The organism is Vibrio bathopelagicus, from assembly GCF_014879975.1.
In the GTDB taxonomy this organism is placed as follows: domain Bacteria; phylum Pseudomonadota; class Gammaproteobacteria; order Enterobacterales; family Vibrionaceae; genus Vibrio; species Vibrio bathopelagicus.
The window spans coordinates 1,672,471-1,730,141 of record NZ_CP062501.1 but is presented as its reverse complement, the minus strand read 5'-3'; the positions used below and the strand labels follow the sequence as shown (position 1 = coordinate 1,730,141).

The window sequence follows — 57,671 nt, the reverse complement described above, 5'->3', positions numbered from 1 at the left end:
ATTTTATGAGCAGTCGTATTCAACAGGGAAGCTTGAACATTGATAGCACCCTCTACCAATTAATTAATGACCAGGTCATTCCTGGAACAGGCATTGTCGCTGAAGACTTTTGGCAATCTTTTGCAACCATCCTTGAAGATTTGGCTCCAAAGAACCGCGCATTGCTTATCAAGCGTGACGATCTTCAACATCAAATTGACGTTTGGCACCAAGAGCGTGCTGGACAAACGCTAGATGCGGCAGAGTACAAACAATTCTTACAGCAGATTGGCTACTTAGTCCTTGAGGGCGAAGACTTTCAAGTAACCACCGCAAGCGTTGAGCCTGAAATTGCAACACAAGCGGGCCCGCAGCTTGTTGTACCTATTATGAATGCACGTTTTGCACTTAACGCGGCTAATGCGCGTTGGGGTAGTTTATACGATGCGCTTTACGGCACCGATGTCATCAGCGAAAGTGATGGTGCAGAAAAGGGTGGAAGCTTTAACCCTGTACGTGGCGCTAAAGTAGTGAGCTACGCTCGAGGTTTCCTTGATGATGCTGCACCTCTCAACGGTGTCTCCCATAAAGACGTGACCAAATACTGCATCAGCAACGTTAGCATTGGCAATACACTAACAGCGACCTTAGACAACGGCGAAGAAGTCACTCTAATCGATCGCAACCAATTCATTGGTTACCAAGGTGATGCAAGTGCACCTTCAAGCATTCTGCTTAAGCACAATAATCTCCATATCGAAATTCAAATTGACCCGAGCGCGCCAATTGGCAGCGTTGATGTGGCTGGTATTAAAGATGTGCTGGTGGAATCGGCTCTCACCACCATTATGGATTGCGAAGACTCAGTAGCTGCGGTTGATGGTGAAGACAAAGCACTGGCTTACCGTAACTGGTTAGGTTTGATGAAAGGTGACTTACAAGAGTCGCTAGAGAAAAACGGCAAAACCATCGTTCGTAACCTAAATCCAGATCGTCAATACACCAGTGTGACGGGAGGCGAGATCTCGCTGAAAGGTCGCAGCATGCTGTTCATCCGCAACGTGGGCCATCTCATGACTAACCCTGCCATTATTGATGCTGACGGTAACGAAGTACCTGAAGGCATTATGGATGGCATGATCACTTCGCTAATCGCGATGCATGATTTAAAAGGCAACAGCGCGTACCAAAACTCGACCGCGAACAGCATCAATATAGTTAAACCTAAAATGCATGGTCCTGAAGAAGTCGCCTTCACCAATGAATTGTTTGGTCGCATTGAAGATGCATTAGGGCTAGATCGATTCACGATCAAAGTCGGCATTATGGACGAAGAGCGTCGTACATCGGTTAACCTTAAAGAGTGTATTCGCGCAGCCAAAGACCGTGTCGTGTTTATCAACACTGGCTTCTTAGACCGAACCGGAGATGAAATTCACACCAGTATGGAAGCGGGGCCATTTGCGCCTAAAACACAGCTGAAAACCATGACTTGGATTGGCGCATACGAAGATCAGAATGTTGATCTTGGCTTAGCTTGTGGCCTGCAAGGTAAAGCCCAGATTGGTAAAGGTATGTGGCCAGAGCCAGACAATATGGCGAAGATGATGGACGCGAAAATCGGACACCCACAAGCAGGTGCAAATACCGCTTGGGTTCCTTCTCCAACCGCAGCAACTTTGCATGCGCTCCACTATCACAAAGTGAGTGTACCGAGCCGTCAGAAAGAGCTTCGTGAGCGTGTGAGAGCAAATGTCGACGATATTCTAACTATCCCGCTATTAGGTAATCAAAAGCTGACGGCTAAAGATATCCAAAATGAATTGGACAACAATACTCAAGGTATTCTTGGTTACGTAGTTCGTTGGATTGACCAAGGAGTCGGTTGTTCGAAAGTGCCAGATATTAACGATGTAGGGCTAATGGAAGACCGCGCGACATTGCGTATTTCGAGCCAACACATTGCCAACTGGTTACGCCACGGTATTTGCGATGAAGCCCAAGTAATGAAAACCATGAAACGTATGGCGGCAGTGGTTGATGGACAGAATGCAGGGGATCCAAGCTACCAAAATATGGCGCCAGATTTTGAAAACAGCATTGCGTTTTCAGCAGCGTGTCAGTTGGTATTTGAAGGCTGTGCTCAGCCGAGTGGTTATACCGAGCCTGTGTTGCATGCTATGCGACTGAAGCTGAAAGGAACTGCACAATAAATAATAAAAAAAGAAGTCCCCCTATTTGAACCGAGCCCAAGGTGCCGCGCTAATTTAGCGCGGTTTTTTTTTTTTGCTTTTTTTGTGTGTGGTGGGAAGCTCAGAAGAGAGGTGTTAGTTGGGTTATTCGATGTTTAAGCTTATTGATGTCTAAGAGTCAGGCTTAATTACGACTAAACCTAATTACTTTCGAGACTTAATTACTACCAAAACACAGATACTTGATATCCATGTACTCATCGATGCCTTCTTTAGCTCCTTCGCGGCCAATCCCTGATTGCTTAACCCCACCGAAAGGCGCGACTTCAGTAGAGATCATACCGTCATTAATACCGACCATACCGTATTCAAGAGCTTCTGCTACCAGCCATACGCGGTGGATATTCTGGCTGTAGAAGTAAGACGCCAAACCGTAAATGGTGTCGTTGGCCATTTCGATAAGTTCTTCATCGGTGTCGAATTTCATCACAGGTGCGACAGGGCCAAAGATCTCTTGTTGGACGATGTCCATATCGTGTTTCACGTCTTTAAGAATGACAGGCTGAATAAACAATCCATCAAGCGTTTGAGTTGGCGATACGGGGTTCGCACCTTGCTCAATGGCTCGGTCAATCAAACCTTGAATGTTTTGTTTCGCTCTTTCACTGATGACCGGGCCAATAGTGACACCGTCATCTAATCCGTTGCCAATTTTAAGCTGCTGAACGGCTTGGTCGAATTTTGCTACAAACTCGTCATGCACCTTGCTATGAACGTAGAAACGGTTCGCACAAACACAGGTTTGGCCTGCATTACGGAATTTTGAAGCCATTGCGCCTTGAACCGCAGCGTCGATATCTGCATCGTCAAACACGATAAACGGTGCGTTGCCGCCCAGTTCCATTGAAGTGCGCTTAATACCTTTCGCAGCTTGTGCCATCAAAATACTGCCGACTCGGGTAGAACCAGTAAAAGAGATCTTTTTGATCAGAGGGTGTGATGTGAAAAGCTCACCAATCTGTTCTGGGCTATCACCCAGCACGACTTGAAGTAGATCTTTAGGAATACCTGCTTGGTAAGCCAATTCAACCACAGCAAACGCAGAAAGCGGCGTCTCGTCTGAGGGCTTCACAATAAAACTACAGCCAGCAGCTAGAGCGGGTGCTGCTTTGCGAGTGATCATCGCAATCGGAAAGTTCCATGGCGTAATAGCACTCGCCACCCCAATTGGCTGCTTAATAGTCACCAAGTGTTTGCCTGCGGCGGTACTAGGAATGGAATCACCATAAGTGCGCTTCGCTTCTTCGGCAAACCATTCAATAAAGCTTGCACCATAAACCACTTCGCCCGTTGCTTCTGCCAACGGCTTACCTTGCTCAATGGTCATTAGACGAGCAAGATCCTCTTTGTTTTCAAGGATCAGTTGATGCCAACCACTTAACAATGCAGCACGGGATTTAGCGGGAATTTTTGCCCACTCTTTCTGCGCAACATGAGCTCGCTTGATAGCGTTCTCTAACTCCGCCTCCGATGAGATTGGCGCATGCCCAATAAGCTCACCCGTTGCTGGGTTTGTGACTGCAACTGCGTTGTTCGCTTCTGTCACCATAAAAGAGAGTAAGTGCTGGTTCTTAATGTTTAGCATCGTGATTCCTTTGTTGTGATTACTTTAGACGTGTTGCTTATGTGCGGGTTGGCGAGTGTTCAAATGACTTCGACCAAATGTTCATTGGTCGAAGGGCATTGATGTTGATTTGCTGCTCTTGGTCATTCTCTGAGATAAATATTCTCACTAGCCCCAGTTATCAGACTCTATCTTCGCGAGCGCTTTGGCTGCTTTTTGAAGCGCTGGCAGAAACTTAATTGCTTCGTCTGGTTTTACTCGAATCACTGGTGCTTGTATTGCTAAGCCGAGATTGGATTGGCCAGTAGAAGACGGTATCAATACGGCGATACAGACTAACCCCGGTAAGAACTCTTCATCATCAATCGCAAAACCTTGGATCTTCGCTTCTTCGATGTCTTTCTCTAATGTCGAATAGTCGGTAATGGTTTTCACGGTGTATTGAGTGAGTGGCACACTTTCGATCAGTCTTCTGCGTTGTGATTTCGACATGTGAGCCAAAAACAGTTTGCCTGTTGCCGAGCAATGCACGGGCACGCGAGAGCCGGGTTGCAAATGGAAGCGAAGTGGCGCTTCGGTTTCCGCTCGGTCAAGGTAGATGATCTCACCGCTCGACAGTGCTGTTAGGTTGCAGCTCTCGCCGACTTCTGCTCGAAGGTTTTCAAGAATCGTGCGTCGTGCACTGTGCATGGTGCTATTGAACAGTAGGTTTTCAGCAAGTTTTCGGAGTCGAATGCCAGAGCTGTAATGCTTTTCGTCACCATCTCTTTGAATGATGCCCGCGGCTTCCAATTGTTGCAGCATGCGGTGCAGAGTTGGTTTCGGTAGTCCGGTTTCTTCGACGAGCCCTTGAAGAGAAATAAACTCATCTTTTTGCGCTATCACCTCTAATAGTGCAAAAAGTCGGAGAGTGGGTGTATCTCCTTGAACTTGTGGTGTTTCTGTTTGCATACAGTGATTCATCCTTGCGATATGTCTATGTATAAGAGTGTACATACCAAATTAAAAATCTTCAATTATCTGAATAAAATTTGACCTTTTTTATTATTCCAATAATATAAATATAAATTATGGAACAATTAATCTCAATAAATGGAATTTTAAGATGAAGGCGATTGAACGGATTATTGACAAGGCTCACTTAGATCGTAAGCGAGTGGTTTTGAGCGAAGCGGAAGACCCTCGTGTACTCAAAGCGGCGCGATTGGCGATAGATAAACAGCTCGCTTACATCACGCTGGTCGGTGATGAAAAGGCGATTATCGAAGCGGCGCAGTTGAACCACATTAATCTCGCGGGCATTCACATTGTTTCACCTGAGGTATCTGCACTTAAAGAAGTGTTAGCCGAGCGGCTTCATCAGTTAAGGAAAGCCAAAGGCATGTCGTACGACGATGCTTTAGAAATGGTCAAAGACCCACTGATTTTTGCCAACTTGATGGTAAGAGAAGGGCTAGTTGACGGCACAGTAAATGGCGCGGTTTATACAACGTCAGATGTGGTGCGAGCTGCGCTGCAGATCATCGGGCCAGCACCAGACAGTGAATTGGTATCGAGCTTCTTTCTGATGATGTTGTGCGAGCCTTTCCATAATCTTAAAGGCGGCATGATTTTCAGTGATTGTGGTTTGGTGATTAACCCCAATGAAACCGAGCTTGCATCGATCGCAGTGGCCGCATCAAACAGTGCTCAAACGCTGCTTATGGAAGAACCTAAGGTGGCAATGTTGTCATTTTCTACCAACGGTAGTGCTAAACACGAATCGGTCGATAAGGTTCGCAATGCCGCTCAGTTAGTGAAACAGTGTTGTCCCGGAATAGCCGTCGATCAGGACGTTCAACTCGATGCTGCGATTGTCACTGAAATAGCCGCGAAAAAGTTGCCCGATTCAGAAGTGAAAGGTCAATCTAACGTGTTGATATTCCCTAATTTGGAAGCGGGGAATATAGGTTATAAGCTCGCAGAAAGGTTAGGTGGCGCGGTCGCGATTGGTCCTTTGCTACAAGGGCTGAATCAGCCCGCCAATGACTTATCTAGAGGGTGTAGTGCCGAAGATATCTTTAACGTAATTGCGGTGACCGCCGTACAAGCGCAGCAAGGGAAAGTGTCTAACTCTAAGGCTGATATTGAAGCTGCTGCTGATTCTGAAAATAGCGAAGAATCGACATTTGAGTTCAGGTATTAAAATCGAGCTCCTGAAGCTGATACTCACATTCAAATCAAACGCAAAACAACCCAATTAGGATTGCTAATGGAGTTACCTGTTTTACTCGCCATTCTTGCCACTATTGCGGTCGGTACCTACTTCCAAACTGTCACGGGTTTTGGCCTCGGTATCATCGTGATTGGTTTGACGGTCAGCCTTAATTTGGTTTCTTTACCCGTTATAGCCGCTGTGGTCAGTATTGTGACCTTGTTCAATTGCTTGGTCGCTTTAATGGGTAAACCATTACTTGGGGAGCTCAAGATTCTGGTGGTGTTAGTGATCGGTATTATCCCCGGCGTGTCACTTGGTGTGTTTTTACTGGACGAGTTGAGCGATTCAGCAACGCATATTCTCCGAGGACTATTGGGTGCGATGGTGCTATTCGCAGGTTTGAGTTTTATGTTCAAACCTAAAACCAGAAAAGAGCGCTCGGCAACTGTATCGTTTTTGTTATCTGGTTTTAGCTCTGGGCTAGCGGGAGGGTTGTTTGGAATGGCGGGTCCACCGATTGTTTACCACCTCTATCGGCAGCCTTTTACGCTCGATCTGGTGCGAAGCACACTGCTGATGGTGTTCGCTTGTACCTCTATGTCTCGTACTGTGAATGTCTACGCTGCAGGCGATATGGAACAGAGCATACTGTGGTTATCCGCTATTGCTGTTCCTTTGGTTGCACTTGTCACTATGTTTGCTCGGCGCTTCCCACCGCCGTTGTCGAATGACCAACTCAGAAAGCTGGTATTTATTGTGCTGATGTTGATTGGTGGGTATTTAATGGCTGTCTCTGCATGGTCGTTGCTTGCTATATCTTAGTTTCTTGTTATCTCTTAGTTGCTCGCCACCTCTTAAGAACATCAGATAAAAGGCTAGCGGCATGCTAGCCGATACGTCACTGCTCACCGAAACGTAATAGCTCACCTGAGCACACGTACAAACATAAACCTTAACGCTTTAGCATCTCAAAGATACTCCTAGATAACCCAAACAAGCAGCTCTCCTGCACATCTAAAGTGATGTTACTTCGGTAGTATGGGCTTAAATCGACGCCCATTCCCACACCATGAATTTCGATACTGTTTTGGCTCGATTCGCGCTCGATCACTTGTTTGAGATGGTTATCCAAATAGAACTGATCGTTGGCAGTGCTGGTGGCAGTATCCATCGGACAGCCGTCTGAGAACACGATTAAAACCTTTCTCTGCGCGCTGTGCTGTTGCAGCCGAAGGCTAGCGAACTGAACCGCTTCGCCATCAATCCCTTCTTTAAATATATCGGCTTTACGAAGGCTAGCAATGCCAAGGCGAGAGCGTCTCCAATGTGTATCAAAATCCTTAAACACAATATGTCTAACTTCGTTTAAGCGGCCTGGGTGTTTTGGCTGACCTTGCTTGAGCCACTGCCGATAAACCTTACCACCGTTCCAGTTATTGGTGGTGAAGCCAATAATCTCAAAAGGAATGTTGGCTAGCCCAACGGATTTGAGAATCGTATCCATCAACAAACTTAGCTTGTGACTGTGTTTTTGCATAGAACCTGAGCAGTCCATTAGAAATGTGATGGCACATTGATGAGACGCGCCAATGTCAGGTTGATAAAAGACAGCACGATCCAACGGTGATGTGATGAGTTTGGTGATAGTGGTGGCGTTGACGATGCCTTCTTCCAAATGATCCTGACGTCGATTCCTTTGGGGCGTCGCAACAAAGCTGGTGAGCATAGCGGCTAAACGGCGGGTGTTCACTTGTCTCGCCATAATGTCATCGGTGAGCTTTTGCCTAAGCTCGAGTAACAGGGCGCGCCTGACGAGTTTATCTGCGGCAACCACTTGGTCAAATTCTGAATTAAAGACCTGATAATTGGCGCCCGACAGTTCAAACACCTTACTACTACCCGTGATATCGGTATCGACGTCTTCATCTTGAATGTCGCCATCAACGATAAGGGCAAGCTGCGCGAGGATCTTGATGTCTTCTTCAACCGTTGGCGTGGTTGAGCTATTACTCTCTTGCTCTTGGTTGATGAGCTCTTGCGCTAAAAAGGCCAGTTCATTGGCGCAGTGAGCAAACTGTTGTTGGTCGGCTCGATGCTCCTTCAAGCGCTTCAGGCTGCTTCCGAAAATAGGCACGATGCCGGAGCGAGTCGATTCAATGGTTTCCGCAATTGGTTCCGAAACTGGAACACCGGTTAAGCGGGTGTGGATGACCTGCATCAGCGTGAACAGTAGCATCCCAATTCGAGATTCAGTAAAACCATTCTGATGATATTGGTCGCTCCAATAAGCAAAGTTGAATTGAATGCTCTTAGTCACGCCTTTTAGATAAAGCGGAACTTGCGATTCAATTCGTACTTGTTCGCAGAAATCATATAACAGACGTTCGACTTCGTTTTTAGGTCGTAGTGAATAGTGAAGATTTGTGTCGGAAAGCAAGAGTCGTAATGCAGATGAATCGATCTTTCCTTGCATCGAAAGCTTGCTGTTTTTCAACTCATGGCGAGACACAAAGGTGAGATCGTTGGTGTGGGCAGACTGATAATAGCAAGGGTTGTTGCCGTTATAGAGACGCTCTCCCCGATAATTCAGGTTCAATTCACCACTGATCGCTCTAGCGACAGACACACCAAGGTCGAGGATCTTTTTCTGCTGAGAAGAAACATTGGCCATGGTTTACGACTCCGACTGCACATAACTTTGAGTATGCGTTTCAAGAGTCTCACCAAAGCAGCGGAAGTAATATTCGCTCACTAGCTCTTTCTCTTCATCTTCACAACGGTTTAGGAATGAAAGCCTAAATGCAGTCGCTACGTTATCGAATATACGGATGTTTTCAGCCCATGTGATCACGGTTCTCGGAGACATTACCGTCGACAGATCGCCTGCTCTAAAACCATTTCGAGTTAAACCAGCGGTTGCGATCATTTTCTCTACTAACTGCTGACCACTTTCACTGTTCAGCTCTGGGCGCTTTGATAACACGATCTTGGTTTCATGTTGCGGATCTAAATAGTTAAGCGTGGCGATGATGTTCCATCGGTCAAGCTGACTATGGTTAAGTACTTGAGTTCCGGAATATAAACCCGAGAAGTTACCCAAACCAAGCGTGTTACAGGTAGCAAATAGCCGGAAAGAGGGGTGAGGCGTGATCACTCGGTTTTGCTCTAAAGAGGTGTATTTGCCGTCTTGCTCTAAGAGTTGTTGGATCACAAACATCACATCTGGTCGTCCTGCATCGTATTCGTCTAAGACCAGAGCTATGGGTTGCTGGATACTTTGCGGAAGAATGCCTTCTTTAAACTCTGTCACCTGCATTCCATCTTTAATGACGATGCTGTCCTTTCCTATGAAATCCAATCGGCTTAAGTGTCCGTCTAGGTTGATCCTCAAGCATGGCCAGTTCAATCTCGCGGCGATTTGTTCAATGTGAGAAGACTTGCCCGTTCCGTGTGTACCTTGTATCAGCGTGCGTCGATTGGAGGTGAACCCCGCCAATATCGCTAGTGTTACTTCAGGATCAAAACAGTAATTAGGATCGACTTTAGGAACATATTCGCCCACATGTTCAAATGCCATCACGGTTAGGTTGCTGTCGATCCCAAAGCGTTCTCTCACACTTACCGGTTGCGTTGGTATCAATTGCGCCTCTTTCATCATATTTCCCTCTATATAGCTCATCACTTGTCGCTGCTATCGCGATATGTCATCGATTATTAACAGCTCCTCTTAAGTTAATGGCACTTTTTGTACGAAAAACTACCAATAATGTGATCCAGTTTTATTAATTAGAATGAATTGTTCCAATTTAATATAAAAAGTTGACGCGCAAAAATTCTACTACTAAGGTGAAATTGAATTCGAAAAAGAGACAATTCATTCCGAAAAATGAAATTTTGGTTAACTCAAGGAGAATGGAAGAATGAGTGAGCAAGAAAAACGTACGGTTGTTTCCGGCACAGTAACAATGACACCATCAGAAGCGTTCGTTGAAACTATGGTTGCTAATGATGTTACCGACATGTTCGGCATCATGGGGTCAGCATTTATGGACGCAATGGATATCTTTGCTCCTGCTGGCATTCGATTGGTCCCAGTGGTACACGAGCAAGGAGCTGCTCACATGGCAGATGGTTACTCTCGTGTATCTGGTCGCCATGGCGTAGTTATCGGGCAAAATGGCCCGGGTATTAGTAACTGTGTGACTGCGATTGCAGCGGCGTTCTGGGCACATAGCCCAGTTGTAATTGTGACGCCAGAGACAGGTACAAAAACAATGGGCTTAGGTGGTTTCCAAGAGTGTAACCAGCTTCCAATGTTCCAAGAGTTTACTAAGTATCAAGGACACGTAACGCACCCAGATCGTATGGCGGAATACACAGGCCGATGCTTTGACCGCGCAATGAGCGAAATGGGTCCGACTCAGCTGAACATTCCACGTGACTACTTCTACGGTGAAACTCAAACCGAGATCCCTAAACCTGCGCGTTTAGACCGCGGTCCAGGTGGTGAAAAATCTCTGAATGAAGCGGCAGACCTGATTGCTGAAGCGAAATTCCCAGTCATCATTTCTGGTGGTGGCGTGGTAATGGCCGATGCAGTTCAAGAGTGTGCAGCGTTGGCAGAAAGATTAGGTGCACCAGTAGTGAACAGCTACCTGCACAATGACTCTTTCCCTGCTAGTCACCCATTATGGTGTGGTCCTTTAGGCTACCAAGGTTCGAAAGCTGCAATGAAGTTGATGGCTCAAGCGGATGTGGTTATCGCTTTGGGTACACGTCTTGGTCCATTTGGTACCTTGCCTCAACATGGCATGGACTACTGGCCTAAGAACGCGAAAATCATTCAGATTGATGCAGATAACAAGATGCTTGGCCTAGTTAAGAAGATCTCTGTTGGTATCTGTGGCGACGCGAAAGCCGCTGCGGTTGCTCTATCTGAAAGATTGGAAGGCCGTGCACTGTTGTGTGATGACAACAAAGGCGCTCGTCAAGACACAGTCGCAACAGAAAAAGCACTTTGGGAAAAAGAGCTTGATGAGTGGACACACGAACGTGACTCTTTCAGCTTAGATATGATTGAGGAAAACTCACACGAGACTCCGTTCTCTGGTGGTGAATATCTACACCCACGCCAAGTATTACGTGAGCTAGAAAAAGCGATGCCTGAAGACGTTATGGTCTCAACGGATATCGGTAACATCAACTCAGTAGCAAACAGCTACTTACGCTTTGAAAAACCACGTAGCTTCTTTGCTGCAATGAGTTTTGGTAACTGTGGTTACGCGTTCCCGACCATCATTGGTGCGAAAGCAGCGGCACCTCATCGTCCAGCTATTTCTTATGCTGGCGACGGTGCGTGGGGCATGAGCTTGATGGAAACCATGACATGTGTTCGTCATAACATTCCAGTGACAGCCGTGGTATTCCACAACCGTCAGTGGGGTGCAGAGAAGAAGAACCAAGTCGACTTCTACAACCGACGCTTTGTTGCCGGTGAACTTGAAAACCAAAGCTTTGCAGAGATTGCTCGAGCTATGGGCGCGGAAGGTATCACGGTTGATAAGCTAGAAGATGTAGGCCCAACCTTGCAAAAAGCCATCGACATGCAAATGAACGAAGGTAAAACAACCATCATTGAAATCATGTGTACTCAGGAGTTGGGCGACCCGTTCCGTCGAGATGCACTATCAACACCGGTTCGTTTCCTAGATAAATACAAAGATTACGTATAAGTCATAGGAAGTTTGTCCGGCCACCGCATTATAAAGAGCGTGGTCGGGCAATATTAACGGGCATTGGAAAAGTGCTTAAGTGAAGAACGTAAACGCTTAGTTCAATAATTTCTAGTTAAACATTAGAACACTAATTAAATGTTCATTAGGAACATAAGTGGTTCTAGCTATATACACTTTGTCACTCGTTATTATTAATCGATCCTTAACGAATGGGTCCACAAATATTACGTTTTTTAAGAAGATATATACCTATTATCATTTTGGAAAGTTATAGATAACGATGTTAATTGGCTATTGGATAGCCGTAATGTTGATATTTGGATTGTACCGGATTTAAATTAGGTGACTTATTACATGCATGCTGTGAAAAATAAACGTTATATAAGTTCAATAGAAGAACTGTATGAAATAATCGATTCGCTCATTGCTGATTGTAGTGGGCATCGTGGTTTAATTTACAACGTGTGTGATTATGAAAATAATAACCTGATGCCAAGCTTAGGTCGATCAAATCGAAAGAATATTCGCCGTGTCGAACAAGAACTGCTTTCGACTGTGAGAGTTTATGGCGGGCACTCGTTGAGTGTACACGAGATAAACGATTGGTTATTGATGTGTTTAGCCAAGAAACAGGGGTTTCCAACCCGTTTGCTTGAATGGACAGATAACCTGATTAATGCGCTGTGGTCTGTATGTCATAGCCAAAGTAAAGATTGTATCAATATTATTAAACCTATTGATTATCATGAGGTTAGTGTTTTCAACTCACCATGTGATCTCAATAGGACTCAGATATTCAATGTGGCTGATTGTGATCAGCAAGAGCAACGAAAAGACAAGTGGTATTCCATTCACCCATTTAAGGAAGGTGGCAATGATGCCATTCAGCCTTTGTACGATGAGAAAGAATATTCAAACGGTCTAGTGTCCGTTCATATTCTTCCATCAGCGAAAGTAAACCTGATAAAGGAATTAATCTCCATGAATGTTTTAAATGAACCGACAGAATATATTGAAGAGAAACTGGCTGATTTAAAAAATGAAGCCCATGTAGATAGTAATCAAGCGATTAATAAAAGTGAGGGTAATATCGAATTACAAGTTAATACTCATGATCGCCAGCTTGAGCAGTATGGCCGAAAGTACCATCAAGATTTTGATTTCGACTAAAGTCTAATATTTTCACCGGTTTTATTTAGATCTCATATAAATCTAGTGATTTACAGGATAAATAAAATTAGAACACCAATTAAATTATAAAAAGATGAAATCTGTGAGCTTAAAGATTGTTTATAAAGTAACTCGAAGTTAGAGTGGCTAAGCTTGTTATCAAGTTGTTAAATTTCTCACAAATCTAGTTTAAACACTCTAATAAAAAGTGGCGCAAAGCTACTGAAATTTAAACCAATAACGAAAACATAAAGGATTCTGGAATATGAATATGCAAACCAATGCAGCGACATTCGTGCTGGAAAACCAAGTCGACACCGCCTTTTTACAGTCTTTTAGTGATGCATGGAATAACCATGATATTGAAGCGCTAATGTCGTTTATGACCGAAGACTGTGTCTTCCACACCGTGGCAGGAGAAGGCGTACTTGGAAACACTATCGAAGGGTATGAAGCCGTTCGCAATAGCTTTGAATTGGTTTGGCAGAACTTTCCAGATGCAGCCTGGAGCGACCCTGTCCACTTTGTGTGTGGCGACCGCGCGGTGAGTGAATCAACGTTCTCTGCGACTAACCCTGATGGCACAGTCATCGAAGCTCGTATGGTAGACGTGTTTACCCTGAAAGATGGAAAAATCAGCGTAAAAAATGCCTTCCGTAAAACAAGACCATTTCTTACTACAAATAAGGTTACTCCTAACAACACTCCCAAGAGCTAGACACGAAACCACAACCCGTTCACGTGTTATGACTAGGAGAGTCGAATTATGAGTTTAGTAATGGAACAACCGGCTGCCGATGTGCCGCCAAAGGTGACAAGCACCCAAGCACAAGATAAATACGATCCAAAATACGATCCACTTAAAGACAAGAGCCCAGGTCACGGTAAGGAATACGCCCCGACTTATTGGGTAGATACCGCAGGTGTACCACCTGAAGATGATGGTCCAATTACATCGGATATGGATGTCGACGTGGCGATAATCGGTTCAGGCTACACTGGCCTAAGCACCGCGATACACCTTGCTGAAATGTACGGCATTAAAGCGACTGTGATTGAAGCTAACCGTTTGAGTTGGGGCTGCAGTACCCGAAATGGTGGTCAGGCTCAGTGTGCGTCAGGACGTTTGAAACGCTCTCAGTGGATTGAACGTTGGGGACTCGAAACCGCACTGAAAATGCACCGCGAATGCGTAGATGGTATGAACACATTTAAGTCTCTAATTAAAGACATTGATTGTGACCCACAGCCGGGTGGCCACTTATATGTTGCCCATCGTCCAAAAGTGATGGCAACACTTGAAAAAGAAGCCAAGTTGCTGCGTGACACGTTTGATTATGATGCGCAGATCTTAGATGCGGAAACCGTAAAACGTGATTACGTTGGTGACCAAGAAGCGGCAGGCGCAATGCATGAGCCAGAAGGCATCGGTATTCATGCAGGGAAATTGGCGTTTGGCTATCTAAGAAAGGCGAGAGCACTCGGCGTAAAAGTTCACCCAGCAAGCCCTGTGATGGGATGGGAAACTCGCAACGGTGTGCATTACTTGAAAACGCCAGGTGGTGTGGTTAAGGCTCGCTCTGTCGGTGTTTGTACCGGTGGATACACTAGCCAAGGTTTGCATTCAGAGCTTAAGAATCGCCTATTACCAGTACTTTCTAACTCGATGGTGACGCGTCCGTTAACTCAAGACGAAATCGCTGCGTGTAACTTCAAAACCAACCAGGTGATTACTGATACCAGAATCCTGCGTCATTACTACCGTTTGCTACCCGATAACCGAGTGCAGATCGGTACGCGCAGTGCCATCAGTGGCAAGAATGCACCTGAAAAGAAATACGAAGATATGTTGAGAGCGGATTTAACCCGAAAATTCCCTTCTCTCGATCAGATCAAAATCGATTATTCATGGTGGGGTTGGGTGGATGTTAGCCACGACATGATGCCAAGAATCTATCAGCCGAATCCAAAGCAATCCATATTCTACGCACTAGGGTATGGCGGCAATGGTGTGATGTACTCCGCTCAAGCAGGCAAGCGCCTTGCTCAGTGGATCGCAGGTGAAGGTCATAAGCTTGACTTGCCAATATTTGAATCAAAACTTCCGTTCCCCAACGTGAGGGAAGTGGTGGAATCTGAGATGTTTGCACCATTTCGAAGAGTAGGGCAACAGTTCCTTTATCAGTGGTATTCGTTAAAGGATGAAGTGCTTTAACTACTCGAACATTGTTTCCAAAATAGGGAAATAGAACTACGACCAGGAAAGTTGTACCAGGTCACCTTGTGAGCAAAGTACAGGCAGGAAGTCTGTATGATATGAAAGGTTAAGACTATGAAATTTATTAAAAATAAAATTATTGCTGGCGTCACAATTGTAGCAACAGCGATGCTATCTCATGCTGCGGCAGCAGCAAATTTTAAAATGGCTATCGGCGATGCTGCTGGTGGTACTCAATGGGAATTAGCGACATCATTTTCTGAATTGATGGCGCAAAAAACAGACGGTAAAGTCAAAATCGACCTGTTCCCGAATGGTCAATTAGGCAATGAGCAAGACACCGTCAACGACGCGGCAATCGGCTTACTCGACTTCTCCGTATTGGCGATCAATAACGTAACGCCTTTCTCTCCAACGGTTGGTCTATTGACTATGCCTTACGTCATTCAAAGTGCAGAAGAAGCGGTGTTATTAACTCAAGGCCAAGTAGGTCAAGATCTTGTCGATAACACCATTCGTGATGCAGGCGTTCGCATCGTAGGTTGGGCTTATTCTGGCTTTAGGATTCTGACTAACTCTAAAAAATCAGTGGCTTCACCTGCGGATTTAAAAGGACTAGTGATTCGTGTACCTCGTAATGAAATCATGATTGCTTCGTACCAAGCATGGGGTGTAAACCCAACACCAATGGCTTGGTCTGAGACCTTTACTGGCCTACAACAAGGTGTGGTTGATGGTCAAGACAACCCATATATCACTGTTCATGCGATGAAGTTCAATGAAGTACAAAAGTACGTAACAAATCTGCGTTACATCTTCTCACTTGAGCCGCTAATCGTCAGTGAAACTGTCTTCCAACAACAGACGCCTGAAATGCAAAAGATCATTCTTGAAGCAGGTCAGGAAGCGACAGAGCACAGCTTCACTTACTTAGAAAATACTGAAAACAAGATCCGTGAAGAGCTACAAGCAAAAGGCATGGTATTCACAGACCCAGCAGACAACGAGCAAGAGTGGATCAGCAAGGTAACGAAATCAGTTTGGCCTAAGTTCTATTCAAGCATTGGTGGCAAAGACAAGCTAGACGATGTTCTTGAGTTACTAGGTAGAAAGTAACGATTAGATACGCCCTATCTGCTGTTCTCCGCTACTTAATCACCTAGCGATAGAACAGTGAGATAGGGCATTTACATGGCTTTACTCGTTGATCTGTTCTGTACCTGATCTTTTTAGGACCGTGAGCGACTGGTTGTCATGTGGAAATCAACATTGGAGGTTATATGTCAGTCGCTAAAACTATAAAAAAGCATCTTAACAACATCGAGGAATATACATGTTGTCTGCTGCTAGCAAGCTTTGTCCTATTACTGTTCACACAAATTCTTACTCGTCAGCTCTTTGATTACTCCATCCCTTGGGGTGATGAAGTGGCGACTTACATGTTCGTCTGGTTTGCCTATCTAGGCGCTGTTGTGGCGGCCAAAATGTCAGCCCATAACCGAGTGAGCTTCCATTTCAAATTCTTCCCTCCAATCGTGCAAACCGTGAGTGAAACCATCGCTGACTTCTTATGGTTATGTTTCAACGGTTACTTTGTTTACCTCAGCTACGATTTCGTGTTCAACAAAATGAACCTGTTTTGGAAGTCTCAGACGACAGGCATCCCAATGAAGTACTTCTACATGATTTTGCCTATCGCGTTTTCCTTGATGATGATTCGAATTATCTGGAACAACTACGAGCGTTTATTCAAGGGCGCGACCAACGAAGATCCGGAAGTTAAAGAACTGCGCAAAATGACGGCACAAAAATCGACGCAGTAGTCGTCACAGAGAATAGTCGTAATAGAGAGATGTAATAATGGAATCCTATTTAACTCTAATTTTATTTGGTGGCTTTTTAACCCTGTTAATCCTAGGTGCACCAATCACAGTTTCACTGGCCGGCGCTTCGATGGCGGCCTATATGTTGCTCGACAAAAATCCCATCGCTTTAGTACAAATCGCGTTTACCTCGGTGGGTAACTTCCCGTTAATGGCACTACCGGCCTTTGTTCTTGCTGGCGCATTAATGGAGGCGGCGGGTATCTCCAAACGTCTGGTGGATATTGCAGAGAGCTTAGCCGGACCCGTGACGGGTGGCCTTGGCGCTGCAACTGTGATGGCGTGTTTGTTCTTTGGTGCTATTTCAGGTTCAGGCCCTGCAACAACAGCAGCGGTAGGCATGCTAATGGTGCCCGCGATGGTGAAGCGTGACTACGATAAGAGCTACGCCTCGGCAGTTACAGCTGCATCCGGTGGGTTGGGTATTATTATCCCACCATCTATCCCCTTAGTTATTTTTGGCATTTCCGCCATGGGCTTGATGGCACCACCTGAAGCCATTGCTCAACACGGAGAATTCGCCTCTTTATCTATTCCAAAACTGTTTGTCGCAGGGGTTGTTCCTGGATTTATCATGGCGTCGACGCTGGTGGTAACCAACTACTTCATTGCCAAGCGAGAGGGCTATAAAGGGCTAACCGAAACATGGTCATTTGGTGAAGTGAGGCACTCTTTACGCCGTGGTTTATGGTCGATATTGGCTCCGTTTCTGATTCTTGGTGGTATCTACAGCGGTATGTTTACACCGACAGAATCAGCGGTCGTCGCTATCTTCTATTCATTGTTTGTCGGTGTGTTTATTCACCGAGAACTGTCGTTTAAAAGCACGCTCAAGTCTCTGTCAACAACAACCTGGATCACGGGGCGTGTGTTGTTGATTCTATTCGCAGCAACGGTTTTTGGACGCTTGCTAATAGAACAAAAAATCCCAGTTGTAGTGGCTGAATCATTGCTCGGTTTTACCGACAATATGTACATGGTGTGGGCGCTGACGATCACCTTACTGCTGTTCATTGGCATGTTCATGGAAACCTTGGCTGCAATCATGATCATCGTGCCAGTATTACTGCCAATTATGTACATGCTTGGCGCGGATCCAACGCACGTTGGGATCGTGGTGGTGTGTACGCTATCAATAGGTTTTGCAACGCCTCCGCTTGGTGAAAATATCTTTGTCGCGTCAGGGATAGGCGGGGCTACGGTCGAGCAGATCACCGCTAAGATCCATCCCTTTGTTCTTGCATCCGTAGTGGGCGTGTTCGTTATCGCTTTCTTCCCACAAATTACGCTTTGGCTACCGTCCTTAGTGGGCTATTAGGAGAGGTCACTATGAATATATCAAGAATTATCCTTATTGGTTGTGCCGTATTTGCAGTGATCAGTGGCATTGGATTGCGTGCCGAACATTCAGAAACAGCGAAAGAAAACGAGCCAGTCAATGTGCTCGATATTTCAGAGCCACATGTGGTCAGCGACGCTGAAAGAAGAGCCAAAACCCTGCTTGCGAAAGCGGTTATACATGTGCAAAAAGATGGCGATGAGAGCGTGAGTGACTTCATGAGTGACCCTGAATATATAGATGGTGAGCTTTATGTGTTTGCTTTAGGCATTGATGGCCAATTCCTCGCCAGTGGCGGCTCTTCAATGGTGCTGGTGGGGGACAGTGTTTTGGACACTCAAGACGTTTACGGCAACCCTTTTTTCAGAGAAATGATCACTAAAGCGGTGCATAACGGTTTTGGCGAAGTTCAGTACCATTGGACTAACCCTACTGACCGCATGGGTGAGCCTAAGACCACCTTCTTTGAACGTGTGGGCGATGTGATTGTGGCAGTGGGTTATTACCCGGAGCGTTCCAGTGCGGCCGAGGCTAAGAACCTACTGGCGAGAGCGATGACCGCAATTGTAGAGTCGGAGCAACAAAGCCTTGCTGAGTTTAATGACGCTGAAGGCAGCTTTGTGAAAGGGGACTTGTATGTGTTTGTGATGGATATGAACTCTGGAAAGCTGCTTGCACACGGTGTTTCTCCTGAACTTATCGGTCGATCACACAGCCAAATCCTAAGTCCAGACGATAAACCGATTCTTACTGAGATGTTGAATCTCGCGAAAGAAAACGGCCGAGGTGTTTACACCTATCGATGGTTGAATCCGCTGTCGAGTAAAGTCGAAACCAAGCATACCTACTACCGAGTGATCGACAATAAGTTGGTTGGGGTCGGTTATTACACAAAATCAAACAACACGTAAAAGTGTTTCTAGTGAGCCCTCAGCCCAGTTAAATAAAGGGCTAGGGGCTCAAAATATGGGTGTGTGTAAAAAAGCAATTTAGTAAAATTCACAGTGTGAAATTTTTGTTGTGAAATTGTTTAAAAAATACAAGTAGTATGAAATACATGGAAGCAACACAGTAAAGAACAATTTTGAAAAGGGTCAATCAGGATTTTTGACCTTAATGAAATTTAAAGCCGTACGAGGGATAGACTATGAATATGCTGACACTAGACAAAACAGAACTTCACAGAAACCATTCAACATTTATTGCTGAAGCTGTCTTTGCCGTCGAAATGGTGAAAGCAGACAAGCAACTCGAAAAACAGAAAATGGCAAAACAGTTGCTTGATACTCTATTTCCTCTTGAGGCTGGTTCACACGAAGACGCGGTGAGCTACGAGATTGATTACCGACATGTTCAGGTTTACTTCAAAAACGGTGAGCACACAGGCCTAAAACGCGCTAAACACTTTGTGGCTTACACTGGTGATAAATCAAAGCCTTCAGCAATATTATTCCGTGACGAAAGCGGTACACACGTTGAGGTGACAATCGGTGCTCGTAAAGGTACTGGCCACTTGGAATTGGTTGATATTCAAGATATTCAACTAGAGACATGCACTACATTTGGCCAGACAGAGGCTAGCCGCTCTTCAGGAATCCGTCACTGGGTGAGCTTAGTGAAGGGCGATGAAAGTGGTCGACCGAATGCATCGAGCGAAGACAAAGAGTTCACGGCGAAGAATGGCGAAGACTACAACCTAGGATTTTGCTACGCGATTTAATGTCGCCTCTCGATTTGACACAGCTTCTCGATCTAATACTGCTTTGAGATTAAATGCTAATGCCGCGCTACTGTAAGAAGTAGCGCCGCCATCGAGATACCGATTTCTCTTTTACCTTTGGTAACTTTCCCCGCCCCTATAGCGGGGCTTTTTTATTAGAGCTATAAGTAAATTAAGCGCTTATTAAAGTTATCTGACAAAAGTTTTCAAAAACTTACCCTCATGCTGACTCCGATGTAACCATTTGTAATTAAATGATTTTGTTGTTTGTTTGAGTTTCTTTTTTATAGGGCGAATGACCGTTAATGGCAGTGGTTAGGGCAACTATTGAGCAAAAGCTCAGTCAAAATGTTTCGTGCTGTGCTATAATGCGCGCCCTGGGATTGAACTAATAAGTCCATTTATCACCTCGCGAGGTGGTTTTTATCACGTTTATTTAAGTGGTATGGCGAGCCAATCAAGTAGTAGTTGGATATGGAGAGCGTCCTTATATTCGTTGATTCGGATATGCGAACATCATAATTTATGAGTTTTAAATCAAAAAAATACAGTATCGATTCTACTGACTATCAAGTTGGTCAAGATAACGTCAGTAAATGGGGCATGGATGTCCATAACACCGTCTTCGTAGCCTCAGTAGGCTTGTCTCTTCTCTTCATCATCACTCTTCTTGTTCTTCCTCCTGCAGATGCTAAAGCTGCAATTGATTCTATTAAGGGTGCTGTTTTATCTAAGTTTGACTTCCTGTTTATGTGGGGAGCGAACATCATGCTCGCTTTTGCTGTTGTTCTCGCATTTTCACCGTTGGGTAAGATTCGCCTAGGTGGCGAAGACGCGACCGCGGACTATTCAATGTCATCTTGGATTTCGATGCTATTCGCAGCGGGCATGGGCATTGGACTTATTTTCTGGGGTGTTGCAGAGCCGACCGCGTTCTTCACTAACTGGTTTGGCACGCCTTTGAATGCTGAACCTTTCACAGAAGCAGGCCGTGAACTGGCACTTGGTGCGACAGTCTTCCACTGGGGTTTTCATGCATGGGCTATCTATGGCATGACGGCACTTTGCTTGGCGTACTTTGTTTACAACAAAGGCTTACCACTATCAATGCGATCTGTATTTTACCCAATTCTAGGTGAACGAGTGTGGGGTAAAACAGGCGATGTAATCGACGTACTAACTGTACTGGTTACTCTGTTTGGCCTAGCGACTTCATTGGGCTTAGGTGGCACACAAGCAGCAAGTGGTATCAGCCACGTGTTCGGCTGGGAAAACAACATCTTCCTTCAGCAATCTATTATTGTTCTGATCATGGGCTTGGCGATTATCTCTGTTCTACGTGGCATGGACGGTGGTGTTAAGTTCCTAAGTAACCTGAACATGGTTATTGCGTTTGTATTCCTTGGTTTAATTGCTGTTCTTAACTTCACGACAGTGCTTGATTCTGTGGCGACGGCTGCAACTGGCTATGTGAAAAACATCGTAGCATTGAGCCAAAGCTCAGGCCGTGAAGACACAACATGGCTGCATGGTTGGACTGTGTTCTACTGGGCGTGGTGGGTTGCGTATGCACCATTCTTCGGTATGTTTGTAGCGCGTATTTCTAAAGGCCGTACGGTTCGTGAATTCCTACTTTGCGTACTGATTATCCCAACATTGGTCACTTCAGCTTGGATGTCTATTTTCGGTGGCGTGGCTATCGAGCAAGTGATTAATCATGTAGGGCAACTTGGCCTCGACCAAGGCATCACTGATGTATCTCTAAGCTTGTTCCACATGCTAGATGCGTACTCGTTTGGTAGCGTTCTTTCTGTTATCGCTGTAGCACTGATTATTGTGTTCTTCGTTACTACACTAGACTCGGGTTCTATCGTTATTGATGGTATGACGGCGGGTGGTAAGCTTGAAGTTCCAGTGAAACAGAAAGTGGTTTGGGCGGTTATCTCAGGTGTTATCGCAATGGTGATGCTGTGGATTGGTGGTACTCAATCTATCCAAGCACTTCAATCGATCACGATCATTGCTGCATTGCCGTTTACGATCATTCTTCTGATTGGCTGTGTGAGTTTGTTGAAAGGCCTACTGACAGAAGTCGGTAAAGGGCAAGAAACCGTTACTCAAACTACAAAATAAATTGTGAATTAAGTAAGTCGCTAGATAGGGATTTACTGTACTCAGCATGATTCAAAGCTCTCTTGTACTTGGTGCAAGGGAGCTTTTTTATGTCGCAGAAGAAATCAGAGACAAGATAAAAAAGAGCCACAAGTGAATCATCACTTGTGGCTCTTTGAGTTCTTAGTTCTAGGCACTAGGTTCAAAGTATTAGCTACTAGGTTCCAGTTATTAGCTGATATTCGCTTACGCGTTTAATTCGTGCTGAATAACGTAATCCAAAGCACCGACTACCGCAGCAACTTGAGCATCGTTACACTCTTCGTCTGTTACTTTGTCGCTGTCTGGGTAAACCTCTGTGGTTGTACCGTACTTACAGTCAGTCACGCCGCCACATAAGCCAAGCTTCTTCATTGGGTAGTTGATCACGCCGTGTTGAGTGACGTCTGAACCAATGATCTTGCCTTCGTCATCCGCAGGCGCAATGTGAGTGACTTGCTCTACTGACTTAATTACCGCTGCTTGGAATTCTGGCTGTGGGTTTTCAGTATCACCCACCGTGTAGAAACCGTCTGGGATCATACCTTCTATGTACTCAATGCCGTCACGTGCTGCGAGTGCCGGTCGGAATTCAGTTTCATCAGAGTCAGTCGTCTCATGCAGGTCAACGTGAACCAATACTTCTGGTAGAGACGCAACTAAAGCACGTAGGTTTGCTGATTCTTCTGCTGGCGTACCGTCGTAGAAAGAGCGATTTGGATCAACAGCATTTGGGTTCCAGCGGTTGATCACTTCGTAACCCCAAGGGCTCACACAAGGTGCTACAACAATGTTGAAGTGCGCCGTGTATTTTTCTGCTTGAGTTGCAGCGAATTTGATCGCGCCATGCACACCACTGGTTTCGTAACCGTGAACACCACCGGTTACCAGAATCGTCGGCTTTGACTCGTCCCAGTTTTTGCTTTTGATTGCGAAGAGTGGGAAGCGATTTTCGTCGTAGCTCAGCGCGCCATATTGTTCGATGTCAAAACGATCTGCTAGTGCTTTAATCTTTGGTACAACTTCTTGTTGGTATTCACGCTTAACCGTTCTTTGAGCTAACCATGCTTCACGTTCTGCTTGTTGCCACTTTTGTCCTGGCTTACCAATCGGGTAGGTAGATTCACTTTTCATCTATACTTTTTCTTTTATGTTCGTGAAAGATTAAGACAGATTATTCCTGTCTAACAGAGACAGCAATAGAAAACACAACTTGTGACTTTATTTTTTACAGACTCATAACTTTGATGAGTGAATTGATGGTGTTACATTTTATTGATGGTTCAATTCTTTATAAAGAGACAACAAAATGGCTGGAGCAAGTTTACTAACACTGCTAGATGACATTGCAACCGTGTTGGATGATGTCGCACTGATGTCTAAGGTGGCAGCTAAAAAAACCGCAGGCGTATTGGGTGACGATTTAGCCCTTAATGCTCAGCAGGTATCCGGTGTTTCTGCTGAAAGAGAAATCCCAGTGGTATGGGCGGTCGCAAAAGGCTCATTTAAAAATAAGCTGATTTTGGTTCCGGCGGCATTGTTGATCAGTGCATTCATTCCTTGGTTGATCATGCCATTACTGGTGATCGGTGGTCTGTTTCTTTGTTTTGAAGGGGCAGAGAAAATCTTAGAAAAGCTTTTTCCTCATGCTCATCAACACGAAGAGAAAGGTGAGGAAAGCAGCTCGGGCGAATCTGTTGAAGAGTATGAGAAGAGAAAGGTAGCTGGCGCAATTCGTACCGACTTCATCTTATCCGCAGAAATCATTGTGATTGCTCTGGGGACCGTAACGGGTACAAGTATCCTTACTCAGATTATTGTCGTGAGTTTGATTGCGGTTGTGATGACGATTGGTGTTTATGGCTTAGTGGCGGGTATCGTTAAGTTGGATGATTTAGGGTTCTATCTGCAGCGAACATCGAATGGGAGCGCTATTAAAACTCAATTGGGGAATGGGCTTGTAGCCTTTGCGCCAAAGCTAATGAAGATGCTTGCTGTGGTCGGCACAGCTGCTATGTTCTTGGTTGGTGGTGGTATTGTGGTACACAACGTTCCTGCAATTCATCACTTAATTGAACCGATCATTATGGACTTCAGTGGACATACGATTGCGACAGCGGTGGTACCAACGCTGTTGAATGGTGTTATTGGGGTTTTAGCGGGATTGATTGTCGTTGCGATTTGGACTGCTATTGGAAAAATACGCGGTGAGTAATTGCTAATTATTGATCCTAATAAAGCCATCTCTCCAAGAAACGAAAAAGGGGCACCATAATCATTATGGTGCCCCTTTTAATCTAATGGGTTGTGTTTAATTAACACCACGCTCTTATTTTACAGTCCAAGCAATAGTCTCGCCGCCACGGATTGGCACGACAATGTCCGAACCGAAAGGCATTGTTTCAGATACATTCCACTCTTCTTTAACGAGCGTGATTGTGTCTGAGTTACGTGGCATACCGTAAAAGTCTGGGCCATTGTGGCTCGCGAATGCTTCTAGGTTTTCAATCTTGCCTTCTAAATCGAATACTTCAGCGTACAGTTCAACCGCGGCGTGTGCTGTGTAAGAACCTGCACAACCACATGCTGACTCTTTTGCACCTTTAGCGTGTGGCGCAGAGTCTGTACCCAAGAAGAACTTCTTGCTGCCGCTTGTTGCTGCTTCGATAAGCGCTAATTGGTGCGTGTTGCGCTTAAGGATAGGTAGGCAGTAGAAATGTGGCTTAATGCCGCCAACCAACATGTGGTTGCGGTTATAAAGCAAATGGTGAGCTGTAATGGTTGCCGCTACGTTTTCATTAGCGTTCTTAACGAAAGTCGCTGCATCTGCAGTCGTGATGTGCTCTAGAACGATCTTCAGGTTAGGGAAGTCATTAACAATCGGCGCTAGAACCGTGTCCAGGAACTCTTTTTCACGGTCAAAGATATCAACATCGTGAGCCGTTACTTCACCGTGTACAAGCAGCAACATACCCACTTCTTGCATTGCTTCGAGTACGTGGTAAATCTTTTGAGCTGAGGTTACGCCTGAGTCAGAGTTAGTCGTCGCGCCAGCAGGGTATAGCTTCGCCGCTACAACAGCGCCAGACTCTTTCGCTTTACGAATTTCATCAGGTGTTGTGTTGTCTGTCAGGTAAAGTGCCATTAGAGGCTGGAATTGTTCACTTGGCTGCTCTGCCATGATGCGTTCACGGTAAGCAAGGGCCATTTCGGTATCAGTTACCGGTGGGATGGTATTTGGCATGATTAACGCTCGACCATTATAACGGCTGATATCGCGAACTGTATCTTTTAATACTTCGCCATCGCGTAGATGAACGTGCCAGTCGTCAGGACGAGTAATCGTAAGTTGTGTCATTGAAGGCTCCCACCATTTGAAGTGTAATGTAGTTGGAGCCTAAACTCAGCGAAATCTGTGAAAGCAATCGCTTACGTTTAGGCGACAGGATGATAGTGGAAAAGCACTTTCATTTCATCCTATTTTTAACTCTTCAGAGCTAGGAGCTTGTTTTTCTGGGTATTTTATTCGGTATTTATTTTCGGATATGGGTTAACGAGTCGCCACCCACAGACCATGGATCATTCCTGGAACCCAGAAGAAGAAAGTAAGAATGATATTAATCACCAGATCTTTCCCGGCGCCGCGAGCGAAGAACACACCAACAGGTGGAAGCAGTACACATAAAATGATAATGACGAGTTTGTTCATGATAAATCCTTTTTCTTCAATGAAGGTTTAATGCGATAACCGTGTTCACATTATAGAACGTATGGAGAAAGTTAATGCATTGGTGTCTTTATGTATATAAGACAGTCGTTTAAACATCTCAAGATATTAGCTTAGTATCAAGTGTTTAATGCCTACCAGTTTATCTATTTATAACCATTTGTTAGCATTGGAACAAACAACAAAACATTGGAATCGTTATGTCGCAGCTACCGTCAGATCAAAAGGCTTCAGAGCAAGTGCCTTCTTTATCTCAAATCAATGTATTTCCGGTTAAGTCAGTGGGCGGGATCTCTCTTTCTTCTGCCTGGGTCGAAAAACAAGGCCTTACCTTCGATAGACGCTTTATGTTGGCGTTGGCTGACGGCTCAATGGTTACAGCACGTAAGTACCCGAAAATGGTCAAGGTATCTTCAAGCTTGCAACCAGACGGTTTGATCTTCACTTATGAAGGTAAACAACCGCTACGTTTAAAATACGCAAACTTCAAGATGCAAGAAGCGCCTGCAACGGTATGGAAAGACAGTTTCACTGCTTACACCACCAATGATGAGGCGGATGATTGGTTCAGCGATGTGCTTGGTGTTCGTGTTGAGCTACTGTTCTCTGGTGAGCAATCGAATCGTGTTCGAGAAAAGCTTGGTCATAATGTAAGCTTTGCCGACGGCTACCCAATGTTAATAATCAGCCAAGCCTCTCTTGATGAACTTAATCGCCGCAGCCCAGAAACACATTCAATGGACCAGTTCCGCACTAACTTTGTGGTTTCCAATACTGAAGCCTTTGCTGAAGACGGCTGGAAGCGTATTCGTATTGGTGAGGTTGAATTTGAAGCGGTTAAACCTTGTGAGCGCTGTATTCTAACGACAGTTGATGTTGAGTTAGGTGAGTTCCGAGCGACAAAAGAGCCGCTTAATACCTTCTCTACATTCCGAGCCAATGAGCGCGGTGGCGTTTTCTTTGGTCAAAATCTTGTGGCTAAAAATGAAGGTTTAGTGAAAGCGGGTGATGTGGTTGAAGTGCTCGAAACCAAAGAGAAAGAACACTATGAAGACACTTGGGTTGAGTCACTGCATCTAACCTGTGTTGAGCGCGAAGAGATCGCTCGTGACTTCACTACGTTTTGGTTAGAGCCAGCGAAAGAGAACCACTCCCTGCCAAGTTACCAGCCTGGGCAACATCTACCGATTGAGATGATGATTAATGGCGAGAAGGTTTCTCGTCGTTACACGTTATCGTCTAGCCCATCACGAGCGGGTCGTTTAGCGATTTCAGTGAAGCGAGTGGACGATGGCCAAATCTCTAACTGGTTGAATGATCATTTCCAAGTGGGCGACACTCTAGTTGCTCAAAATCCAGATGGTGCGTTCTACTTAGAAGCGAATCCAACTCACCCGTTACTGCTTTTGTCTGCAGGTAGTGGTATTACGCCTATGTTGTCGATGCTTCGTTATTTAGCTGATCACGGTCAGATTGATGATGTGGTTTTCTACCATCAATGCAGCAGCGAAGAAGACATTCCTTATCAAGCTGAGATTGATAAGATCGCCAATGAGCATGCAGGTCTTCGTGTGATCTATTCATTAAGCCAACCAACCAAAAAGTGGGATGGTTTATCTGGGCGTCTAAGCGTGTCGCATGTCGCTAAAATTGAAGAGCTACACAAGCGCCAAGCGTTCGTATGTGGCCCTGATGGATTTATGGATAACGCAAAGAAACTGCTGATTCAAATGGGGCTGAACCCTCAGCATTACCATCAAGAAGCATTTGGTGTGGCTCAGTCTACGGAAGAAGCGGTGAAGCAACTGCAGCTGAGTGTGAACGGCTACTTGTTCGAAGGTAATAATCAATCAACCTTGCTAGAGCAAGCTGAGTCGGCGGGTGTGTCTATTGCTTCAAGTTGTCGCGCGGGTTTCTGTGGTGCTTGTAAAGTGACCCTTGAGTCAGGACAAGTTCACCAACCTGATGTACCTGCTCTACAAGATCATGAACGTAATATGGGGCAAATACTGGCGTGTTGCAGTGTTCCGCAAACTGATATCGAAGTTGTGGATTAACGACTCGTTAGATCATAAAGAAAAGTGCATTAAATAGAAAAGGCCGGAAGCTCATTGAAATGAACTTCCGGCCTTTTTGATTCTGAGACTAATTCAAAAATTAATCGTAGATCGTTGGGATTGGTTGACGCTTGTGCTGTGTTGCTTTGTAGATGCCAACTAAACGATCTGATACGTCTTGAGGGACCTCTTTGCCTTCAAGGAAATCATCAATCTGATCGTAAGAAAGGTTCAAGGCTGCTTCATCGGCTTTTTGTGGATCAAGCTCTTCTAGATCAGCGGTTGGTACTTTCTTAACGAGTTGCTCTGGAGCGCCTAGCGTTGCTGCAAGTTCACGAACTTGGCGTTTATTTAAACCAAACAGTGGTGCTAAATCACATGCGCCGTCACCGTGCTTGGTGTAGAAGCCAGTGATGTTTTCCGCTGAATGGTCCGTGCCAATCACAAGGCCGCCAACGTAACCAGCAATTTCGTATTGTGCGATCATGCGAGCGCGAGCTTTCACATTGCCTTTCACAAAGTCGATTTTCGCAGAATCTGTTGGTAGTAAGCCAGTACCTTCTAAAGCTACGTGAGAGGCTTCGTGAAGCCCATCAACACCCGCTTTAATGTTTACAGAAACGGATTGAGAAGGCTGGATGAAAGAAAGAGCAAGTTGCGCTTCGTCTTCATCTTTTTGCTCGCCGTAAGGCAGGCGAACAGCGATGAATTGGTAATCATTGCTGCCAGCGTTTTCGTTCAGGCTGTCGATTGCCATTTGTGCTAAACGGCCACAGGTCGTTGAGTCTACACCGCCACTGATACCAAGGATCAGAGACTTGCAGCCCGACTGCTGAAGTTTCGTTTTAATAAAGTCCACACGACGAGTCACTTCGAAGTGAGGGTCAATTGAAGGTAGTACGCGCATTTCGTCACGAATTAACTGTTCCATTCGTATTCCTTTCCTGCAAGCAAATTAAAAATCTAGTGTTATCATACCTAAATCATCCGATTTAAAAACCTCTTTGCACAAGCTTAGAAAGAGAAGGCAGTAATAAATAATGGAAAAAATAGCCATTTTCGGTAGTGCGTTTAATCCACCGAGCTTAGGGCATAAAAGTGTGATTGATTCGTTGGCTCACTTTGACAAAATTCTTCTAGTTCCAAGTATTGCCCATGCTTGGGGGAAAGAGATGCTAGACTTTGATACGAGATGTCAGTTAGTTAGCGCATTTATCAGTGATCTTTCACTGGATCAAGTTGAGCTATCATTAATTGAAAAGAGCTTGCTTACTCCAGGTGAAAGCGTGACGACTTATGCTGTGCTCAGTGAACTGCAAAAGTTACATCGTGACGCGGAACTCACCTTCGTTATTGGGCCTGACAACTTCTTTAAGTTCTCATCTTTCTATAAATCAGATGAGATTACCGAGCGATGGTCTGTAATGGCTTGCCCTGAAAAAGTCAAAATCCGCAGTACAGATATTCGTAATGCGTTGATAAGTGGAAGCGATGTTGCAAAACTGAGTACAAAGTCAGTTACAAAGATGTTGCAAGATAGTGGACTGTATCAGATAATGTGAGTTCACTAATTAAGAGGTCAGAGGACTATGCTAAAGAGCGCGATACCAGCGACGTTGATCATGGCAGCATGCAGTATGCCTGCGCACGCTGATTGTGATTTTTTTAGCTTAGATTCAATCATGCTGACTTCTGATGATGAAAACAGCTGCTTAGACTTCTCTTCGAGTATTGAGTCTTTTGGTCAACGTATGATGGAAATCAGCGGGCTAAGTGATGAGGAGCCTGAAGCGCCAGACTATTGGTCTGACTGGGTTCTTCAAAGTAAAGACACGCCATTGTTAACGCAAAGCCTTGAGTCCAACTATGTTGGTTTGGGGATGTGGTTTCCAGAAGATCTTGAAGATGAGCAGTACGATATGTCCACAGAAGAGTGGTTGATGAATCACGGCCTTCAACTGAGCATCGGTTTTGGCGAGAAAGTGGAAGGGCAACCTCGTATGCGCTTTGACTACCGTTGGCATGATTCAAGAGACGCAGACCTTATGATGCAGGTCGAGCTACCCTTCTAGATAAAAGAACCCTTTTAGGTAAAGTACCTTTTTAGGTAAAAGTAGCACTAAGTTAAGGCACGACAAGAATATAGAAAAAGCCGCAAAAACTGAGTTTTTGCGGCTTTTTAGTATCTAGCGTTTTGTCGTTTAACTTAGATGTTTGCTTTACAAACTGACTTGAAGAGGGGCTTTAGCTCTCTTAACGACTTAGCGAATGAAAAACAGTCTAGTGAGCAGAGAACAGGTATCTGATACTCTTGCCTATAGGTCTTCACCAAACACGAGCATGCATAGTTGTTCGAACTCTTCTTCTTTCCCAGAGAACAAATCATCAATCACAAGCGTACGCTTTTGACCTGATTGCATGCGCTTCTTCGCTTCGCGCATTACCATGACCAAGGTGTGCTCTTGTGGCAGATTCGAATCATCAATGTTCCACTGATTGAATCGTTGAGATAGGGCACTTTCACAAAGCAAAGGTTTAAACGCCAGTACTTCTTGTTTGAGTACAGACAACATGTCCTTAAACGCTTGCTCAGTATTGTTGGCATTGGTCGCGCGAGCTTTGGTGAGTTCTAGTTTTTCTAATAGCGCCAATGACAGGTTGGTTTGCGTGATGTAACCTGCTTGTCTTGGGAACGAGTCAGTCAGACGAACGGAGAAGTCGACGCGATTCACCTGTGTGTTTGGAAAGTAGGTCAGTGAGGTTAAGCAATCATAAGGAACCCAGATGCTTTGTCCAGGTTCAACGGCGTATTCTTGTTTACCTAGCTTTATCAAAACCAAACCACTCTGAACCGATACAAGGCTATGTTTTAGTACTTTCTTGCGTGGTGTGATCACCAAGTGTGAAAAGTAAGCCGATGTATATTCAATAGCGAAGTTCATAGATAGTACCTTAGTTTTGGGGCGTCAAGATTACCGCTAATCTTAAAGAATGCCAACAATAACAGGGGATTTTCAATCTTTCTGGTCTGACCTTGTCAAAAGTATGGGCTCTGTAGCTGCGAGAAGTCAAAACAACGCGTAGAATAAGCCAGCTATTTATTATATGAATTAAAAAATGACCTCTCCGATCGATCCATATGTTGATATTCGTCCTTACGGCGATGATGAAATTCCAGCGGCACTAAACCGTCTTATTAATGATGAAGAATTTATCAGTGCGATTCTGCACTATCGTTTTTCAAACCATGCGTCTTGGTTTAAAGCATTAATGAGCCCTATCTTGCGCGTTTACTTGAAAATGAAATGGAGCAAGCTCACTAGCGTTGAGTCCATCCAGATTGAAGTTAAGAAATACTTGCGAGATACGTTAGCGAAAACCACCAATGGTGTGACATACACAGGTGTGGAGGCTCTGGACGCTAACCAAGCTTACCTGTTTATTTCAAATCACCGCGATATTGCTATGGATCCGGCGTTAGTTAACTACGCATTGCATCACAACAATCACCAAACTTGCCGTATTGCAATTGGTGACAACTTGTTAAAGAAACCATGTGCGACTGAATTGATGCGTCTTAATAAGAGCTTCATCGTAAAGCGTTCTTTGAAAGGACCGCGTGAAATGATGAAAGCGCTTGGCCAGCTGTCTTCGTACATCAAGCACTCTTTGGAAACGGGCAATTCAATCTGGATCGCTCAAAAAGAAGGTCGAGCAAAAGACGGTAATGATTTCACTGAGCCAGCAATCTTGAAGATGTTCCATGTTGAAGGGCGTAAGCAAAAAATCGCATTCCCTGAGTACGTGAAGTCATTGAAGATCGTTCCTGTGTCTATTTCATACGAAAACGACCCATGTGACATTGCTAAAGCGCTCGAGCTTTTTGAAAAAGACGTAAACGGCAGTTACGAAAAAGGTGAGTTTGAAGATATCGAAAGTATCATTCAAGGTATCATCGGTAATAAAGGACGCGTTCATGTTGGTTTTGGTCAGGTTATCGATCAAGATTTCGACACTCCAGAAGCACTTGCTCAAGAGATCGACCGCCAGATCCATGAAAACTACAAACTGTTCCCAGTCAACTTGTTGGCTGCTGAGAAGGACGACGAGTCGATTACAGACGTCGTTAAAAAAGAGTTTGAAGAAAAGCTATCAGGCCTACCTCAAGGTGCTCGTCAGTACTTAATTGATAGCTATGCAAACCCAGTGAAGAACATTGGTTAGTCGCGATTGGTTAGTTCGCCGTTTCCTAGTAAGTAAAATGCCTAGTAAGCAAAACGTCTAGTGAGCTTATTGGTGGGTGGGTATAGTCACTAACCAACAAGAGATTGAATTGAAAAAGGAGCCTTAGGCTCCTTTTTTGTATCGGCGTGTTTGTATTTTTCTCTAAAAGCCAAAGCCAAAGCCAAAGCCAAAGCCAAAAAAACAATTAACCAATTAATCGAAATGAAGATTAGCGAGCAACCGCGCCACCGAGATCTAAGTTGGTTGGCCACGTGGTAATTGTGTTACCACCGAGGTAGATGTTTCCTTTCACTGTCATCGTATCGGGAATGCAGTAATCGCAGAACCGCCTATATATAAGTCTCCATCAATGACTATCCCATTCGGAAGTTCCGTTAAAGGAGTGCGAATCACACTGAGGTCGCCTTTCACTCGAAAGCCGTTGGGCAATCTTTGAAGCGGCGTATCGGTCAGGTTAATAAACCCGCCGACTCTGACGCCTCTCGGCCAATTGGTGATTTGGCTGCCAATTAAGTCGGCATAGCCTTTAATTTTTACTCCCGAGGGAACTCGGGCGAGTTGGCTGTTACCGCCTTTAAGGCTACCGTTCACTTCCAACCCTTTGGGTAGGCGTGTTATCGCGGTATTTTCTATATTGAGGTTGCCATCGACCACTAAACCCGTCGGAAGCGACGTGTAAGGCTTATTTCGTAAATATAAGTTTCCGTAATTATCGAGATGGTTCAATATTTGATACTGATCGAGAGGTTCTGCGGTCACATTTGTTATGGTTAAAGAACCAATAATAAGTGCAATTATTCGGAGCATAACAAGCTTCTTATTACGATAGACGTTAATACTATAATGAAAAAATTATTCTCGCATAGTGTTTTACTCATTTGTTGGTAGGTAAAAAGGAATAGAGCACAATGAAAGGTGAATCTGTGATTGAAATAAAGCGTCAAATTCTAAAAGGTTTTGTGATTTTAACTTCTGTGTTTTGTTCAGTATCAGCGAATGCTAATAAAATAATATCTACGCCCGCTAAGGCCGCAGTTGTCGTCACTCAGAGTGGTTCACAGCAACGAGTTTGTTATTATGATGATAAGGCATATAGCTTAGGTGCCGTCGTTGAAGTTTCTGGTGTGTTGATTCGATGTGCTGCCGAAAATGATTTTGAGACCAATGGTGCTTTGGGGTGGATTGAAATTATAAAAAAAGACGAGAAATAAACTCGTCTTTTAGTAATATGAATATTAGTGCTTAGATTAACGCGCTAGAGAGCGAGTTTTAAGTTCGAAAATAATCTTCTCAGCACTGACTTCAAATTTAAAGCGAGCATGTAATTCCGTGCTCTCTTCTGTCATCTCTGACGCTTCAAACTCGACATTGCCAGACACTTGCTTCGCTAGCTCAACATACTTAGCAAATTCAGCTTCAATAAGGGCTTTGGAATTACCGTAAACCGTTACCTCAGCAACCTCATCGCCTTCTTTGATGATGAAGCCGATTTCACCTGCGCAACCGCAAGCCTCACATACATCATTGTTACCAACATCTTGGCTCATAAATAATCCTCTTACAAAGTCTGAGGTTATTCTAACGAGCAATTTGATCTGTATCTACAAAAATTAAAATCTTTGAACTAATTTACACTGGTATGCTATGTTGTTTGTATAGAGATGAAATTAATACGAACTTTCGCGGCGCGAAATATCTATGTGATCTCGGTCATGTTTTACTGAAGATTAATGTTATTAATTTGTCAGAATATCATTCACTTAGTTGCGTCAGGAATGATTTTATAAGACTATCTATTGCTTAATAGGTATTTATACAATGAATTTATCGTTGGGTATTTCATATTCTAAGTGGTTATTTAAAATTATCTACTTAGGGCGGTAAGGTGACTTTCGAAGAATAATTAGGCAAAGTGCCCAAAGAGGCAGCACTGTAAAATTGTTCGTACAGAGTATTTGCAGGTATTTAATTGTATTTACTTGCGAAAAAACACCTTGCTCACATAATGCTGATAACGATTTTCATCCTGACTTCATTCGGTTGAGTTAGATGGATTTACAAAGAGAAGAGCCTGAATATGCCAAAGCGTAGTAAAGAAGATACAGAAATCACAATCCAGAAGATCATGGATGCCGTTGTAGACCAGCTACTAAGATTGGGTTACGACAAGATGTCATACACGACGTTGAGTCAGCAAACGGGCGTTTCTCGTACAGGTATAAGCCACCACTTTCCAAAGAAAACAGATTTCACAGCGGCTCTAGACGGTCGAATCTTCAAGATGTTCATGGAACACATTGATTTCGAAAACGGTCTTGATGCATTCTCTGCTAGCTGGGTTACAGCACTTGAAGACGCTGAATTCCTAGCAATCTTACGTTTACTTTTCCATCATATCGTTACTGCTGAAAGCGCACATGAGTTCGCGGCAAACGGTATTGATCGTCTATACAAACTGACTGAAACTCAGTTTGGTGATACTAGCGGTAAAGAACTAGAGTGGTTGATTGGTAAATCATTGATTCGTATGAGCCAATAATCAACACACAATGAAAGAAGCTCCTGAGGGGGCTTTTTTTGTGTCTGTCGTTTCCTTCTTTTGCTTTTTTATCTCGATCTCACATCGCTGTCGCTATCTTGCTTTCGTGCTGAAGGTTGTTATTTCTTTTCTTTTTAGATGCTTACGTTCACGTCTCATACTTGCATCCCATTGCTAAAATTTAAGTAACACTAACTGATAATGTTCATTTCTAGAGCCTCAAACGCTCAGAGTGAGACGTTTTTAGGCTCATGGCTATGGTTGGTGGGAAAATTGAGTTTAAGGCGAGAGGGAGGCTATGAGCCAATAAAAAGCCTCGAATAAATCAAGGCTTAGAATGACGTCATTGTTATTAGGAACGAATACTCAAAATGAGTAGCTCCTCCATCGGACTTATTGTGCGGGATGAACCTGAGGGAAGCGCATGGTTGGGTGTTTTTCAACGATACTTCTGTAGCCATAGACATCTTCAATCATCGCAGGCTTAAGTGCTTCCCAAGGGCTGCCATCGCAAACCAAGTTACCGTCCTTCAATACCACCAATCGATCTGAGTATTGAGCGGCTAGGTTTAAGTCATGCAACACCACTATTACGGCTGCGTTGTGGTTGTCGGCCAGCTCTCTCGCGATTTTCAAAGTATTGTGCTGGTGGGCGAGATCCAATGCTGACGTTGGTTCATCGAGCATCAAGATGCATTGGTCACCAGAATAATGAAGCTGAGTTAGCACTCGAGCCAAGTGAACACGCTGTTTTTCACCACCGGATAGCGAAGGGTAGAGCCTTTCACTTAAGTGGGTCACATCAGCAACATCCATTTTTTGACTAGCGATGTTGGTGAGGTTCTTGTTGGACTCTTGCAGAGGGATACCACCAAGCTCGACAACTTCATGTGCCAAGAATGGGAAGGTCAAAGTGCTGTGCTGAGGAAGCATTGCCAAGTGCTTTGCCAGCTTTTGAGAAGGCCACTTGTCTTTGGTATGTCCAAAATATTGGATATCACCCTTACTCGAAATCTCTTGGCATAAAGCTTTAAGCAGTGTGCTTTTCCCTGCACCATTTGGCCCAAGCAGTGTGGTTACCTTTCCTGCTTCAATCTCAATAGAAACACCATCTAATATCACTTTACTACCGAACTTCACCTCGATGTCGGTCGCTTTTAACGCTGAAGGAAACATTAAAGGATTCTCCCTTTCTGTTGAAATAGAAGGTACAAGAAGAATGGAGCACCGATGATTGCAGTGACAATGCCTACAGGCAGTTCTGCTGGTGCAAGTACCACGCGTGAGAACATGTCTGCAGCTGTTAGTAGTAATGCGCCTAGTACCGCTGATAGGGGTAAGAGAATACGGTGATCCGGGCCAGCCAACATGCGGCCTAAATGGGGGATAACAAGGCCGATGAAGCCTATCATGCCAGATAGGCTAACCGTGACGCCAACGCCTGCGGCTGTCAGTAGAATCAATCTTCGCTTAAGCTTCTGTACTGGAATGCCAAGGTGCTGTGCTTCTGATTCGCCCAGTAACAGGGCATTTAGCGACATAGCTTGACGGTAGAAGACAATAAATAGTGCGCCCAGAGTGACTGCCGCAAGCCAAATACCTGACCATTTCGCGCCCGCTAATGAACCCATTGACCACAATGAAAGATCACGCAGCATTTGGTCATCAGCAATGAAGTTCAAGAAGCCAATACCTGCGCCTGATAGTGCGCTGATCGCTACACCTGCTAACAACATGATGGTTACTGAAGTGCCGAATTTGCCCGTTCCCAGCTTATAAACGAGCAGCGTGGTTAAGGCTCCGCCTAGAAAGGCAAATATAGGCACAGCCGCAAAGTTCATGAAAGCGGGATATTGCAGTGAAAGCTCAGAGAAAAGCACGATGGCTAATGCTGCACCTAATGAGGCTCCGGCAGACACGCCGATGATTCCTGGTTCGGCAAGTGGATTTCGAAACAAGCCCTGCATGACCGCGCCACATAAAGCGAGAATTGCGCCGATTAGCATGCACAATATCGTTCGGGGTAATCGAATCTCTTGAATCACCAAGTTGATGTGGGGTGCTAAGTCATTGTTTGGTTGGAGTAGGCTGGCTGCGCTGTCAGCCAAGCTAATGTTCATTGGCCCAACAGTGATCGAATACAGCGCGACGAAGACTAGGGTAGCGCCTAAGCCTAACATCGATGTTTTCAGTGGGACGGATCGTAGCAACATAAAGGGCCTCAATATCTATCACCAGCTTCAATGCTTATCACCGACTCTGCAAAAAACGAGGTGGTGATGAGCGTTAAGCAAGCAATAGTAAAAATAGGGTAGTCGAGTTATAGCGGGTAGATAAGTGCGTTTAGTCGCTTGGCTTCTGAAAGACTTTCAAGACCAAGCCCTCCAACCAAAGCGCTGCCCTTCACGGTGATGATTTGCTTGTTCATACCTGCTGGCGTCGCCGCTAACATAGGTAACGATTTAAGAATGGCATCAGCGCCGCCCATTTTCTGGTAGCTACGGCCGCTCACTAAGATGACATCAGGTTGCATTTCAATGAGTGATTCCATCGACAATGGTTTGTAAGACGTCAGGCTTTTAGCCGCTGGGTTTACGCCGCCAGCCAGTTCAATGATCGCGTTTGGTGATGTTTCACCGCCAGCAACGTTCGCAGGACGACCTTCATGCAGCAATAGGAACAAAACTTTCTTCGCTTCGTCATTGGGTACTTGGTTTGCTTTTAGTGCCGCAATCTTCTTATTTACTTCTGCTTTAACTTGTTCTGAGTGATCCTCGGTATGGGTAATCTTTGCGATTTGGTCGATACGCTTTAACAACCCTTCAACGTTCGCTTCGGTGTTAACTATCTCGACATCGATACCCACAGATTTCAATTGGGAAATCGCGTTGTCTGGCCCCATCTCATCAGATCCAATGAGCGTGGTTGGTTCTAAGGCGATCAAGCCTTCTGCAGAAAGGTTTCTGTGGTAACCAATCTTCGGCAGATTTGCTGATTGAGGGAAGTGACTGGTTACATCAATTGCGACTAACTGCTCTTCAGCGCCTAATGCCAATATCAATTCAGTAACGGCACTTCCTGCACTTATGATTCGAGGTTGTTCAGCGTCGTTGGCCATTGCCGTTGGCGCAGTCAGAGCCAAGCTCATTGCGGCGATTGAGAGTAAATGTTTGTTGGTCTTTAGTTTGTTGAACACTTTTAAGTCTTTCATAATAATTTATTGATACTTTCTTTTGATGGAGAGTAATCGCGAAGACGCTCAGTGAGCAGTCCGTTCGCATGTTGAGTTCGATTCGATAGAGGTCTAGCTCTGGTTATTGGGTCTTCTCAATAAAGACCCCAATCTCATAAAGGTGCTAGGCCTCATGACAACTGAGTATTGTTCTAGCCTTCTTCTGTGAGCAATTGGGTTGCAGGTATTCCATTCTCTTGAAGGAACGACAGCAACTTCACTAGGTTCTCAACGTTGGCTGCTTTATCCGCGCCAATGATGATCGGCTTTTTATCCGCAGAACCTGTCTCTTCGAGTAATGCAATCTTGAAGTTTTCCCAGTCTATGTACTCTCGGCCGTTAATCGCCCAGTAAGGTTCGTGGTCTAAAATATTGACGCTAATCGAATCTTTATGAACTTCAGAAACGTTTTTAATATCAGAGCTTGGAAGCTCTACCTCTAAAGACTCCAACTTCACCGAAGCGGTAAGTAGTAGGAAAACCATCACGATAAAAATTATGTCGAGCAGCGGCGTTAAATCTGGCGCTAAACTTTGTGTTTGAGATGAGAGAGGCGTTTTGATCATGCTTGACTCACATCACCAACAGCGACTTTGTTGACTGATGAGCCTTTAGTCTCGTCAGAGTGATTGGTTTGAATCGACATGCCTTCAAGCCACACATTCACATAGTTCAGAGTATGTTCTAACTGAGCCAGCACTCGGTCGGCCCATAGCCCAAGCAGTTGAGCGCCTGAGATCGCAGGAAGCGCAATCATTAAGCCTGCCGCTGTGGTTCTCATTGCTAAGCCTAATCCGTCGGCTAGATCGTTCGGTGTAATACTGCCGGTCGTAGCTGCAACCCCTTTGAACATCTCAATAAGTCCAAGTACGGTACCAAGTAGGCCTATTAACGGACTAATCACTCCGATTAAACCAAGCAATCTCAGTCCGGCATGAAGCTGGTGGCGTTTTTCTTGTAGCCAAATTCCGGCAGCATCTTCACGTAATCCTTTTGAGAAAGAGTGGTGAGCAAGCAACATCGACACGCCCTTGTACAGCAGCGGTCGTTTACCAGAAATAGATTGTGCTAATGCTTCGATCTCTTTGCTGTTGGTTGGTGAGATCTGGTTGAGCTCGCGACGAATGGCGCGTTTGCCAACACCAATGCTTAGCATCACTTGGAAGACACGTTCAGCGATGATCATTGCTGTTAATGCAGAACAGATGAGAAGAGGCCAAGTCATTAAGCCAAGTTGATCTTGTAAGTAACTGATTTGTTGCATGATTAATCCAACCTAAAACGAACAGGTATTTGTACACGGTGAGCAATAGCTCGACCATTGACAGTGTGAGGTGAGAATTTCCATTGTTTAATGGCGTCTAAAGCGGCGTTGTCGAGCATTAGTGCGCCTGATGAATTTACTAATGCTTGTTTAATTTGTTTGCCTTCAGCGTCTAACCAGACCTCATAAGTTGCGACACCTTCAACGCCACGACGTCTAGCTTGGCGCGGGTAATTCGGTGGTGTGGGGCGTGAAGAAAAAGAGGGCTTAGTGACTAATACGGGTTCTTGGTTTGATACGCCTTGGTTTACCTCCTGAGGTTGATTGGCAGACTCGTCTAGATTTTTATCGACTTTCTTGTCAGCCAGTTTTCCTGGTTGAGGCGTTGGTTTGGACTTTGGCTCTGGTTTTAGTTCTGGGCGTTTTTTCTTAACGACCTTTTTCTCTGTTACTGGTTTCTTTCCAACAATCTTTTTCTCTACTTTCTTGGGTTGAGGTTTATTGGTGATCGCTTTTTTCTTTGGCGTCGGTTTGGCTTGCTTTGGTTCGACTGCCTTGGGTTCGACAGGCTTAGGTTCTGCTTGTGAGACGGTTTCTTTGATTGGTTCTGGTTCAACCGGTTCTGTGATGGTTTTTTGTTGAGCTTGAGAAGGAGTGCTCTTAGGCGTGAAGTTGATCGATACCGTATTCGATTGGCTACCTGCAGGCATCGCAAATACTTTAGATTCTTGAGCGACAAACAATAGCGCCGCATGAATCACTAACGATGCACCGCCTGCAATAACATATCTAGGAACGTTCACTTTCAATCCTTTACCAAATCTAAAATCTGTACCAGATTATTGCTCAGAATCTAAATAAGATCAATTATCAATTGCATTATCATTTGCGTCTATTTATGATTCTCTCAGTTTTAGCGAATAGTCTTCCAGACTTTGCTATATAAGTGTTCAGAGAGATTATATGAGTCTTAATATTTATAAATTTGACGAATCAATTCTAGGTGTTTCTAGCCCTGATCCGCTTCGTTTTGCGTTTGCGAAAAAGCATTCTGCACATGCCGGAGGAAGTTCAATTCCGGTCGACCCGAGCAAGAAGTTGGAGCTCTTTGATGAACTGATGCTAAGCGAAGGGAAGAAACAGGATAAGCGTTGCTTGTATATCCATATTCCTTTCTGTCGTGTCCGTTGTACGTTCTGTAACTTTTTCCAAAACGCCGCGAGCCGTAAATTAGTCGATGAGTATTTCGACGCATTGATGGTTGAGTTGAAGCAAAAAGCTAAAACCCCTTGGGCTCAGTCTGGATTATTTCATGCTGTCTACATTGGTGGCGGAACACCTACTGATTTGTCTCCTCAACAAGTAGAGCAGTTAGGCAAGGCTATTCGCCAATATTTCCCACTGGCAAACGATGTGGAAATGACCTTGGAAGGGCGCATCAATCGCTTTGGCGATCAAATGTTTGATTGTGCGCTTGAAGGTGGTTTCAATCGCTTCTCATTTGGTATTCAAAGTTTCAACACTCAAGTTCGACGCAGCGCCAAGCGCTTAGATGACAGAGAAGTTGTGTTGGAACGTATCAGTGCTTTGAGCTGTACCGAGCAAGCCCCCATCGTTCTAGATTTGCTATACGGATTACCACACCAGTCTATGGAAGTGTTCCAACAAGATTTAGAAGACTACATGTCTACTGGTGCGCACGGTATTGACCTCTATCAACTGATTGTTGGGGGTAACGCACCTATGCTTAACCTTGTTGAGAAAGGAAAAATTCCACCACCAGCGAATACGCCAGATAAAGCGAGCATGTACTTGGCGGGTGTCGAGTTCATGGCAAAAAATAAGGTCAAGCAATTGAGCGTGAATCACTGGGCTCGTGATAACAGAGAACGCAGCATTTACAACAGCTTAGCGAAAACTTATGCCGAAGTTCTGCCGGTTGGTTGTGGTGCTGGTGGCAACATTGGCGGTCATGGTGTGATGCAACATCGAACTTTAGACAGCTACATGGAGTCTATAAAGCAAGGTCAATTGCCAATAGCCATGATGACGAAGCAAAGCTCACTAGAGCCAGCCTTCTCTTCATTAAAGGCCGGTTTTGATTCTGGTGTTGTTAGAAGAAGTACGTTACCGACCTTTATGGAACAAGACACGTTCGATTATCTGAAGCCTCTGTTTTCGCATTGGGAAAAGAATGGTCTAGTCGAGCTTTCCGAAGATTATCTGACCCTCACTATTGCTGGCAGCTTCTGGGCAGTAAGCCTCGCTCAGAGTGTAATTCAAGTGCTTAACGCTGAATATCAGGCTATGCACCCAGCACCGAAAGCATCAGGTTCAGGCATTCACCCGCATACAAGTTTAAAGCACGCTTAATATCGAATTTTTAGTTTATAACTTACGTAAATTACTCGTTTATACGGACACATATTCAATGACAGATACAACATTAGAAATGACAGAAACTCTAGAACAACGTGTCGCACGCATTCTAGAAGAAGAGCCAAAACTGCTTCCTACTGCGATTGCTGAAAAGCTAGGTGTTTCAGAGGTTGAAGTGGTTGCTGCTTTTCCAAATGACATGGCAGTAATGCTAGATGGCAGCCGTGCTCAAGAGATTCTAGAAGGCTTAGTTGATTGGGGGCCTGTGACCACAATCGTGCATTCATTCGGCTCAATCTTCGAAGTAAAAGCGCCGTTCCCTAAAGGTAAAGTAGCACGTGGCTACTACAACCTTATGGGCAAAGAAGGCGAGCTTCATGGCCACCTGAAACTCGACAATGTTAAACAGATCGGTTTGGTGAGCAAGGCGTTCATGGGGCGTGAAAGTCATTACTTCGGTTTCTTCAGTGAAACGGGCGAGAACATTTTTAAGATCTACCTAGGCCGCAATGAAAAGCGTGAGCTTATTGCTGACCAAGTTGAACGCTTCAAAGCGCTGAAAGAACAAGCTTAAGTAAAATCAGCAGCAACCCTAAATAGGGTGCCAATTCGCTTAAATAGTACATCAATGCTCGAGGATCGTTTAGTTTGCTAATGATCACTCAACCTCGGGCAAAAATAATAAATCAGAGAAAGTGAAGAAAGGAATTACCCATGGAACAGCAAGTAAAACAAGAACGTCTACAAGGTCGCCTAGGTCCAGAAATTAAAGAGTTTCGCCAAGAGCGCCGTACCCTTCAACTTGCAACGGTTGATGAAGAAGGTCGCCCGAACGTAAGTTACGCACCTTTCGTTCAGAACCAAGAAGGTTACTTTGTTCTAATTTCTGATATTGCTCGTCATGCTCGTAACTTGAAAGCTAACCCTCAGGTGTCTTTGATGATGATTGAAGACGAAGAGAACTCGAAGCAGCTTTACGCACGTAAGCGTTTAACGTTTGATGCTCAAGCAAGTGTTGTTGAGCGTGAAACTGAGCTTTGGACCCAAGTGATCGGCCAGATGCAAGAGCGCTTTGGTGAAATCATTGATGGTTTGAGCCAACTTCAAGACTTCTCTCTATTCAACCTTAAAGCAGAGAACGGCCTGTTTGTTAAAGGTTTTGGTCAGGCATACCAAGTATCAGGCGACGATCTGGTGGATTTCGTTCACCTACAAGAAGGCCACAAAAAAGTGTCTAACGAGTAATTTCGTTTAACCTATTGCTTAAGAAGCCCTCCAATGTGAGGGTTTTTTTACGTCTAAAAACCGTTGTAAACACACAGGACATTGATGTGAGAAAAAGCAGACTAAATCAAAGAGTTTGCTATATTGGCGTCTGATTAATATTTATGTGTAAGGATCGCAACGTGAAACCAGTAAGTCGAGATTGGGACGAGTTCTGTTACCCGTTTATTTATGAAGACAGTCCTATCTGTGATTTTGAGATTTTGTCGGATGAGCTTTGTTGCCGAGTTGGGTTGGTGTTGTCTTTAGACCTAGAGCCTCAGGTTCGTGAGATCCTGCAACGTTTGCAGCCGAATATCTATCACCTGAATGGTTCTGTGCGCGGAAAGCTCGCCATTACCGAATCTGAATTGATCGAGCTCAAGCAAGATTATCATCACATTCGCGATCAGCTAGAAGGTGGTTTCAAAGGTTTTGTTTTACCCGGTGGGAACAGAGTGTCTAGTGAGCTTCACTTATGTCGCTGTCAGGCTAAAAAAGTCGTGCGAGCACTGGTCAGTATTGAACACCATGAAAGCAAGAAGTCGCCCGATCCGATTCTTTTTAAATACGCTAATTTAGTGGCAAATACACTCTATGCATTGGCGTCTTTTACCAATGATGTCAACGAGGTAGAGGAAGTGGAGTTTGTGAGTAAGAGCTATTCGATGCCAAAGAAATCTTAAGGCAGAGCTCTACACTGATTCACCTCTAATGCTTAAGAAGATAAGAAGATAAGAAGATAAGAAGATAAGAAGCTAAACCGTGAGCATGACGCTGGGTTTAGCTTCTAAAATAGAGATTATGCAGCCGTAGAGGCTTCGTTTAAGACTTTTGCACCGCGTAGCATCGCTTCGATTAGCTCACCCGCATTGAATTTCTCAAGTGCTTCATGTGCTCCTACCTGATTGGCGCGGTCGACACATATTTCACTCGATAGTGAAGTATGCAAAATACAGTAAGCATGACTCAGTGCGCTGTCGTTCTGTACTTCAAAGGCTAGCTCATAACCATCAAGACCCGGCATCTCAATATCACTCACTAGAAGATCAATCGCATTGCCTACGCTAGCTTGGCGTCGCATCAGGTCAATCGCATCTAAGCCGTTATTACAAATACTGTAAGGGATGTTGATGCTGTCTAAGGCATCAGATAGCTGTTTACGCGCAATCAAAGAATCATCAACTAATAAGATGTTTAGCGCTTTGAGGCGTTCCCTTTCGACATCAGTCAGCATTGGAATATGCGCGTTCTCATAAGCCGGGTAGATCTTAGAAAGCAATAACTCCACGTCGAGCATTTGCACGATTCGATCTTCAAAACGAGTAATACCAGTCACAAATACATTGCGACCCACGCTCGCGGGTGGCGATTCAATGCTCTTCCAATCACATTCAATGATCTTATCAATCGAACGAACCAAGAATGCCACCACTGTTCTTAAACAATCGGTCACGATGAGCACACAATCTTGGTATTCCACTGGTGTGATTGGACGAAAGCCAATCGCAGCAGACATATCAATGACTGGAACCGTAAGGTCACGGATGGTCACTGTACCAATCACGTGATGATGGGAGTATGGGATCTGAGTCATCGGCTGAAAAGGTACGATTTCTCTGACCTTAAGCGTGCCAATCGCAAAACTTTGAGTGAGGGATAACTTGAACATCAGCATTCCCTGTGACTGACTCGCTTTACTGATCGGTTTGGCCATAAGTGGCTCCTACTTAATACGCGCTTAATTTATAAGGATTAATTTAAAGGGAAATGGAAGCCGCAGCAAGTCACGATGCGGTTTTTAACGGCCTTTAGGGCAGTTGTTTTCGGTTATAGAGTGAAGAATAGCTGTTCTTGGGTTAAAATCACGCTAAACGCAGGCTGTCGACGAATTTATGTCGATAAGTCGTTAGCGGTAAACAGATATACAACAGTCAGGGCATTAGCGATGTTCTAAGCAAACTTCGTAACTAAACTGGCAGCAACAAACTGAGAATTATCATGGCAAGAACAGCAGCAGCGCTTCATATTTTGGTGAAGCATAAAGAACTAGCAGAAGATATCATCACGCAACTTAAAAAGGGCGCTAAATTTCAAACGCTAGCGAAGAAACACTCAACCTGTCCATCTGGCAAAAAGGGCGGTGACCTAGGCGAGTTCAAAAAAGGTCAAATGGTGCCTCAGTTTGATAAGGTTTGTTTCTCTGGCGAGACGCTAGTACCACATCTTGTTAAAACGAAATTTGGCTGGCACGTGGTGAAGGTTCTTTACAGAACTTAGTTATTAATATGTGTTAGATTGAATAAAAGGAGCGTATATACGCTCCTTTTTTGTGACTTTTTGGTGCGTTTAAAAGCACAATGGCTGAGTGTTCATCCCAGACGTTATGCGATAATTGGCGCTACGCCCTCAACTATCCGCCGTGACTAATTGGTAGGAGGAGGAGGGGTTTTAATGAGTAACTCATATAATAAATACCATTCTTAAGGAAATTTATGCAGCTTTGCCTTTTAGTCTTTGTCTTTATCTAGAAAGCTGTAAACGAGTTTGGTAGGAGAACAACATGGAGAGTTCAGCTATGTTAAGCAACCCAGCGACAGATGTCATATTGCATGCTTTTGACTGGTGCTACGCTGACGTAATGAAGAACGCCCCACTGATCCAAGAGTTGGGTTATAAATCGGTTTTAGTTTCACCAGCGATGAAATCGCTACACGGCCCTAAAGGTTGCGACCGAGATTCTGGCACCCAATGGTGGCAACGTTATCAGCCCCAAGATTATCGTGTGATCGACAATCAACTTGGTGACACGCAAGATTTCACTGCGATGGTGAACACGTTAAAGCAGCATGGGCTTCGTACTTATGTAGACGTCGTGTTCAACCACATGGCCAATGAATCGGGTATCCGTGGCGATTTAACGTATCCCAATCAACAAGACATGGCGTCTTATCAACACGATTCTGAGTATTACCAATCCATACGCTTATTTGGTGATCTTTCTAAACCTTTATTTGATGAAAACGACTTTGTAGAAGCGTTTGGTATCAAAAACTGGAAAGACACTTGGGAAGTGCAAAACGGGCGTATTACCGGTGGAGCCAGCGATCCTGGCTTGCCAACGCTGTTAGACAACGACAATGTGGTCGCACAACAGAGAGCTTACCTAAAAGCCTTGAAAGCCATTGGTGTTAAAGGTTTCCGCATCGATGCAGCGAAACACATGACATTGTCACATCTGCGTAAGGTGTGGACTGACGACATCTGCGAAGAAATGCACATCTTTGGTGAGATCATTACCGATGGTGGAGCGACGGAAGAAGAGTATGAGTTGTTCCTTGAGCCATACCTAAAACACACTCGCTTAGGCGCTTATGATTTTCCGCTGTTCAATACTATTTTTAAAGCCTTTGAAGAGCAGGGCAGCTTTAAGTCTCTGATCAATCCTTACTGTTTTGGTCAGGCGTTATCGAACATGCGAGCCATCACGTTTGCTGTGACTCATGATATTCCAAACAATGAGGTATTTTTGGAACATGTGATGGATGAAGTGGACGAGCGATTGGCTCATGCTTTCATTCTTGGTCGAGATGGCGGTGTACCGCTTGTTTACAGTGAGTTGAGTACCAGCGGTATTCTGGATCAGAACGGCCAGCCTCGATGGCTTAACGACTGGCAAGCGCCTTACATGAAAAATATGATTCAATTTCATAATCATGTCCATGGCGAAGCAATGCGTGTGGTTGAAGCGAATGATGACTTGTTGGTATTTGTCCGTGGCGACAAAGGTATTGTGGTGATTAATAAATCTAAGCGAAGCAAAACAGCCTCATTAAATTGGACTGGCGCAGTGACCGATTTGTTGTCTGGTGATATGTTCGACTGTGTTGGCAAGGACTTAACCATTAAGGTTGAACCTAACCAGTGCATGATGTTGACAACCAACTAGATCGAGTCTGTTACGTCTAATCGGTTAGAAAGACAAGACTGAAAAGAAAGCCCCGCTTACGATCAATCAGTAAGCGGGGCTTTTTATTTGAGGCTGTTTATTGGTTGTTAAGCGAAGCGTTAGTTAAACTGACACACGATTAAACCGTGAACTTGTTCAATAGTTCATCCTGTGCACGAACATTGTCAGTTTGTACCTGCATTGCCGTGTTTGCTTCTTGAGCCGCGTTTGATACTTGTGTTGAAAGGTCTTTGATCTTAACTGTGTTGTTGTTGATCTCTTCCGCTACCAAGCTCTGTTCTTCTGCTGCCGAAGCAATCTGAATATTCATATCAGAGATACGCTGAATCGCGTCGCGGATGCGGTCAAGTGAAGAGTTCGCTTGCTGCGCACGTTCAACGGCGTCAGTAGCTGTGTCTTTACTTTGGTTCATCGCGTTCGATACTGAGCTTGCGCCAGCTTGAAGTTGCTCGATCATGTTGCGGATTTCAGTTGTCGATTCTTGAGTACGCTGCGCCAGAGTACGAACTTCGTCGGCTACGACTGCGAAACCACGACCAGATTCACCAGCACGCGCGGCTTCAATCGCTGCGTTCAATGCCAATAGGTTAGTTTGGTCTGCAATGTCATTGATTACCTTAAGAATCGTTTCAATGTTCGCAGTTGCTGATTCAAGTACTTGTACTTCTGCAACGGCTTGATCGATACGAGCTGAGAGGTTATCAATGGCTTGAGTCGTGTCACTTACGACAGAAGTACCGTCTAGCGTTGCTTCGTCCGCTTCACGAGCTGCTGCTGCTGCGCCCTGAGCGTTGTTTGCTACTTCTGTTGCAGTCACTGCCATTTCGTTCATTGCAGTTGCTAGCTGTTCTAGCTCTTGCAGCTGCGTGTTCATCGCATTTGCTGATTCGCCTGCGCCTTTCACCGTGATTTCTGTACCACGCTTAATCTCAACACCAATCGCTTTCGATTGAATGATCTGATTTTGCAGGTTTTCGGTAAAGGTGTTGAAGCCTTTCGCTAGGTCAGAGAACTCTTTGTCTGTGTTGGTATCTAGACGCTTAGTTAGGTCTCCTTGGCCGCTCGCTACATCTTGAATTGCTTGGTTAAGCGCATCCAGTGGGCGCATCAATACGCGGATAAGAACTGTTAGAGCAATGATGCTGAGAATAACCGCAATCAACGAGTAGATCATTGAGCTGTGTTTCAAGTCTTCGACCGTTTGGTAAGCGATCTCTTCATCTAGGATAGCGCCGATGTACCAATCTTCACTTGGAATGTGCGTGAAGTTAACTAGGAACATTTTTCCGTCGACTTCAATTTCTTGAGAGCCTTCACGAATAGTCGCTTGTGGCATGTAGCTTGAAAGTGTTTCACCGTTGTTTTTAGCATTTGGGTGAGCAATCGTTGTGCCGTCGGCTGTCACTAGGAATAAGTAACCCGCATCAAACAAGTTCACTTGGTTGACCAAGGTAGCAAGGTTAGTCAGTTCTAGGTCGTAGAACATACCTGCAGTAAAGCGTCCATTGTCTTTAACTGGTGTTCCCACTGAGATGATGACTTTCTTACTTGATGCATCCACATAAGGAGCGGTAACAACTAAACTGTTTTTGGATTTAGCATCAATGTACCAAGGGCGAATTCGCGGATCGTAATCTGGACCTGCATCCCAGCCGTCATCATTTTCAATAACGAAGCCGTTTGCTTCATAACCAAAACCAACCGCTAGGAAGCTATTTTTAAGCTTTGGCTTTTCTAATATTTCTTTAACGTAAGCGCGATCTTCAGGGTTGATCTCGATGACTTCAGTTGTCGATTGAGCCAACGCTTTCTTGGCGTTCATCTCAGATTCGACGGTATTTTTCACGCCAGAGACCATCTCTTTCAGGCTCGAATTGACGTGGTTTTCTACAGCACTTCTTACGGTGTACAGTTGTTGTATTGAAAGCAATGATACTGTCACTAGCAGCAAGGCTGATGATGCAGCAACCACCTTATGGCTAAATTTCATTGAGTGTTCCCCTTCTCACAGGCTTTGCGAAGTCTAAAGTTAATCGTGTTTTTCTAATTATATATATCGACGAGATTGAATTTTACTTGAATGTAATTTCACAAAATAGACTACAAAAATACAACAATCTAAACAATACAAAATTCACTAAATTACATATTTGTTACTTTTAGTATTTGGTTCAATGAGTTGAAGATACACGCGAGCCTAGAGCCTGCGGGTATTGATAATTTATTAATTAGACGTTTATGTGTGTGGTTTTCTATTAAAAAGCGATGGATAGCATAAATGGATATGAAATTAAATGAACTGCTGATTTTATATATTGATCGAGTTTTGAACGGGAAGGTGAATATGTTCAGTGGAAATAAAAAGCCTCACAAAAGTGAGGCTTTATAAATGGGTTCTTTATTTCAGTAGTATCTAATTTAGAATATCAGATGCGCGACACCAGCGATAACCGGCAATGTAATTAATGTACGCAGAATAAAGATAATAAACAGTTCTAGAATATTTACTGGAATCTTACTGCCTAGAAGCAGAGCGCCTACTTCAGACATGTAGATCAGCTGAGTTACCGACATTGCTGCAATAACAAAGCGAGTCATCTCGTTGTCGATAGAAGCAGCAAGGATTGCTGGGATAAACATATCCGCAAAACCAACAACAATCGTTTCAGATGCTGCAACCGCTTCAGGAACACCAAGTAGCTCTAGGAATGGAATGAAAGGCTGACCTAGGAATGAGAATACAGATGTGTATTCCGCAATAACTAGTGCCATCGTACCAAGGCCCATAACAACAGGCAGTACGCCAAATACCATATCCACGGCGTTACGGATGCCTTCAGCAAATACTGACTTAGCAGACTTAACTTGTGACGCTTTGCTTACTGCTAGCTCAAGACCCCAAGAGAATGTTGAGTGACCCGCAGGGATCGCGTCAGCGTCTTTGTGAGGCTTGCTGCCATCAATGAAGGTGTCTTTCTTCATGCTTAGTGGCGGAAGGCGAGGGATGATTACTGCAGCCACAATACCCGCTAGACAGATTGCTGCGTAGAAAGGTAGAAATAGGTGCTCTAGTTCTACTTGAGCAATAACCACAAGACTGAACGTGATAGATACTGCAGAGAAAGTCGTACCAACAACCGCAGCTTCACGTTGAGTATAGAATTTTTTTTCGTACTGTTTGCTTGTAAGAAGGATACCAACGCTGCCGTCACCCAACCAAGAAGCCATACAGTCGATAGCACTACGTCCTGGTAGGTTGAAGATAGGACGCATTACTTTACTCAGTAAGGTGCCGAATAGTTCTAGCAGACCAAAGTTAAGCAGCAGTGGCAGTAGTAAACCTGCAAAGATAAATACTGAGAACAGTGTTGGAAGTAGGCCTTCTAGCACTAATCCACCAGTGTTTTCTTCCCAGATAAACTCAGGGCCTACTTGGAAGAAAGCCATGAATGCTGCAGCACCGCCGATAAGACGAACCAACAACCATAGTGGAGATGGGTTGAAAAGACCGTTCAAAAATGAGTTCGATGTAATGAATGTAGGCTTAAAAATGGTGCTTAAAACGGAAGCTACAGACATGAAAGCGACGATCGCAGTGATGATAGGGATTAGGTATTCACCGAAAATCGCTTGAATTGACTTGGCTAAGATAGCAACAGGGATCGTTAGATCGCCTTGATAGCTAATTGGTGCCATGAAAAGGAATAAACCAATCAATGATGGGATTAAGAAAACCCAGAAACTGCCTTTAGATTTCTCTGTTGGAGCAGTGTTCGTGTTGTTAGACATGTTATTGTTCTCGAATTTCTACACGTAAAAAAGCCATATCCTTGGCATTTTTATTCATTAAACATCCGTATTTTCTTATTGGATGCAAGATTACCCAGTATTAATATCGCTTGCAATACTATTCATCAAATATCGCTAAGTATTCACACTGGTTATTCTGTAACTCTTTAAAAGTTTAGAATAAAGTGTTGCGAATGTTACGTAGTTTGAGGATATTTTGCCAGATATTTATAAATTGTCTGGAGCTTCAGTTCGATAGGTCAGGTAGAGCCAGTAGCTAAATGCGATAATGAAAGCAAAAGAGGCAGGAAAAGCCAGCGCTAAAATTTCGAAGCGTTGGAACAAGCACGCACCCGTTAGCCCTCCAAATAGAAAGCCCCCGACAATGAACATCAGTAATTTGGCTTTACGTCGATCGAACGGTGTGCCTTTCAAGCGTGCGCCAATCATGATGCCAAGATCAGTGATGATCCCGCTCATGTGTGTGGTACGAATAATCGCGCCGCTATAGGTGGTTATCATCGCATTCTGCAGGCCACATGCGGCTGAAGCGAAATATTGGCCTGACGTGTACCCTTGCAACAATGTCCCAAGCGCTAAAAACAGTAGTCCACCTTCAATACATAAGGCCACACCATAACGACGCCCTAACTTCAGCGCTTGGTTTTCAATAAAGAAACCACTGAAAGCGGCACCGAGCATAAAGCTCGTGATAACTAAAAAAAGGTGTATTGAGGCATTAGAAGGAGTCAGTAAACTGCTTCCCAATAAAGACATGGTGCCGGATATATGAGAAATAGCTTGATGTTGGAATCCGAGAAGCCCAATAGCATTAACGCTGCCAGCAAGGCCTGCGAGCAGTAAGGCGCCGTATTCAACCCAGCGAGGCAACTTAGAAATCATTTGGTTTATTCCGGGCTAAATCAGGAGCAAGATTATAACGCTAGCGAAAAGATACGCTAGCGTTGTGGGGCTTTCATATTTGATCTTAGGCAACAGTATTGCAGTTTGTTCTAATGTTGTTTCTATATAAAGAAAAAGGTCAGTAATAAGCTAGTTGTAATGGCTCATCTGGTGGTCAAACTTGACCCAGCCGTGCTTACGTTCTTCATAGACCGAAAAGCTTGGTAATGGGAAGTCTTGTTCTTTAAACAATCCTAGTGGGACGATATAAAAATCGGCGGCGGCAACGGACTGCAAAAGCATGGTGGTGCCACACTTAGGGCAAAATTGATAGGTGACTTCATTGCCCGTATCGCTGATGCGTGAAAAAGAGGTGACTTCTCCGTTTAGTGTAACTTGTTCTATTGGGAATCGAGCCTGAACACCAAACACACTTCCGGTGCGTTTCTGGCATTCATAGCAATGGCATACAGAGGTTCGTTGAGGTTCGCCTCTGCATACTAGGTTGACTGATCCACAGCGGCATTCGCAACTTCTAATATTTCTATCTTTAATATGATTGATATCCATCCATGCTCCACTTCTGGTTAACCCTGTATTGATAATTATACTAAAGCCCTTTATGGTCTGCACAACTGGATGAAAACAAAAGAATATAATTGCTCATGAAAAAGAAAATCTTACCTATACCTCTGATTTTACTGATTCCTATTGTCATGCTGGTTGTGGTGATACTGGCGGGTATTTATCGCTTTAGCTTAAGTGACGAAGAGATCTTGGCGAAGTTTCCTTCTTCTCAAGTCAGTTATGACCCTGTTGTTGAAACCGTTTTTGATTTGAAGACGACTAACCCATGGACAATTAAAGTCCCTGAAACCAACGCGTACGCTTTTATTAATGAAGTCGATGGAGCAAGAGCAATCGTGTTTGGGCGTTATGATTCGGGTGTTGAGCGTGGTGTGGCGACAGTAGACACCAAAAGCCTGTCTGCGGTGACATTGGGTAAAGTGAGTTTCTTTGTCGCGCCAATGTGGATATCTAACCAAGGCAGCGGTGTATTCTATTACCTTGGTCTGTTTAAACACGATCAGCAGCGAAGCCGTGTTGTGCTCGTCGATCAACTGTTACTGGGCGATCGCGTACAAATCCAAACCTTAGATGTAACTCAGCCTCCTGAAGATACTTCAAATAGCAAACTCACAGGAAAAGGTTTTATCGGCTTTACTCAGCATTCTGCGGAACAATCATTCGCAGAAGCACCGTCTGAAAAGGTGGTAATGAGCTTTTCTTTTGATACGCAATCAATTGGTCAGCAATAACGTTTTGGTTCGTGTAAGGATCTGTTGTTTATGTGAGCCAAATTACATATTATCGTAGTTAGATGAATGAAATTTAGACACTCCTCAAGGCAGTGTCTGCTTATATTTTTACAAATGGAGCTTGCGAATGATTAACAAACGTTTTTTTAAAACCAAAGATGAAGTGGAAGTGACCTTCGAGCTGGAAGCTCAAGAAGCAAACTCAGTTTCTATTGTTGCTGATTTTCTTGATTGGAAAGCAACTCCAATGAAAAAGTTAGCGAAAGGGAAGGTCTACAAATTCAAAACTCGTCTGCCTAAAGATGGCGAGTTTCAATTTCGTTACCTTGTTGATGACCAAGAGTGGGTGAACGACGCGAATGCTGATCGTTATATCCCCAATGATTTTGGTGGTGATAATTGTTTGGTATCGACGGTTACTGCTTAACGTAGTTACTTAGTTACTTAGTTACTTAGTTATTTAATTGCTTAACTGCTGACTCGCGAGACACACTGTTATATAGCCGTATCCAGTGAGGATCTCACAATCAATACAGCTTGTTTATTAATTAAGCGAAGCGGAATAACCTAAATCAATAGAAAGCAGAAACCCGGTGTTTCTGCTTTCTTATTTTTAAATTTAGCGGTTAATTTTATTTGCGATAAAGCGTTTTACATTGACGGTAACTCAATGACTTAGGTGCGAGGAGTAAGATTCGCATCATATTATGACATTGCATTGATGATTTATGCGTTTGAAAAGCATATCCTATGCTTTTATATCGTAGAAAGACCTGTTTACCGTGTATTCAAAAATATTCTCCTCTCCGTTTTCTGAGCTTTCACCTGTAAAAAAAGCAGCTATTTTAGGACTGCCGCTTATTGCAGTCATCGGTGTTGCTTTACAAACTTCTCAATCAGATCTGACAAAAACGATCGATCTGAATTTACCGGACTCAACCGTTATTGAGTCAATCCTTGCACCTTCTGTTGTCATCATTGAGCCGCCGACGTTTGAGTATCAAATTAAAACGGGCGATAACTTGAGCAGCATCTTCACTCAACTTGGATTTTCTTATAAATCGATGATGAGCGTGATGGAAACGGATTTAAACTTCCTTGCGCTGGACACGCTTCGCCCTGGTAATACATTGCGCTTCTGGCGTGATGAGGCGACGGGCAATCTGTCCAAGATGGAAATTCAATTTAGTATTGCGGATAAAGCAGTTTACCGACTACTTGATGATGGCAGCTACGAATTTGAAGACATTTCTATTCCTGGTGAATGGAAGCAAAAGCCTCTAGTGGGTGATATTCAAGGCAGCTTCTCTATGTCGGCAAATAAAGTCGGCCTGAACAGCCTTGAGATCGATCATATTGTGACTCTTCTTAAAGACAAACTGAACTTTAGCCGTGACCTGCGTGCTGGCGATCAGTTTGAAGTGCTTCAGAAAGCTCAATTCGTTGATGGTGTTGCAACCGGAAAACGTGAAATTGAAGCGATTAAGATCATCAACCGCAATCGCGTCGTTTCTGCTTATCTTCACACCGATGGTCAATACTATGATGCTGACGGTGATAGCCTACAACGCGCTTTCCAACGTTATCCTGTGAGCAGCAGCTGGCGTCAGAGTTCTCAATTCAACCCTAAACGCTTACACCCTGTGACAGGTCGAATCTCACCACATAACGGTACAGACTTCGCGACGCCAATTGGCACGCCAGTTCAAGCGACAGGTGATGGTAAAGTGATCATGACCCGTAAACACCCTTACGCGGGTAACTACGTGGTAATTCAGCACGGCAGCACTTACAAAACGCGCTACCTGCATTTAAGTAAGATTCTTGTGCGTAAAGGACAAACAGTCTCTCGTGGCCAACGTATTGGCTTATCGGGTAAAACTGGCCGAGTGACGGGTGCGCATTTGCACTACGAACTGATCGAACGTGGTCGTCCTGTTAACGCGATGACAGCAAATATTCCGATGGCCGATTCTGTGCCGAAAAAGGAAAAAGCGACATTCGTTGCCACGAGAGATGAAGCCGACAAGTTACTCAAGAAAGCGTTAGATGAGCAATCAAACAACAGTTAGTTATAGCGAGTAGATATCGCTGATGAGTCTAATCGTTGAATAAGCGACTAGCTTGGTAGCCTATACATCTAAACATTGAAAAGCCGCGAGTGCTGATTTGACTACCTAAGTGTTCAATTCTGCCCTTGCGGTTTTTTTGTTGTTTAAGTTTAAGTTTCACTTTCTCAGAAGCTCAGAAGCTCAGAAGCTCAGAAGCTCAGAAGCCTGAAGCGTTCCGTCTTCATACACTTAACGCATTTATGTTGCTGACGATGGTTTCTGGGCGCAGTGGACAAGAATAGAGGTAACCTTGGATACTGTCGCATCCCATCGAGTGGAGTTTATCTAACTGTTCACGCTCTTCGACACCTTCAGCGACGAGTGATACCCCCAGTCTTTGCGCCAATTGAATGATCAACCAAACGACGCTCTCTGATGTGGAGTTAGTTAACAGGTTCTGGATAAAAACGGCATCAATTTTAATGCAATCGATAGGGTAGCTGTGAATGTAATTCAGGCTTGAGTAGCCAGTACCAAAGTCATCCAACGCAATGGTGAAGCCTTGCTCTCGGAGGTAGTTGAGGGCGCCTTTGATTTCAGGCGTCGGCGAAAGCAATACGGTTTCAGTTAATTCAATAACAAACTCATTCGCCTCGAAGTTGTACTGCTTGATCGTTTTAGTAAGGTAGGCAAGGTAGCGTTTAGAATCACTAAGTTCGTGAGCTGAACAGTTGATACCCAATTTGATTTTATAGCCTAAGCCTTGCTCAAGTGTGATTTTTGCTTGGCAAACGAGCTCGATAATACGTTCACCTAACTCGACGATAAGGCCAGACTCTTCTGCGACTTGTATAAACTCTACGGGAGAGATGTCGCCGTGTTGAGTTGTTTTCCAACGAGTGAGAACCTCAAAATATTCCCAACGAGTATCGTCTTTACCTACGATTGGTTGGACTACCACATATATTCCATTGTTGTCAGATATAGGGTTATAGACTTTATTACCATTGGATGCTGTTTTACTTGAGGTTGAGCTTTCAAGCTCACTGCGTAAAGCCGCAATCAGCTCAGTTTTTCTTTGATAGCGCGCTCTTAAATGAGTGTCATAGCATTGGATGTGCGTGTCAGGGTGCTGCTTACATTCTTTTAAAGCCAAACTGGTATTAAAGATGATCTGTTCTACATCTTTATTATTTCCATCTGAGCGAGCAATCCCAATACTGACATCGAAATCAATCTTCAGATCAACGCTGCAGTAGCCTTGCTTTATCTTGGTTACTATCTGTTCGCAGACACCGATTGGGTCGTTATGATAAGTAATGAAAGCAAACTCGTTACCTGCTGTACGAAAGGTTAGGTTGTTCTCTGGCAATGTTCGGCGCAGTGTTTCAGCGACATGCTGGAGTACTTTGTCGCCGATGTAATTGCCGTGCATGTCGTTAATGGCTTTGAAGCTGTTTATATCCAACAGAGCCACGGTAAAAGGCGTGACACTTTGCTGAGTGATTGACTCTAAGGTATCCGACAAACAACTGCGGTTAAGCAGCCCTGTAAGACTATCGTGCGACACCTCGTAGCTGAGTTGATTGACTAACTGCTCTGATCGGTCGTTGAACCACATCTCGCGCAGGGTATGGATGACGATGTCTGCGAAAAGTTGATGATGTTTAATCACTTCTTGCTGTTGGTCAGGACTAAGAGGTGATGTGAAGGTCGAAAACAGTACCCCCATGACTTCACCACTCTGAGTTCGAGTGGGTATCGCAATCGAGTTTTGAGAGGTGCTCTCTTGCCTAAACGCTGAGGTTGGCAAAGATTTAATAATGTATTGAGCGAAAGAGCAGTCAGGGTGACTTTGATTAACGGCTTGTTGGTAGATGTGACCATGACGCGGATTGATTTTGTCATGCAGTACGTGGTCAGATTGCGCAATCACCAAAGGCACCACTTGGTCTGGGAAGTACTTTTTCTCAATGATGCTGGTGTATTGAGTCCCAAAGGTTTGATGCAAAGTAAGCACGGCCGACTCTAAAAGATCGATACCTTCCAATTTAAGTAAACGGCCAATGCGCTCTGTGTCGATCATGCTGCTTTGTGTATGTTGAGTCATAGTCACCATCCGTAGTTAACCAGAATCAGTGTGTAAGTTGTATGCGTATGATTTTTTTACGCATAAGCTGGATGTCTGTGGTCTTGTATACATACAAGCAGCACATACAGTTGATATGCGTTTAGTTTATTATTGGCCGAGTTGTATATCTTTTCAAATTTTTTTGTGACTAAATTCACAAAATCTGGGTGCTACGCTCTTTATCTAGCCTCTCTTTCAGGTGATCCAAAAATAGTTTTGTGCGTGTATGAGAATAATCAAGCTTAGGGTAGTAGGCGTAAACCATCACCTCATCAGCTGTGATATTTGGTAATACTGGAACTAATGTCCCTTGTTTCAGATCCTCTTTGATCATCGCGTTGATGGTTAAAAGCACACCCATTCCTCGCTTCGCTGCATGAAACAAAGCCTCTGGGTTAGTGGTGGCAAAGTTACCGTTCAAGGTGATTCGTTGCCCTTTAGTTAAAGTAACTTCACGAATTGGACGTTCTCCCCAGATTAAGGAGTTGTGCTGCTCCAAATCGTACTCGCAGGTAGGGTAACCATGTTTAGCCAAATAGCTCGGTGCAGCATAGAAGCCGGCTTTGTGTTCAAACAGAGGCGTTTTCTTAAAGC

Annotated in this window: 52 protein-coding genes and 1 pseudogene (1 of these 53 running past the window's edge); 29 read left to right on the top strand and 24 right to left on the bottom strand. The window is 44.3% G+C overall.

The genetic code is table 11. The features are described from left to right. Positions 1-5: 5 nt before the first annotated feature. Positions 6-2,192 carry a malate synthase G gene (locus IHV80_RS23940; protein ID WP_192891274.1) on the top strand — a complete coding sequence of 729 codons (2,187 nt, stop codon included), beginning with the start codon at positions 6-8 and terminating at the stop codon, positions 2,190-2,192. 196 nt (positions 2,193-2,388) lie between these two features. Here IHV80_RS23940 and IHV80_RS23935 read toward each other — a convergent pair whose 3' ends face one another. Continuing rightward, positions 2,389-3,816 (bottom strand): NAD-dependent succinate-semialdehyde dehydrogenase, encoded by a 1,428-nt coding sequence (locus tag IHV80_RS23935; RefSeq protein ID WP_192891273.1) that lies wholly within the window; start codon positions 3,814-3,816, stop codon positions 2,389-2,391. Positions 3,817-3,963: 147 nt separating this feature from the next. After that, positions 3,964-4,746 carry an IclR family transcriptional regulator gene (locus tag IHV80_RS23930; RefSeq protein ID WP_016790487.1) on the bottom strand — a complete coding sequence of 261 codons (783 nt, stop codon included), beginning with the start codon at positions 4,744-4,746 and terminating at the stop codon, positions 3,964-3,966. A gap of 154 nt (positions 4,747-4,900) precedes the next feature. Between IHV80_RS23930 and pta the strand changes: the two genes are divergently transcribed. Then, positions 4,901-5,980 carry a phosphate acetyltransferase gene (pta, locus tag IHV80_RS23925; protein ID WP_192891272.1) on the top strand — a complete coding sequence of 360 codons (1,080 nt, stop codon included), beginning with the start codon at positions 4,901-4,903 and terminating at the stop codon, positions 5,978-5,980. Positions 5,981-6,046: 66 nt separating this feature from the next. Then, positions 6,047-6,814 carry a TSUP family transporter gene (locus IHV80_RS23920; RefSeq protein ID WP_192891271.1) on the top strand — a complete coding sequence of 256 codons (768 nt, stop codon included), beginning with the start codon at positions 6,047-6,049 and terminating at the stop codon, positions 6,812-6,814. A gap of 130 nt (positions 6,815-6,944) precedes the next feature. Here IHV80_RS23920 and IHV80_RS23915 read toward each other — a convergent pair whose 3' ends face one another. Both IHV80_RS23915 and IHV80_RS23910 read right to left on the bottom strand, forming a co-directional pair. Next, positions 6,945-8,663 carry a cobaltochelatase CobT-related protein gene (locus tag IHV80_RS23915; RefSeq protein WP_192891270.1) on the bottom strand — a complete coding sequence of 573 codons (1,719 nt, stop codon included), beginning with the start codon at positions 8,661-8,663 and terminating at the stop codon, positions 6,945-6,947. A gap of 3 nt (positions 8,664-8,666) precedes the next feature. Beyond that, on the bottom strand, positions 8,667-9,650 hold the full coding sequence (locus IHV80_RS23910; protein ID WP_192891269.1) for an AAA family ATPase: 984 nt from the start codon (positions 9,648-9,650) through the stop codon (positions 8,667-8,669). 262 nt (positions 9,651-9,912) lie between these two features. Here IHV80_RS23910 and xsc point away from each other — a divergent pair, with 262 nt between their 5' ends. The 10 genes from xsc to IHV80_RS23860 all read left to right on the top strand — a co-directional run bounded on the left by xsc (position 9,913) and on the right by IHV80_RS23860 (position 22,190). Then, the gene (xsc, locus tag IHV80_RS23905; protein ID WP_004731917.1) at positions 9,913-11,724 is read left to right on the top strand and encodes a sulfoacetaldehyde acetyltransferase; all 1,812 of its coding nucleotides are present in this window, start codon (positions 9,913-9,915) and stop codon (positions 11,722-11,724) included. 357 nt (positions 11,725-12,081) lie between these two features. Then, a complete protein-coding gene (locus IHV80_RS23900; RefSeq protein ID WP_192891268.1) occupies positions 12,082-12,897 on the top strand; it encodes an FRG domain-containing protein in 816 nt (271 codons plus the stop codon). 265 nt (positions 12,898-13,162) lie between these two features. Beyond that, positions 13,163-13,615 carry a nuclear transport factor 2 family protein gene (locus IHV80_RS23895; RefSeq protein ID WP_192891267.1) on the top strand — a complete coding sequence of 151 codons (453 nt, stop codon included), beginning with the start codon at positions 13,163-13,165 and terminating at the stop codon, positions 13,613-13,615. Between the two features lie 48 nt (positions 13,616-13,663). Then, positions 13,664-15,112 (top strand): NAD(P)/FAD-dependent oxidoreductase, encoded by a 1,449-nt coding sequence (locus IHV80_RS23890; protein WP_192891266.1) that lies wholly within the window; start codon positions 13,664-13,666, stop codon positions 15,110-15,112. A gap of 117 nt (positions 15,113-15,229) precedes the next feature. Further along, the gene (locus IHV80_RS23885) at positions 15,230-16,231 is read left to right on the top strand and encodes a TRAP transporter substrate-binding protein (protein ID WP_192891265.1); all 1,002 of its coding nucleotides are present in this window, start codon (positions 15,230-15,232) and stop codon (positions 16,229-16,231) included. A 164-nt stretch (positions 16,232-16,395) separates the two neighbouring features. Beyond that, on the top strand, positions 16,396-16,938 hold the full coding sequence (locus tag IHV80_RS23880) for a TRAP transporter small permease (RefSeq protein ID WP_102414182.1): 543 nt from the start codon (positions 16,396-16,398) through the stop codon (positions 16,936-16,938). 37 nt (positions 16,939-16,975) lie between these two features. Further along, positions 16,976-18,316: a TRAP transporter large permease gene (locus IHV80_RS23875; protein ID WP_192891264.1), complete on the top strand. Its 1,341-nt coding sequence runs from the start codon at positions 16,976-16,978 to the stop codon at positions 18,314-18,316. A gap of 11 nt (positions 18,317-18,327) precedes the next feature. Continuing rightward, positions 18,328-19,248, top strand: coding sequence for a cache domain-containing protein (locus IHV80_RS23870; protein WP_192891263.1), 921 nt, complete (start codon positions 18,328-18,330; stop codon positions 19,246-19,248). Positions 19,249-19,484: 236 nt separating this feature from the next. Then, on the top strand, positions 19,485-20,057 hold the full coding sequence (locus IHV80_RS23865) for an aldolase/citrate lyase/malate synthase family protein (RefSeq protein WP_102434316.1): 573 nt from the start codon (positions 19,485-19,487) through the stop codon (positions 20,055-20,057). A gap of 525 nt (positions 20,058-20,582) precedes the next feature. Then, positions 20,583-22,190: a BCCT family transporter gene (locus IHV80_RS23860; RefSeq protein WP_192891262.1), complete on the top strand. Its 1,608-nt coding sequence runs from the start codon at positions 20,583-20,585 to the stop codon at positions 22,188-22,190. A gap of 225 nt (positions 22,191-22,415) precedes the next feature. Here IHV80_RS23860 and IHV80_RS23855 read toward each other — a convergent pair whose 3' ends face one another. Continuing rightward, positions 22,416-23,342, bottom strand: a complete 927-nt coding sequence (locus IHV80_RS23855; RefSeq protein ID WP_192891261.1) for a M14 family metallopeptidase — start codon at positions 23,340-23,342, stop codon at positions 22,416-22,418. A gap of 175 nt (positions 23,343-23,517) precedes the next feature. Between IHV80_RS23855 and IHV80_RS23850 the strand changes: the two genes are divergently transcribed. Then, positions 23,518-24,423, top strand: coding sequence for a DUF808 domain-containing protein (locus IHV80_RS23850; RefSeq protein WP_192891260.1), 906 nt, complete (start codon positions 23,518-23,520; stop codon positions 24,421-24,423). A 114-nt stretch (positions 24,424-24,537) separates the two neighbouring features. Here IHV80_RS23850 and pyrC read toward each other — a convergent pair whose 3' ends face one another. Next, positions 24,538-25,566, bottom strand: a complete 1,029-nt coding sequence (gene pyrC, locus IHV80_RS23845; protein WP_192891259.1) for a dihydroorotase — start codon at positions 25,564-25,566, stop codon at positions 24,538-24,540. A 192-nt stretch (positions 25,567-25,758) separates the two neighbouring features. Further along, positions 25,759-25,917 (bottom strand): YqaE/Pmp3 family membrane protein, encoded by a 159-nt coding sequence (locus IHV80_RS23840; protein ID WP_017059962.1) that lies wholly within the window; start codon positions 25,915-25,917, stop codon positions 25,759-25,761. A 218-nt stretch (positions 25,918-26,135) separates the two neighbouring features. Between IHV80_RS23840 and IHV80_RS23835 the strand changes: the two genes are divergently transcribed. Next, positions 26,136-27,992: a hybrid-cluster NAD(P)-dependent oxidoreductase gene (locus IHV80_RS23835; RefSeq protein WP_192891258.1), complete on the top strand. Its 1,857-nt coding sequence runs from the start codon at positions 26,136-26,138 to the stop codon at positions 27,990-27,992. A gap of 100 nt (positions 27,993-28,092) precedes the next feature. On the opposite strand, the gene nadE is transcribed toward IHV80_RS23835, so the two are convergent. After that, entirely contained in the window at positions 28,093-28,923 is an 831-nt protein-coding gene (gene nadE, locus IHV80_RS23830) for an ammonia-dependent NAD(+) synthetase (protein ID WP_192891257.1), read from the bottom strand. Between the two features lie 109 nt (positions 28,924-29,032). On the opposite strand from nadE, the gene IHV80_RS23825 reads away from it, so the two are divergent. Both IHV80_RS23825 and IHV80_RS23820 read left to right on the top strand, forming a co-directional pair. Continuing rightward, positions 29,033-29,554: a nicotinate-nicotinamide nucleotide adenylyltransferase gene (locus IHV80_RS23825; RefSeq protein WP_192891256.1), complete on the top strand. Its 522-nt coding sequence runs from the start codon at positions 29,033-29,035 to the stop codon at positions 29,552-29,554. Between the two features lie 27 nt (positions 29,555-29,581). After that, positions 29,582-30,064, top strand: coding sequence for a hypothetical protein (locus IHV80_RS23820; protein ID WP_192891255.1), 483 nt, complete (start codon positions 29,582-29,584; stop codon positions 30,062-30,064). 243 nt (positions 30,065-30,307) lie between these two features. Here IHV80_RS23820 and IHV80_RS23815 read toward each other — a convergent pair whose 3' ends face one another. Continuing rightward, positions 30,308-30,934 carry an AraC family transcriptional regulator gene (locus IHV80_RS23815; protein WP_102434324.1) on the bottom strand — a complete coding sequence of 209 codons (627 nt, stop codon included), beginning with the start codon at positions 30,932-30,934 and terminating at the stop codon, positions 30,308-30,310. A gap of 175 nt (positions 30,935-31,109) precedes the next feature. Between IHV80_RS23815 and IHV80_RS23810 the strand changes: the two genes are divergently transcribed. Continuing rightward, a complete protein-coding gene (locus IHV80_RS23810; RefSeq protein WP_192891254.1) occupies positions 31,110-32,216 on the top strand; it encodes a 1-acyl-sn-glycerol-3-phosphate acyltransferase in 1,107 nt (368 codons plus the stop codon). Between the two features lie 229 nt (positions 32,217-32,445). Here IHV80_RS23810 and IHV80_RS23805 read toward each other — a convergent pair. Next, positions 32,446-33,044: pseudogene (locus IHV80_RS23805) on the bottom strand (hypothetical protein). A 101-nt stretch (positions 33,045-33,145) separates the two neighbouring features. On the opposite strand from IHV80_RS23805, the gene IHV80_RS23800 reads away from it, so the two are divergent. Continuing rightward, on the top strand, positions 33,146-33,448 hold the full coding sequence (locus IHV80_RS23800; RefSeq protein ID WP_192891253.1) for a YnjH family protein: 303 nt from the start codon (positions 33,146-33,148) through the stop codon (positions 33,446-33,448). A gap of 36 nt (positions 33,449-33,484) precedes the next feature. Here the strand turns inward: IHV80_RS23800 and IHV80_RS23795 are convergent, their stop codons facing one another. Then, positions 33,485-33,784, bottom strand: coding sequence for a YfcZ/YiiS family protein (locus tag IHV80_RS23795; protein WP_192891252.1), 300 nt, complete (start codon positions 33,782-33,784; stop codon positions 33,485-33,487). A gap of 530 nt (positions 33,785-34,314) precedes the next feature. On the opposite strand from IHV80_RS23795, the gene IHV80_RS23790 reads away from it, so the two are divergent. Further along, complete coding sequence (locus IHV80_RS23790; RefSeq protein WP_017105619.1) at positions 34,315-34,776, top strand: TetR/AcrR family transcriptional regulator; 462 nt, start codon at positions 34,315-34,317, stop codon at positions 34,774-34,776. Between the two features lie 393 nt (positions 34,777-35,169). Here IHV80_RS23790 and IHV80_RS23785 read toward each other — a convergent pair whose 3' ends face one another. The 6 genes from IHV80_RS23785 to IHV80_RS23760 all read right to left on the bottom strand — a co-directional run bounded on the left by IHV80_RS23785 (position 35,170) and on the right by IHV80_RS23760 (position 40,075). Then, positions 35,170-35,952 (bottom strand): heme ABC transporter ATP-binding protein, encoded by a 783-nt coding sequence (locus IHV80_RS23785; protein ID WP_192891251.1) that lies wholly within the window; start codon positions 35,950-35,952, stop codon positions 35,170-35,172. Continuing rightward, on the bottom strand, positions 35,952-36,989 hold the full coding sequence (locus tag IHV80_RS23780; RefSeq protein WP_192891250.1) for a FecCD family ABC transporter permease: 1,038 nt from the start codon (positions 36,987-36,989) through the stop codon (positions 35,952-35,954). Before IHV80_RS23780 ends, IHV80_RS23785 begins: the two co-directional genes overlap by 1 nt. A 107-nt stretch (positions 36,990-37,096) precedes the next feature. Then, on the bottom strand, positions 37,097-37,987 hold the full coding sequence (locus tag IHV80_RS23775) for a heme/hemin ABC transporter substrate-binding protein (RefSeq protein WP_192891249.1): 891 nt from the start codon (positions 37,985-37,987) through the stop codon (positions 37,097-37,099). A 173-nt stretch (positions 37,988-38,160) separates the two neighbouring features. Further along, complete coding sequence (locus IHV80_RS23770) at positions 38,161-38,574, bottom strand: ExbD/TolR family protein (RefSeq protein WP_192891248.1); 414 nt, start codon at positions 38,572-38,574, stop codon at positions 38,161-38,163. Continuing rightward, complete coding sequence (locus IHV80_RS23765; RefSeq protein ID WP_192891247.1) at positions 38,571-39,272, bottom strand: MotA/TolQ/ExbB proton channel family protein; 702 nt, start codon at positions 39,270-39,272, stop codon at positions 38,571-38,573. Before IHV80_RS23765 ends, IHV80_RS23770 begins: the two co-directional genes overlap by 4 nt. A gap of 2 nt (positions 39,273-39,274) precedes the next feature. Next, positions 39,275-40,075 (bottom strand): energy transducer TonB, encoded by an 801-nt coding sequence (locus IHV80_RS23760; protein WP_192891246.1) that lies wholly within the window; start codon positions 40,073-40,075, stop codon positions 39,275-39,277. A gap of 160 nt (positions 40,076-40,235) precedes the next feature. On the opposite strand from IHV80_RS23760, the gene hutW reads away from it, so the two are divergent. The 4 genes from hutW (at position 40,236) to IHV80_RS23740 (ending at position 43,600) form a co-directional block, all read left to right on the top strand. Next, the gene (gene hutW, locus IHV80_RS23755) at positions 40,236-41,645 is read left to right on the top strand and encodes a heme anaerobic degradation radical SAM methyltransferase ChuW/HutW (protein ID WP_192891245.1); all 1,410 of its coding nucleotides are present in this window, start codon (positions 40,236-40,238) and stop codon (positions 41,643-41,645) included. A 58-nt stretch (positions 41,646-41,703) separates the two neighbouring features. Then, positions 41,704-42,225 (top strand): heme utilization cystosolic carrier protein HutX, encoded by a 522-nt coding sequence (gene hutX, locus IHV80_RS23750; protein ID WP_192891244.1) that lies wholly within the window; start codon positions 41,704-41,706, stop codon positions 42,223-42,225. Between the two features lie 140 nt (positions 42,226-42,365). Continuing rightward, the gene (hutZ, locus tag IHV80_RS23745) at positions 42,366-42,896 is read left to right on the top strand and encodes a heme utilization protein HutZ (protein ID WP_192891243.1); all 531 of its coding nucleotides are present in this window, start codon (positions 42,366-42,368) and stop codon (positions 42,894-42,896) included. A 161-nt stretch (positions 42,897-43,057) separates the two neighbouring features. Continuing rightward, entirely contained in the window at positions 43,058-43,600 is a 543-nt protein-coding gene (locus tag IHV80_RS23740; protein ID WP_192891242.1) for an ATP:cob(I)alamin adenosyltransferase, read from the top strand. 116 nt (positions 43,601-43,716) lie between these two features. Here IHV80_RS23740 and IHV80_RS23735 read toward each other — a convergent pair whose 3' ends face one another. Next, positions 43,717-44,631 (bottom strand): chemotaxis protein, encoded by a 915-nt coding sequence (locus IHV80_RS23735; protein ID WP_192891241.1) that lies wholly within the window; start codon positions 44,629-44,631, stop codon positions 43,717-43,719. A gap of 284 nt (positions 44,632-44,915) precedes the next feature. On the opposite strand from IHV80_RS23735, the gene ppiC reads away from it, so the two are divergent. Next, positions 44,916-45,194: a peptidylprolyl isomerase PpiC gene (gene ppiC, locus IHV80_RS23730; protein WP_017109031.1), complete on the top strand. Its 279-nt coding sequence runs from the start codon at positions 44,916-44,918 to the stop codon at positions 45,192-45,194. A gap of 283 nt (positions 45,195-45,477) precedes the next feature. Continuing rightward, on the top strand, positions 45,478-46,863 hold the full coding sequence (locus IHV80_RS23725) for an alpha-amylase family glycosyl hydrolase (protein WP_192891240.1): 1,386 nt from the start codon (positions 45,478-45,480) through the stop codon (positions 46,861-46,863). Between the two features lie 139 nt (positions 46,864-47,002). Here the strand turns inward: IHV80_RS23725 and IHV80_RS23720 are convergent, their stop codons facing one another. The 4 genes from IHV80_RS23720 to IHV80_RS23705 all read right to left on the bottom strand — a co-directional run bounded on the left by IHV80_RS23720 (position 47,003) and on the right by IHV80_RS23705 (position 52,209). Beyond that, positions 47,003-48,874, bottom strand: a complete 1,872-nt coding sequence (locus IHV80_RS23720; protein WP_192891239.1) for a methyl-accepting chemotaxis protein — start codon at positions 48,872-48,874, stop codon at positions 47,003-47,005. A gap of 428 nt (positions 48,875-49,302) precedes the next feature. Continuing rightward, positions 49,303-50,673 (bottom strand): YjiH family protein, encoded by a 1,371-nt coding sequence (locus IHV80_RS23715; protein WP_192891238.1) that lies wholly within the window; start codon positions 50,671-50,673, stop codon positions 49,303-49,305. A gap of 228 nt (positions 50,674-50,901) precedes the next feature. Next, the gene (locus IHV80_RS23710; RefSeq protein WP_192891237.1) at positions 50,902-51,576 is read right to left on the bottom strand and encodes a YoaK family protein; all 675 of its coding nucleotides are present in this window, start codon (positions 51,574-51,576) and stop codon (positions 50,902-50,904) included. Between the two features lie 150 nt (positions 51,577-51,726). Then, complete coding sequence (locus tag IHV80_RS23705) at positions 51,727-52,209, bottom strand: GFA family protein (RefSeq protein ID WP_192891236.1); 483 nt, start codon at positions 52,207-52,209, stop codon at positions 51,727-51,729. Between the two features lie 32 nt (positions 52,210-52,241). On the opposite strand from IHV80_RS23705, the gene IHV80_RS23700 reads away from it, so the two are divergent. The 3 genes from IHV80_RS23700 to IHV80_RS23690 all read left to right on the top strand — a co-directional run bounded on the left by IHV80_RS23700 (position 52,242) and on the right by IHV80_RS23690 (position 54,967). Beyond that, positions 52,242-52,895, top strand: coding sequence for a hypothetical protein (locus tag IHV80_RS23700; protein ID WP_192891235.1), 654 nt, complete (start codon positions 52,242-52,244; stop codon positions 52,893-52,895). A gap of 127 nt (positions 52,896-53,022) precedes the next feature. Continuing rightward, positions 53,023-53,322 (top strand): isoamylase early set domain-containing protein, encoded by a 300-nt coding sequence (locus IHV80_RS23695; protein WP_017105639.1) that lies wholly within the window; start codon positions 53,023-53,025, stop codon positions 53,320-53,322. Positions 53,323-53,677: 355 nt separating this feature from the next. Then, on the top strand, positions 53,678-54,967 hold the full coding sequence (locus IHV80_RS23690; RefSeq protein ID WP_192891234.1) for a peptidoglycan DD-metalloendopeptidase family protein: 1,290 nt from the start codon (positions 53,678-53,680) through the stop codon (positions 54,965-54,967). Positions 54,968-55,187: 220 nt separating this feature from the next. On the opposite strand, the gene IHV80_RS23685 is transcribed toward IHV80_RS23690, so the two are convergent. Continuing rightward, positions 55,188-57,056: a putative bifunctional diguanylate cyclase/phosphodiesterase gene (locus IHV80_RS23685; protein ID WP_192891233.1), complete on the bottom strand. Its 1,869-nt coding sequence runs from the start codon at positions 57,054-57,056 to the stop codon at positions 55,188-55,190. A 175-nt stretch (positions 57,057-57,231) separates the two neighbouring features. Then, positions 57,232-57,671: the 3' portion of a LysR family transcriptional regulator gene (locus IHV80_RS23680; protein ID WP_192891232.1), read on the bottom strand. The gene runs 457 nt beyond the window's last position; only the last 440 of its 897 coding nucleotides appear in the window; the start codon falls outside the window, past its right edge; its stop codon occupies positions 57,232-57,234.

Coding starts and splice junctions, on each gene's coding strand:
- IHV80_RS23940 (WP_192891274.1), top strand. CDS start 6: ATGAGCAGTCGTATTCAACAGGGAAGCTTGAACATTGATAGCACCCTC.
- IHV80_RS23935 (WP_192891273.1), bottom strand. CDS start 3,816: ATGCTAAACATTAAGAACCAGCACTTACTCTCTTTTATGGTGACAGAA.
- IHV80_RS23930 (WP_016790487.1), bottom strand. CDS start 4,746: ATGCAAACAGAAACACCACAAGTTCAAGGAGATACACCCACTCTCCGA.
- pta (WP_192891272.1), top strand. CDS start 4,901: ATGAAGGCGATTGAACGGATTATTGACAAGGCTCACTTAGATCGTAAG.
- IHV80_RS23920 (WP_192891271.1), top strand. CDS start 6,047: ATGGAGTTACCTGTTTTACTCGCCATTCTTGCCACTATTGCGGTCGGT.
- IHV80_RS23915 (WP_192891270.1), bottom strand. CDS start 8,663: ATGGCCAATGTTTCTTCTCAGCAGAAAAAGATCCTCGACCTTGGTGTG.
- IHV80_RS23910 (WP_192891269.1), bottom strand. CDS start 9,650: ATGATGAAAGAGGCGCAATTGATACCAACGCAACCGGTAAGTGTGAGA.
- xsc (WP_004731917.1), top strand. CDS start 9,913: ATGAGTGAGCAAGAAAAACGTACGGTTGTTTCCGGCACAGTAACAATG.
- IHV80_RS23900 (WP_192891268.1), top strand. CDS start 12,082: ATGCATGCTGTGAAAAATAAACGTTATATAAGTTCAATAGAAGAACTG.
- IHV80_RS23895 (WP_192891267.1), top strand. CDS start 13,163: ATGAATATGCAAACCAATGCAGCGACATTCGTGCTGGAAAACCAAGTC.
- IHV80_RS23890 (WP_192891266.1), top strand. CDS start 13,664: ATGAGTTTAGTAATGGAACAACCGGCTGCCGATGTGCCGCCAAAGGTG.
- IHV80_RS23885 (WP_192891265.1), top strand. CDS start 15,230: ATGAAATTTATTAAAAATAAAATTATTGCTGGCGTCACAATTGTAGCA.
- IHV80_RS23880 (WP_102414182.1), top strand. CDS start 16,396: ATGTCAGTCGCTAAAACTATAAAAAAGCATCTTAACAACATCGAGGAA.
- IHV80_RS23875 (WP_192891264.1), top strand. CDS start 16,976: ATGGAATCCTATTTAACTCTAATTTTATTTGGTGGCTTTTTAACCCTG.
- IHV80_RS23870 (WP_192891263.1), top strand. CDS start 18,328: ATGAATATATCAAGAATTATCCTTATTGGTTGTGCCGTATTTGCAGTG.
- IHV80_RS23865 (WP_102434316.1), top strand. CDS start 19,485: ATGAATATGCTGACACTAGACAAAACAGAACTTCACAGAAACCATTCA.
- IHV80_RS23860 (WP_192891262.1), top strand. CDS start 20,583: ATGAGTTTTAAATCAAAAAAATACAGTATCGATTCTACTGACTATCAA.
- IHV80_RS23855 (WP_192891261.1), bottom strand. CDS start 23,342: ATGAAAAGTGAATCTACCTACCCGATTGGTAAGCCAGGACAAAAGTGG.
- IHV80_RS23850 (WP_192891260.1), top strand. CDS start 23,518: ATGGCTGGAGCAAGTTTACTAACACTGCTAGATGACATTGCAACCGTG.
- pyrC (WP_192891259.1), bottom strand. CDS start 25,566: ATGACACAACTTACGATTACTCGTCCTGACGACTGGCACGTTCATCTA.
- IHV80_RS23840 (WP_017059962.1), bottom strand. CDS start 25,917: ATGAACAAACTCGTCATTATCATTTTATGTGTACTGCTTCCACCTGTT.
- IHV80_RS23835 (WP_192891258.1), top strand. CDS start 26,136: ATGTCGCAGCTACCGTCAGATCAAAAGGCTTCAGAGCAAGTGCCTTCT.
- nadE (WP_192891257.1), bottom strand. CDS start 28,923: ATGGAACAGTTAATTCGTGACGAAATGCGCGTACTACCTTCAATTGAC.
- IHV80_RS23825 (WP_192891256.1), top strand. CDS start 29,033: ATGGAAAAAATAGCCATTTTCGGTAGTGCGTTTAATCCACCGAGCTTA.
- IHV80_RS23820 (WP_192891255.1), top strand. CDS start 29,582: ATGCTAAAGAGCGCGATACCAGCGACGTTGATCATGGCAGCATGCAGT.
- IHV80_RS23815 (WP_102434324.1), bottom strand. CDS start 30,934: ATGAACTTCGCTATTGAATATACATCGGCTTACTTTTCACACTTGGTG.
- IHV80_RS23810 (WP_192891254.1), top strand. CDS start 31,110: ATGACCTCTCCGATCGATCCATATGTTGATATTCGTCCTTACGGCGAT.
- IHV80_RS23800 (WP_192891253.1), top strand. CDS start 33,146: ATGAAAGGTGAATCTGTGATTGAAATAAAGCGTCAAATTCTAAAAGGT.
- IHV80_RS23795 (WP_192891252.1), bottom strand. CDS start 33,784: ATGAGCCAAGATGTTGGTAACAATGATGTATGTGAGGCTTGCGGTTGC.
- IHV80_RS23790 (WP_017105619.1), top strand. CDS start 34,315: ATGCCAAAGCGTAGTAAAGAAGATACAGAAATCACAATCCAGAAGATC.
- IHV80_RS23785 (WP_192891251.1), bottom strand. CDS start 35,952: ATGTTTCCTTCAGCGTTAAAAGCGACCGACATCGAGGTGAAGTTCGGT.
- IHV80_RS23780 (WP_192891250.1), bottom strand. CDS start 36,989: ATGTTGCTACGATCCGTCCCACTGAAAACATCGATGTTAGGCTTAGGC.
- IHV80_RS23775 (WP_192891249.1), bottom strand. CDS start 37,987: ATGAAAGACTTAAAAGTGTTCAACAAACTAAAGACCAACAAACATTTA.
- IHV80_RS23770 (WP_192891248.1), bottom strand. CDS start 38,574: ATGATCAAAACGCCTCTCTCATCTCAAACACAAAGTTTAGCGCCAGAT.
- IHV80_RS23765 (WP_192891247.1), bottom strand. CDS start 39,272: ATGCAACAAATCAGTTACTTACAAGATCAACTTGGCTTAATGACTTGG.
- hutW (WP_192891245.1), top strand. CDS start 40,236: ATGAGTCTTAATATTTATAAATTTGACGAATCAATTCTAGGTGTTTCT.
- hutX (WP_192891244.1), top strand. CDS start 41,704: ATGACAGATACAACATTAGAAATGACAGAAACTCTAGAACAACGTGTC.
- hutZ (WP_192891243.1), top strand. CDS start 42,366: ATGGAACAGCAAGTAAAACAAGAACGTCTACAAGGTCGCCTAGGTCCA.
- IHV80_RS23735 (WP_192891241.1), bottom strand. CDS start 44,631: ATGGCCAAACCGATCAGTAAAGCGAGTCAGTCACAGGGAATGCTGATG.
- ppiC (WP_017109031.1), top strand. CDS start 44,916: ATGGCAAGAACAGCAGCAGCGCTTCATATTTTGGTGAAGCATAAAGAA.
- IHV80_RS23725 (WP_192891240.1), top strand. CDS start 45,478: ATGGAGAGTTCAGCTATGTTAAGCAACCCAGCGACAGATGTCATATTG.
- IHV80_RS23720 (WP_192891239.1), bottom strand. CDS start 48,874: ATGAAATTTAGCCATAAGGTGGTTGCTGCATCATCAGCCTTGCTGCTA.
- IHV80_RS23715 (WP_192891238.1), bottom strand. CDS start 50,673: ATGTCTAACAACACGAACACTGCTCCAACAGAGAAATCTAAAGGCAGT.
- IHV80_RS23710 (WP_192891237.1), bottom strand. CDS start 51,576: ATGATTTCTAAGTTGCCTCGCTGGGTTGAATACGGCGCCTTACTGCTC.
- IHV80_RS23700 (WP_192891235.1), top strand. CDS start 52,242: ATGAAAAAGAAAATCTTACCTATACCTCTGATTTTACTGATTCCTATT.
- IHV80_RS23695 (WP_017105639.1), top strand. CDS start 53,023: ATGATTAACAAACGTTTTTTTAAAACCAAAGATGAAGTGGAAGTGACC.
- IHV80_RS23685 (WP_192891233.1), bottom strand. CDS start 57,056: ATGACTCAACATACACAAAGCAGCATGATCGACACAGAGCGCATTGGC.